This is a genomic window from Tautonia rosea (assembly GCF_012958305.1).
Classification (GTDB): Bacteria; Planctomycetota; Planctomycetia; order Isosphaerales; family Isosphaeraceae; genus Tautonia; species Tautonia rosea.
On record NZ_JABBYO010000013.1, the window covers coordinates 1 to 57,671 of the forward strand.

The 57,671-nt window shown below is 65.0% G+C and carries 36 protein-coding genes and 1 pseudogene (1 of these 37 running past the window's edge); 15 read left to right on the forward strand and 22 right to left on the reverse strand.

Annotated elements, in window-relative coordinates; genetic code table 11:
• Window positions 1-122 precede the first annotated feature (122 nt).
• A complete protein-coding gene (locus tag HG800_RS20280; protein WP_152050903.1) occupies window positions 123-1,235 on the forward strand; it encodes a linear amide C-N hydrolase in 1,113 nt (370 codons plus the stop codon).
• 524 nt (window positions 1,236-1,759) lie between these two features.
• On the opposite strand, the gene HG800_RS20285 is transcribed toward HG800_RS20280, so the two are convergent.
• Together HG800_RS20285 and hypF are read right to left on the reverse strand one after the other, a co-directional pair.
• On the reverse strand, window positions 1,760-1,963 hold the full coding sequence (locus HG800_RS20285) for a ribbon-helix-helix domain-containing protein (protein ID WP_206352367.1): 204 nt from the start codon (window positions 1,961-1,963) through the stop codon (window positions 1,760-1,762).
• Window positions 1,964-1,984: 21 nt separating this feature from the next.
• Window positions 1,985-4,471 carry a carbamoyltransferase HypF gene (hypF, locus tag HG800_RS20290; protein WP_206352368.1) on the reverse strand — a complete coding sequence of 829 codons (2,487 nt, stop codon included), beginning with the start codon at window positions 4,469-4,471 and terminating at the stop codon, window positions 1,985-1,987.
• A gap of 359 nt (window positions 4,472-4,830) precedes the next feature.
• Here hypF and HG800_RS20295 point away from each other — a divergent pair, with 359 nt between their 5' ends.
• The 3 genes from HG800_RS20295 to hypE are packed head-to-tail and all read left to right on the forward strand — an operon-like array spanning window position 4,831 to window position 7,269.
• A complete protein-coding gene (locus tag HG800_RS20295) occupies window positions 4,831-5,094 on the forward strand; it encodes a HypC/HybG/HupF family hydrogenase formation chaperone (RefSeq protein ID WP_169978908.1) in 264 nt (87 codons plus the stop codon).
• A gap of 5 nt (window positions 5,095-5,099) precedes the next feature.
• Window positions 5,100-6,218, forward strand: coding sequence for a hydrogenase formation protein HypD (gene hypD / locus HG800_RS20300; RefSeq protein ID WP_169979135.1), 1,119 nt, complete (start codon window positions 5,100-5,102; stop codon window positions 6,216-6,218).
• A complete protein-coding gene (hypE, locus tag HG800_RS20305) occupies window positions 6,211-7,269 on the forward strand; it encodes a hydrogenase expression/formation protein HypE (RefSeq protein WP_169978910.1) in 1,059 nt (352 codons plus the stop codon). The genes hypD and hypE overlap by 8 nt, the downstream gene beginning before the upstream one ends.
• Window positions 7,270-7,278: 9 nt before the next feature.
• Here hypE and hypB read toward each other — a convergent pair whose 3' ends face one another.
• From hypB to HG800_RS20360, 11 genes are all read right to left on the reverse strand, one after another.
• Entirely contained in the window at window positions 7,279-7,959 is a 681-nt protein-coding gene (gene hypB, locus HG800_RS20310) for a hydrogenase nickel incorporation protein HypB (RefSeq protein WP_169978912.1), read from the reverse strand.
• A complete protein-coding gene (gene hypA, locus HG800_RS20315; protein ID WP_169978914.1) occupies window positions 7,959-8,333 on the reverse strand; it encodes a hydrogenase maturation nickel metallochaperone HypA in 375 nt (124 codons plus the stop codon). Before hypA ends, hypB begins: the two co-directional genes overlap by 1 nt.
• A gap of 59 nt (window positions 8,334-8,392) precedes the next feature.
• Window positions 8,393-8,632 carry a helix-turn-helix domain-containing protein gene (locus HG800_RS20320; protein WP_169978916.1) on the reverse strand — a complete coding sequence of 80 codons (240 nt, stop codon included), beginning with the start codon at window positions 8,630-8,632 and terminating at the stop codon, window positions 8,393-8,395.
• Window positions 8,633-8,670: 38 nt separating this feature from the next.
• Window positions 8,671-11,091 (reverse strand): efflux RND transporter permease subunit, encoded by a 2,421-nt coding sequence (locus HG800_RS20325; protein ID WP_169978918.1) that lies wholly within the window; start codon window positions 11,089-11,091, stop codon window positions 8,671-8,673.
• 58 nt (window positions 11,092-11,149) lie between these two features.
• Window positions 11,150-12,148 (reverse strand): 6-bladed beta-propeller, encoded by a 999-nt coding sequence (locus HG800_RS20330; RefSeq protein ID WP_169978920.1) that lies wholly within the window; start codon window positions 12,146-12,148, stop codon window positions 11,150-11,152.
• Window positions 12,149-12,249: 101 nt separating this feature from the next.
• Entirely contained in the window at window positions 12,250-13,215 is a 966-nt protein-coding gene (locus tag HG800_RS20335) for a formylglycine-generating enzyme family protein (RefSeq protein WP_261345963.1), read from the reverse strand.
• Between the two features lie 152 nt (window positions 13,216-13,367).
• Window positions 13,368-14,678, reverse strand: coding sequence for a choice-of-anchor Q domain-containing protein (locus HG800_RS20340; protein ID WP_169978924.1), 1,311 nt, complete (start codon window positions 14,676-14,678; stop codon window positions 13,368-13,370).
• Window positions 14,679-14,710: 32 nt separating this feature from the next.
• On the reverse strand, window positions 14,711-16,099 hold the full coding sequence (locus HG800_RS20345; protein WP_169978926.1) for an FG-GAP repeat protein: 1,389 nt from the start codon (window positions 16,097-16,099) through the stop codon (window positions 14,711-14,713).
• A gap of 154 nt (window positions 16,100-16,253) precedes the next feature.
• On the reverse strand, window positions 16,254-17,171 hold the full coding sequence (locus HG800_RS20350; protein ID WP_169978928.1) for a hypothetical protein: 918 nt from the start codon (window positions 17,169-17,171) through the stop codon (window positions 16,254-16,256).
• 256 nt (window positions 17,172-17,427) lie between these two features.
• Window positions 17,428-20,757 (reverse strand): reprolysin-like metallopeptidase, encoded by a 3,330-nt coding sequence (locus HG800_RS20355; protein ID WP_169978930.1) that lies wholly within the window; start codon window positions 20,755-20,757, stop codon window positions 17,428-17,430.
• Window positions 20,758-21,222: 465 nt separating this feature from the next.
• Window positions 21,223-22,056, reverse strand: coding sequence for an IS5 family transposase (locus tag HG800_RS20360; protein WP_169978932.1), 834 nt, complete (start codon window positions 22,054-22,056; stop codon window positions 21,223-21,225).
• A 979-nt stretch (window positions 22,057-23,035) separates the two neighbouring features.
• On the opposite strand from HG800_RS20360, the pseudogene HG800_RS28480 reads away from it, so the two are divergent.
• The 6 genes and pseudogenes from HG800_RS28480 to HG800_RS20390 form a co-directional block, all read left to right on the forward strand.
• A pseudogene (locus HG800_RS28480) lies at window positions 23,036-23,299 on the forward strand (helix-turn-helix domain-containing protein); the annotation flags it as partial.
• Between the two features lie 624 nt (window positions 23,300-23,923).
• Window positions 23,924-24,886 (forward strand): DUF1702 family protein, encoded by a 963-nt coding sequence (locus tag HG800_RS20370; protein WP_169978936.1) that lies wholly within the window; start codon window positions 23,924-23,926, stop codon window positions 24,884-24,886.
• Window positions 24,883-26,865, forward strand: coding sequence for a CRTAC1 family protein (locus tag HG800_RS20375; protein WP_169978937.1), 1,983 nt, complete (start codon window positions 24,883-24,885; stop codon window positions 26,863-26,865). The genes HG800_RS20370 and HG800_RS20375 overlap by 4 nt, the downstream gene beginning before the upstream one ends.
• 4 nt (window positions 26,866-26,869) lie before the next feature.
• A complete protein-coding gene (locus HG800_RS20380) occupies window positions 26,870-27,826 on the forward strand; it encodes an RnfABCDGE type electron transport complex subunit D (protein WP_169978939.1) in 957 nt (318 codons plus the stop codon).
• A complete protein-coding gene (locus HG800_RS20385) occupies window positions 27,823-33,633 on the forward strand; it encodes a type I polyketide synthase (protein WP_169978941.1) in 5,811 nt (1,936 codons plus the stop codon). The genes HG800_RS20380 and HG800_RS20385 overlap by 4 nt, the downstream gene beginning before the upstream one ends.
• The gene (locus tag HG800_RS20390) at window positions 33,630-34,097 is read left to right on the forward strand and encodes an acyl-CoA thioesterase (protein ID WP_169978943.1); all 468 of its coding nucleotides are present in this window, start codon (window positions 33,630-33,632) and stop codon (window positions 34,095-34,097) included. Before HG800_RS20385 ends, HG800_RS20390 begins: the two co-directional genes overlap by 4 nt.
• Window positions 34,098-34,350: 253 nt before the next feature.
• Here the strand turns inward: HG800_RS20390 and HG800_RS20395 are convergent, their stop codons facing one another.
• Both HG800_RS20395 and HG800_RS20400 read right to left on the reverse strand, forming a co-directional pair.
• On the reverse strand, window positions 34,351-36,702 hold the full coding sequence (locus tag HG800_RS20395) for an arylsulfatase (protein ID WP_206352369.1): 2,352 nt from the start codon (window positions 36,700-36,702) through the stop codon (window positions 34,351-34,353).
• Between the two features lie 52 nt (window positions 36,703-36,754).
• Window positions 36,755-39,130 (reverse strand): arylsulfatase, encoded by a 2,376-nt coding sequence (locus HG800_RS20400; RefSeq protein WP_206352370.1) that lies wholly within the window; start codon window positions 39,128-39,130, stop codon window positions 36,755-36,757.
• A gap of 373 nt (window positions 39,131-39,503) precedes the next feature.
• On the opposite strand from HG800_RS20400, the gene HG800_RS20405 reads away from it, so the two are divergent.
• Complete coding sequence (locus HG800_RS20405) at window positions 39,504-40,442, forward strand: helix-turn-helix domain-containing protein (RefSeq protein WP_169978945.1); 939 nt, start codon at window positions 39,504-39,506, stop codon at window positions 40,440-40,442.
• Between the two features lie 115 nt (window positions 40,443-40,557).
• Here HG800_RS20405 and HG800_RS20410 read toward each other — a convergent pair whose 3' ends face one another.
• The 3 genes from HG800_RS20410 to HG800_RS20420 form a co-directional block, all read right to left on the reverse strand.
• Window positions 40,558-42,510: a glycosyltransferase gene (locus HG800_RS20410; protein ID WP_169978947.1), complete on the reverse strand. Its 1,953-nt coding sequence runs from the start codon at window positions 42,508-42,510 to the stop codon at window positions 40,558-40,560.
• A gap of 88 nt (window positions 42,511-42,598) precedes the next feature.
• On the reverse strand, window positions 42,599-43,885 hold the full coding sequence (locus HG800_RS20415) for an HlyD family secretion protein (RefSeq protein WP_169978949.1): 1,287 nt from the start codon (window positions 43,883-43,885) through the stop codon (window positions 42,599-42,601).
• Between the two features lie 253 nt (window positions 43,886-44,138).
• A complete protein-coding gene (locus HG800_RS20420; RefSeq protein ID WP_206352371.1) occupies window positions 44,139-44,765 on the reverse strand; it encodes a TetR/AcrR family transcriptional regulator in 627 nt (208 codons plus the stop codon).
• A gap of 95 nt (window positions 44,766-44,860) precedes the next feature.
• Here HG800_RS20420 and HG800_RS20425 point away from each other — a divergent pair, with 95 nt between their 5' ends.
• The 3 genes from HG800_RS20425 (at window position 44,861) to HG800_RS20435 (ending at window position 50,938) form a co-directional block, all read left to right on the forward strand.
• Window positions 44,861-46,609: an efflux RND transporter periplasmic adaptor subunit gene (locus tag HG800_RS20425; protein WP_169978951.1), complete on the forward strand. Its 1,749-nt coding sequence runs from the start codon at window positions 44,861-44,863 to the stop codon at window positions 46,607-46,609.
• Window positions 46,609-49,932, forward strand: coding sequence for an efflux RND transporter permease subunit (locus HG800_RS20430; protein ID WP_169979141.1), 3,324 nt, complete (start codon window positions 46,609-46,611; stop codon window positions 49,930-49,932). Before HG800_RS20425 ends, HG800_RS20430 begins: the two co-directional genes overlap by 1 nt.
• Before the next feature lie 235 nt (window positions 49,933-50,167).
• Window positions 50,168-50,938: a hypothetical protein gene (locus tag HG800_RS20435; protein ID WP_169978954.1), complete on the forward strand. Its 771-nt coding sequence runs from the start codon at window positions 50,168-50,170 to the stop codon at window positions 50,936-50,938.
• 28 nt (window positions 50,939-50,966) lie between these two features.
• On the opposite strand, the gene HG800_RS20440 is transcribed toward HG800_RS20435, so the two are convergent.
• Window positions 50,967-52,373, reverse strand: coding sequence for a sulfotransferase family protein (locus tag HG800_RS20440; RefSeq protein ID WP_169978956.1), 1,407 nt, complete (start codon window positions 52,371-52,373; stop codon window positions 50,967-50,969).
• Between the two features lie 559 nt (window positions 52,374-52,932).
• Between HG800_RS20440 and nusG the strand changes: the two genes are divergently transcribed.
• Complete coding sequence (gene nusG, locus HG800_RS20445) at window positions 52,933-53,547, forward strand: transcription termination/antitermination protein NusG (RefSeq protein ID WP_169978958.1); 615 nt, start codon at window positions 52,933-52,935, stop codon at window positions 53,545-53,547.
• A 25-nt stretch (window positions 53,548-53,572) separates the two neighbouring features.
• On the opposite strand, the gene HG800_RS20450 is transcribed toward nusG, so the two are convergent.
• From HG800_RS20450 to HG800_RS20460, 3 genes are all read right to left on the reverse strand, one after another.
• Window positions 53,573-55,132 carry a cryptochrome/photolyase family protein gene (locus tag HG800_RS20450; RefSeq protein ID WP_169978960.1) on the reverse strand — a complete coding sequence of 520 codons (1,560 nt, stop codon included), beginning with the start codon at window positions 55,130-55,132 and terminating at the stop codon, window positions 53,573-53,575.
• Window positions 55,133-55,724: 592 nt separating this feature from the next.
• A complete protein-coding gene (locus tag HG800_RS20455) occupies window positions 55,725-57,161 on the reverse strand; it encodes a DUF1501 domain-containing protein (RefSeq protein WP_169978962.1) in 1,437 nt (478 codons plus the stop codon).
• Window positions 57,162-57,187: 26 nt separating this feature from the next.
• Window positions 57,188-57,671: the end of a PSD1 and planctomycete cytochrome C domain-containing protein gene (locus tag HG800_RS20460; protein WP_206352373.1), read on the reverse strand. 2,309 nt of this gene lie beyond the right edge of the window; only the last 484 of its 2,793 coding nucleotides appear in the window; its start codon lies beyond the right edge, outside the window; the stop codon is at window positions 57,188-57,190.

The window sequence follows — 57,671 nt, forward strand, 5'->3', positions numbered from 1 at the left end:
GTCGCTGCAGCGGACCCGGCCCGCCGCGGCGCCCGGTGGTCTGTCATAGGTTACACTCGGCGGGCCGGTCCGCTGAGCTTGGGCGATAGGCGTCCATGACACACCCACTGAAGTCCCATCCCATGATCTTCCATAGAATCACCCTGATCGCATTCGCTGCAAGTCTTGTGGCTGTGCTGGCGGCACGCGAGGTCATCGCGTGCACCGGCATTACCCTCAAAGCCCGGGACGGCGCGGTGGTATACGGCCGGACGATGGAGTGGGGATCGTTCGATCTCAACTCGCAAGTGGTCATCTACCCCCGTGGGTACAAGTTCACGGCCCACACTCCCGACAAGAAGCCCGGCATGGCCTGGCAAGGGCCGTACGGGTTCGTCGGGCTCGACGGACTGGACGCGGAGGTTACCCTTGACGGCATGAACGAAAGGGGGCTCGCCGTCGGCGGGTTCTACCACCCCGGCTTCGCCGAGTATCAGAAGTACGATCCGGAAAAGGCTGGCCAAAGCATGGGCCCCGGCGATGTCATCGCGTATCTGCTTTCGACCTGCGCCACGGTCGACGAAGCCCGCGTCGCCATCAGCAAAGTCTACGTTACGCCCGTCATCGCGCCAGTGATCGCCATCCCCCCGCCGGCTCACTTCATCGTCGTCGAGCCCGGAGGCAAGGCAATCGTCATCGAGTATCTCAAAGGTGAGCTGGTGATCTTCGATGCGCCGCTGGGCGTGATCACCAACTCGCCGAGCTACGACTGGCACGAGACCAACCTGCGGAACTACCTGAACCTCTCGGCCGTCGCGCTGCCGAGCAAGAAGCTCGAGGACATGAACTTCGCACCATTGGGCGGCGGCAGCGGCATGATCGGCCTGCCGGGCGATTTCACGCCGCCCTCGCGGTTCGTTCGTGCCGTGGCGTTCACGCAATCGGCCCGAAAGACCGCGGACGGGCCGGAGACCGTGTACGAGTTGTTCCGCATCCTCGACAATTTCAACGTCCCGCTCGGCGCGGCCGAGGGCGAAGGCGAGGCCACGACCAGAGGCATGCGCAGCTCCACTCTTTGGACGACGGGCTGGGATACCAAGAACAAGGCGCTCTACTACCACACGCAAAACAATCGTCGGGTACGCAAGGTCGATCTCACGGAGCTCAACTTTGCCGAGGGCCGCGAGAAGATCCGATTCCCGCTCGACAAAGAGAAGGTGCAGGACATCGAAGACGTCACGCCCGCGAGCAAGTGATGGGCGGGTGGCCGGGGCAAAGCAAGTCTGCGAGCGTGCCCCGGTGAGGGCAGCTGTCGCGGACCAGGCACGAAGACTTTGCCCCGGCGAATTGACGTGTCTTCTGTACGTGTGAACGCGTTTTTAAAAAATCTATGATCAGATGTTTGTGTCGTGGCCCGACGAAACGAGCACCACCTGGCCGGGGTGATCATTCGTCGGGGGATGGGTCTTCGAGCCCGAGAACTCGGCCGAGGTCCCGGGCAGCGTGCAGCACCCCCACGATCGCGATCCCGTTGTCGATCGCCCGGTAGAAGATCAGGTGGTTGCCGAAGCCTGAGACGCGCCAGACGCGAAGACCCGCGCCGGACAGGGTACGCCCTTCGTAGGGAGCACCGATGCCGGGCTAACTTCGCAAGCAGGGAATAGGTCGCGTCGATCGACTAAAAAACGCAGCACGGTCTCGAGACTCGCTTGCAAGCCGAGATCATCGGCCGGCTCGTCGATGTCGCGGTCTGCCGCAGGCAGGATGACGACGCGCCGGGTCATGGCGTGTGCTTCCGAGTCAGTCGCCCGGAGAGCTTCTGCCGCTTGGCCTCCCAGTATTCCGGCGTGACCTCGATCAGCTCTCCGGAATCGAGCCCTTCGATGAGCAGGGCGTCGATGCGCTCCTCGGATTGCCGCTTCTGGTCGGCGCGAATCAGGTCGCGGACGTACTCGCTGGCGCTGCTATAGCCGCCCTCGGTCACGCGGCGCTGGACGATCGCGGTTCATCGGGGGGAGGGTACGGAGGGGTGTTGCCGGGAGGCGACGAGGGCCTGGCCGGGGGAGAGGCCGCCGTCGTTGGCGGGGAGGCGGCGGTGGGTGAGGACCTCGACGCCGGAGGAGCGGAGCAGGGCGACGGTCCGGGAGGCGAGCAGGGCGTTCTGGAAGACCCCGCCGGTCAGGCCGACGGTTGAGAGGGATCGGGATCGGGCGAGGTCGGAGGCGATGGAGGCGAGGGAATTGGCCAGGGCGTGATGGAAGGCAGCGGCGAGGTGGGGGAGGGGGGTGCCGCGGCGGAGGTGGTGGATGAGCCAGGGCCAGAGGGGGGCGGGGTCGAGCAGGATCGGGCCGGAGGGGGGAAGCGTTTGGCGGGAGAAGGAGCAGGGGGGGGCGTCGGGAGGAGGGGTGCCGAGGGCGGCGAGGGCTTCGAGTTCGAGGGCGGCCTGGCCTTCGAAGGTGGCGGAGGATCGGACGCTGAGCAAGGACGCGACGGCGTCGAAGAGGCGGCCCATGCTGCTGGTGGCGACGCAGTTCAGGCCGGTTTCAAGCTGATGGCGGATCACCCGGCGTTCAGCGGGGGAGGTGGCGAGGACGCAAGGGAGGTCGTCGTCCCAGGGAATGCCGGCGGCCCAGAGGTGAGCCAGGGCCGATCGGGACGGGTGGCGGATCGCGGCATCGCCGCCGGGCAAGGGGATGGGGGAAAGGTGGGCGAGGCGATCGACGCGCGCGCCGTCGCCGGAGAGGAGGAGGCACTCGCCTCCCCAGATGGTGCCATCGGAGCCGTAGCCGGTGCCGTCGCAGACCCAGGTGAGCAAGGGGGAGGAGCCGACGCGATCGTGATCGAGCAGGAGGGAGGCGGCATGGGCGTGATGGTGCTGGACCCGGACGAGGGGACGGTTGAGGGTGGCGGCCAGGTGTTCGGCCCATCGGGAGGAATGGGCGTCGGGGTGGAGGTCGCAGGCGATGACCCGGGGATCGACCTGGAAGAGGGTTTGCATGTGATCGAGTGAGCGCTCGAAGGCATCTTGCGTGGCCAGGTCTCCCCAGTCGCCGAGGTGCTGGCTGACGAGGGCGAAGGGGGGGCGGGCCAGGCAGAAGGTCCCCTTTAGCTCGGCGCCGACGGCGAGAACGGTGGGGCTGTCGGGGATCGGCCAGGGGAGCGGCAGGGGGGCGATCCCTCGGGAGCGGCGGAGGGGGAGTGCTTGATGGTCAACGACCTGGAGGACGGAGTCGTCGCAGGAGACCTGGATAGGCCGGTTGTGCAGGAGGAAGGCGTCGGCGATCGGGGAGAGGCGGTCGAGGGCCTCGGCGTTGGCGATGGCGATCGGCTCGTCGCTGCGGTTGCCGGAGGTCATGACCAGGGGCCGGTCGTCGTCCTCATCGAGGAGCAAGGGGTGGATCGGGGCATAAGGGAGCATGATGCCCAGCCGGTCCAGGCCTGGCGCGACGGAGGGGGCGAGGGGAGGGCTGCCGCTCGGGGCCGGTTGACGACGAAGCAGGACGATCGGCCGATCGCGCCCGGAAAGGGCGAGGGCCTCGGCGTCATTGACATGGGCGAGGCGGCGGGCCTGGTCGATCGAGCGGACCATGAGGGCGAAGGGCTTGTCGCCTCGGCCTTTGAGCACCCGGAGGCGGGAGACGGCGGATTCGTTGCGGGCATCGCAAGCGAAGTGGAAGCCGCCGACCCCTTTGATGGCGAGGATGAGACCGAGGTCGAGCGCCTGGCGAGCCTGAGCGAGGGCGGCATCGTCGCAGGGCCAGCCGTCGGGAGAGTCGGGATCTTGCAAAGCCCGAGGGATCATGGCGACGGGGACGAACCAGAGGGTTGGGCCACAGCTCGGGCAGGCGATCGGCTGGGCGTGGAAGCGACGGTCGTGAGGGTCGAGGTATTCCCGGAGGCATTCCGGGCAGAGGGGGAAGCGGGCCATCGTGGTGTGAGGGCGGTCGTACGGGAGGCGCTCAAGGATCGTGAATCGAGGGCCGCAGTCGGTGCAGTTGAGGAACGGATAGCGGAAGCGGCGGTCGGTCGGGTCGAACAGCTCGCGGAGACAGGCCTCGCAGGTGGCGATGTCGGGAGGGACGGGGGTGGTCGTGGCCGGGCCGGTTCGGCTGGGGAGGATGGTGAAGCCGACCGCGGTGGCGTCGGGGGGGATGCGTTCGTCGGTGATCGTCACGAGGACGGCGAGGGGGGGGGCGTCATGGAGCAGGGCGTGGCGGAAGGCGTCGAGCCGATCGGGAGGGCCCTGGACCTCGATGACGACGCCGGACGGGTCGTTGGCGACCCAGCCGGCCAGGCCGAGCCGATCGGCCGTCGCATGCACGAACGGGCGGAAGCCGACTCCCTGGACGAGACCTCGGATGAGGAACCGGCGGCGCTGGAGGGTGGGGGAGGCGTTCGAAGGGTTCGGGTCGGAGGGAGGAGGCATGAGGGGCATCGCCGGATCGGTCGGGCTCGGGTCGGGTTCGGAGGCGGTCGGGGACGGTTCCATCATGGGATGGTCGCGGCCGGATGGGGAACGGGGTTGCTGCGGGAGATTTTGATTTGAGACCGGGGGGGGATGGAATCGGCGTCAGCGGGGAGTCTTGATCGGTTATGCTGGGGGATGGAGGAACGATGGACGGGAAGGGTTTCCGAACGCCTGGGATACGGCCTCTCACCTCGCTCGAAGGACGAGGGAGCCCGCAAGGCCGGGTAAGCGGGCCGATGGGAAGAACGTCATGCGTTGCGATCCGTCCCCGGACCCCTCACCCCGTCCCTGTCCCCGCGCGCGGGAGGAGGGAGATTGGTGTCAGTTCGGATGTTCGCAAGAGAAAATGGTGATCAAATTCTTGAAAATTCAGGGGTGCTCCGATGTGTCTTGCCGTGCCGGGGCGGATTGAACAGATCTCTGAGGCTCAGGGAACGCGGATGGGCCGAGTCAATTTCGGGGGGATCGTTAAGGAGGTCTGCCTGGCGTTTGTTCCCGAGGCACAGGTGGGGGATTACACGATTGTTCATGTCGGGTTCGCCCTCAGCACAATTGATGAGGCCGAGGCGAGGCAGACGCTGGAAACCTTTCGGGCGCTCGGCGTGCTGGAGGAGGAGCTGAGCGGGGACGTCGAGGGAGGGGAATGATCGTCATGAAATATCTGGATGAATTTCGGGATGGAGCGATCGCCCGAGCGCTGGCTGATGAGATCCGGCAGATCGTCACGAAACCGTGGGTGGTGATGGAGGTTTGCGGCGGGCAGACGCATTCGATCCTTCGTAATGGGGTGGACCAGTTGCTTCCCGAGGGGGTCGAGCTGGTGCATGGGCCGGGGTGCCCGGTCTGTGTGACGCCGCTGGAGGTGATCGACCGGGCGTTGGCCATTGCACAGAAGCCGGGCGTGATCTTCTGCTCGTTCGGCGACATGCTGAGGGTGCCGGGTTCGTCGACGGATTTGTTCCGGGTCAAGGCGGAGGGGGCGGATGTGCGGATCGTGTATTCGCCCCTGGATGCGTTGACATTGGCCCGAAGGGATCGGGATCGGCAGGTCGTCTTCTTTGGGATCGGGTTTGAGACGACGGCGCCGGCCAACGCGATGGCGGTGAAGTTGGCAAGCGATGAAGGATTGGACAACTTCTCGATGCTGGTGTCTCACGTGCTCGTACCGCCAGCGATCGAGGCGATCTGTCGGTCGAAGGGGAACCGAGTTCAGGGGTTTCTTGCGGCCGGGCACGTCTGTACGGTGATGGGGACGCGGCAGTATCCGGCGATTGCCGAGCGGTATGGGGTACCGATCGTCGTGACCGGGTTTGAGCCGATCGACCTGCTCGAAGGGATCCGCCGGGCCTTGGTGCAACTGGAACGGGGCGAGGCTCGGGTCGAGAACGCGTATGCGAGGGTCGTCTCCGAGGAGGGGAACCCGGCGGCTCGGGCCGTGCTGGATGAGGTATTCGAGGTGACGGACCAGTCGTGGCGCGGCATCGGGAGGATCCCTCAAAGCGGGTGGCGGCTGGCCCCGTCGTATCGCGGTTTCGATGCGGCGGAACGGTTCGACGTGGGGGCGATCCGGACGGTCGAATCGCCCGAATGCCGGAGCGGTGAGGTGTTGCAGGGGTTGATCACCCCCCCCGAGTGCGCGGCGTTCGGGACTGTCTGTACGCCGAGGACGCCGCTTGGGGCCACGATGGTGTCGAGCGAAGGGGCGTGTGCGGCCTACTTCCTGAATGGTCGGAGGAAACGGGGAACGAACGGGGTGGCCGCTCATGCCTGAGCCTTCCGGAATCGACGGCTGGACCTGTCCGGTGCCGCTGCGCGAGACGCCGACGATCGTGATGGGCCACGGGGGAGGGGGGCGGCTTTCGAGCGAGTTGATCGAGCATCTCTTTCTGCCGGCCTTTCGGAACCCGGCGCTGGAGGCGAGGGGCGATGCGGCTGTGATGGAGGTGCCGTCGGGCCGATTAGCGTTTTCGACGGATGCTCATGTGGTCCGACCTTTGTTCTTTCCAGGAGGGTCGATCGGCGAGTTGGCGGTGTATGGGACGGTCAATGATCTGGCGATGGCCGGGGCCAGGCCGATGCACTTGAGCGCGAGCTTCATTCTGGAAGAGGGGTTCCCGATGGGGCACCTCTCGGCGATCGTCGGCCGAATGGCCGAGGCGGCGAAACGGGCCAAGGTGGCGATTGTCACCGGGGATACGAAGGTGGTTGAGCGGGGCCACGGCGACGGGTGCTACATCACGACGAGCGGAATCGGCGAGGTCCCGGAGGGGCGATTGGTGGGGCCGGATCGGGCGAGGGCCGGGGATGCCGTGCTCGTGAGCGGGACGATCGGCGATCACGGGGTGGCGATCTTGAGCGTTCGTGAAGGGCTGGAGTTCGAGTCGGAGATCGTGAGCGACCTGGCACCGCTGTCGGATCTGGTCGAGCGGCTTTTTTCGGCGTCGGTTGCGGTGCGGGCGATGCGCGATCCGACCCGGGGAGGACTGGCGGCGACGCTTGTCGAGATCGCGGCGCGATCGGGGGTCGGGATGGTGCTCGATGAGGAGGCCGTGCCGGTGCGGTCCGAGGTCCGAGGGGCCTGTGAGTTGCTCGGGCTCGATCCGATGATGGTCGCCAACGAGGGGAAGCTGGTGGCGATTGTCCCTGAAGACCAGGCGGAGACGGCTCTGGCCGCCCTTCGGAGCCTACCGATCGGCCGTGAGGCGGTGCGGATCGGCTCGGTCGTGGCGGAGCATCCAGGGACGGTTGTCATGAAGACGAGCATCGGCGGGCGTCGGGTGGTTTCGCTGCCGATGGGGGAGCAATTGCCTCGCATCTGTTAATTGGTTCGCTCAGGGAGCCGTGGCCGAGCGGTGAGCCTGGTGGCGATCGTCGAGGAAGGCGAGCCAGTCCTCCATCCCTTCGCCTGTCTTGGCGGAGGTTTCGATGAGGCGGACGCCGGGACGAACGTCGAACAGGTGGGTGTGAGCGGCGTCTCGGTCGAACTCGCAGATCTCGGCCAGGTCGATCTTGGTCAGGACGACGGCATCGGCGGAGTTGTAAATGCCAGGATATTTCAAGGGCTTGTCCTCCCCCTCGGTGACCGAGAGAAGGGCGACGCGGCATGATTCGCCCAGGTCGTAGCTGGAGGTGCAGACAAGGTTGCCGACGTTCTCGATGAACAGAACATCAAGCGAGGAAAGATTCCAGGCGTCGAGATGACGCGCGACCATGTCGGCGTCGAGGTGGCAGATGCCGTGCGTCTGAATCTGACGCACGGGAACGCCGGAGCGAGCAAGGCGTTGAGCGTCGCGGTCGGTTTCCAGGTCGCCGACAAGGGCGGCGGGACGGCCTCCGCGAGCCTTGAGGGCCGAAAGGGTTCGCTCCAGGAGCAGGGTTTTTCCGGTGCCGGGACTGGAGACGAGGTTGACGACGAACAGCCCGGCGTCTCGAAACCTGAGCCGCAGCGAGGCGGCGATCTGGTCGTTCTTTTTCAGGAGCCCCTGGCGAAGCTCGACAATGCGAGGGGTCATCAATGCTGCTCCATTCGCGGAATCTTCTGGTCCTCGACCTCGATCGATTCGACCTCCAGTTCCTTCCCCCGGACGATCGCGGCCGAAGGGGTGTCGCAGATCGGGCAACGCAGGGGAGGAGCCTCGGGCAGTTCCACCTCACGTTGGCAACGCTCGCAACGGATCGCGACGGGAATGGATTCGATCTCCAGGGTCGAGCCTTCCAACAAGGTGTCTCGGGTGACGACCTCGAAGCAGAAGGCAAGGGCCTCCGTCGCAACCCCGGAGAACGCTCCAATTCGGAGCCGAACCCACGTTACCCGGCATGGGACCGAGCCTTCGAGCGCTTCGGAGACCTGCTGTACCAGGGCCTGGGCGATCGACAGTTCGTGCATGATCGACGTTGTCCTCCTGGGGAAGACTCCTGGTCGTCGGCCAGAGGCTCGGCGGCCGATCAGCGGCCTGAGGCTCCGGAAGGCTCCAGCGACCAGGCCAGGTGCAGTCCCATCGCCGTGGCCAGCCGGTCGAGCGTGGCCACGGTGGGGTTGCGGTTGAGCCCCGTCTCGATCTTGTGGATGGCCGCCCGGTCGATCCCCGCAGTCGCGGCCAGATCGGCGTAGCTGAGGCCGCGGTGCAGCCGCTCGGCCCGCAAGGCGGCGGCGTCTTCCTCGGTCAGCTGGTCGCGGCGAGTCATGGCGACCTCCGTGATCGAGAGACCCCCATCATACCGCGTTACGATTCACCCGACAGAATCTCGCCCCTGACCTGAAGAGTGCTCGCCGAGCTCAATTCGTCCTGAAGCACGCGATGGTTTGGCAACTTCGGAGAGTCGTGCAGGAGCGCCCCGAGGCCGACGAGCGTGAGGAGACCACAGCAGACCATGCCGAGAACGAGGAGAGAACCGAGGCGGGCGTTTGTAGGGACATGTGAGAGGGTGAGGACACCAAACCCGATCGCCAGGGCAAGGATGTCCGTAATGATTGCAGGGCCGGACTCTCGCAGTGCGCAAGAGACGGGCTCGGACTCGCTTCGCCCCCGGGCTCGCGTTACGCCTTCCAGGAAGTAGACCGCGTAGTCGACGCCGACACCGATGATGATGACGCAGAACAGGGAGGTCGCGACGCCGAGTGGGAGGCCGGACCAGCCCATGAAACCGAAGAGCATCACAATGGTCAGCAAGGTTGGGAGAAGGGCCAGCAGGGCAAACCGGGGAGCGCGATAGAAGAGGACAAGAAGGGACGAGACGATGACCAGATCGAGCACCAGGGAAGCGATCTGAGAGGAGACGATTGCCGGAATCATGGCCTGGCTGAGGGCCACATCCCCACAGAACTGGATGCGCAAGGTCGACGGGCTGGGCGATTTCGGGCGGAATTGCTGGAGGGCCTCCATCAGGCGAGCCGTATCCTGATAATTAGCATCCTTGAGAGAGATCGTCAGAATTGTGGCTGCCCCGCGATCGTCGATCAATGCTCGGAGCCGATCCTCTCCATGAATCAGCGCGTAGCGGGTGAGGAGCCGTCGTGCCTCCCGCGCTTCAGGGAGCGAATGAGGCGAGCCAACCGCCGGGGTCATGTCCCAGAAATGAGCCATCGCCTCCAGACTGCTGGCGAGACCAGTCACCCCACCGACTCGGGGTTGGGTGCTCGCAAACTCCTCGAATTCTCGGAGCAGCGCCAGAGAGGCCGGCTGCAGCAGCGGATCGACGTCGGACGATGACGGATCGACGCTCACATGAGCGAGGAGAATGTGAGAGCCATGCAGCTTGCGATCGACTCGCTCGCTCGCCTGCCGGAGTGGGCTCGACACGGAGAAATTATGGACCCAACTGTCCTGGATCCGGAGACGCGGCATTCCTGCTGCCGCGATGAGTGTCAGTAGCGAGGCGAGCGCGAGAATGGCTGACCGACGTCGGATCAGCGGGGCCAGTGCGTCGGCGAGTCGATGGCCGATCCCTGCCTTTTCTCGGAGATTCTTCGTGAACGCTCGGGGGCCAAGCCATGCGAGTGAGGCGGGGATGAACGTCACGGACCAGACGAAACAGAAGGCCAGTCCTCCTGCTGCATACGCACCGAACATGCGGATGGGGCCGATGGAGGCCCCCAGGAAGGAGAGGAAACCGATCGAGGTCGTCAGCGATGCGACGGCGAGGGGACGCGCCATCTCCGAAATGGTCTGCTCGACCAGCGGGAGATGCGATCCCTGGCCATCCCAGGCGGCGAGCTTCTCCTGGTAATGCCAGAACAGGTGCACCTCGTCGGTGAGCGCGACCGTGACAAGGACGACGGGAAGGATGACCGTCGAGAGGTAGATCGGCGACCCGATCCATCCCATGACGCCGAAGGTCGTCACCAGGCAGGCGCCAATCTCGAGAAGGCCCAGGGCAACTCCCCAGAAATTCCGGCAACCGAGCCAGACCACGAGGGCGATGATCGCGACCGTCGCCGGGATCAGCAGGAGGAGATCCTCCAGGATGTGAGTCCCCAGCAGAGCCTCGGCCACCGGCGCCCCGGCAACGGAGACCCGGTCGAGTTCAGGGAGCGGATAGCCGTCGACGAGGTCGATGATCTGATGGGATAGCACCGATCGGGTCCCAGGCTCCTCTTCTGGGACGCCGATGAAGATGGCCGCCGCCGTCCGGTCCTCAGAAACGAGCGTCCCGGTGAACGGGCGGGCGGCTGGAGCGTTCAAATCGGCCCGCAGCAGTTCGAACTCCTCCGCTCGGCCCGGCAGGGAATCGAGAAACGGTTGGAATGTCCCCTTTCCTTCGTAGACCCGGTCGCGGAGTTCCGTGGCGAGGCTGGAGACATGCCCAGGGTCGACACCCTCCAGGCGGAGAATCGCCCGGGTCAGGCTGCGGACAGCCTCCAGGGTGCCGGAGTTGAAGATGCCGTTGGGGTGCCTCGTTTCGAGCAGGACGATCATCGGGTCTCGAAGGCCGAACGATCGGCGAGCCTCCGAGTCGAACCGGGCGACGGGGTCGTCGGGGGGCACGAGTGTCTTGCCGTCGGTACGCAACTCCAGACGCCAGAGGCCTGGCATCGCGAGCAGCACGATGAGGACTGCGCCGACGACTGCCACCCGGGGCCGGGTCAAGCTCCAGCGGGCAGGGAGCGTGACGATCGCGGTCAGGGCGTCATGGGAGGGGATCATGGGTTTCCACGGACGAGAGTGTTGCGGTGCTGCAGGAGGTCTCTGGTGACCCAACTCCTCACGGGAGAGGAGGGCAGAATTTTTGAATGCGGTGCGTCGTAATTTCGGTCACGTAAACGCAGCCGTCCTTGTCGCAGGCGACTCCGTGGGGAGAGCGAAACTCTCCGTTCCCGAGACCGGTCCTCCCCAGTTGGCCGAGAGGCTCCCCCTCGGCGTTGTAGAATTCGAGGCGGTCGTTGCCGGCGTTCGCCACGATGACGACCCCCTCGGGGGTGATTGCGATGCCTCGGGGATCCTGGAGCTGACCGGCCCCCTCCCCCTGCGATCCCCAGGTTCGGAGGAGGTTGCCGTCGGAGTCGAACTTCTGGACCCGATGATTGCCCGAGTCGGTGACGTAGACCGCACCGTCCGAATCGATCGCGATCCCGGTAGGCCCGATCATCTCGCCGGGGGCAGAGCCCTCTCGTCCCCAGGAGGTCAGGTATTCGCCCGCATTTGAGAACTTCTGGACCCGGTGATTGCCGGAGTCGAGGACATAAAGATTCCCCTCGCGATCAAGTGCCAACCCGGTCGGGGCGCGGAATTGCCCGGGGTCCGACCCCCTTGAGCCGATGACCTGTTCGCAGGTGCCCGCAATCTCGATCAGCGATGAGGTCCAGAGTCGCACCTTCTGAACCCGATCGTTGAGGGTGTCGGCCACGAACACGGAGCCGTGGCGATCGACGGCGATCCCGGTCGGCCAGCGGTACTCGCCCTCACCCGAGCCCTCGTGACCGAACTGCAGGTTGAAGCCGCCGACATTGCTGAGAAACTTGATGCGATGGTTTCCCGAGTCGGAGACCACGATCGTCTCCTCGCCAAACGGGTCCGTATAGGTTGTGATCCCGAGGGGCTGCTCGTAGCGACCCAGGAACTCGGGAGTCCCCCGCTGTCCCCAGGTGATGAAGAAATGGAGCGCCGGCATCTCCGCCCCATCACGGTCGTTCCCCGAGGCAGGCGACGCGAACGAGGCCAGGATGCCTGCAACCAGCCCGAGGAAGGTGAGGGACTGTGGCATCGGAGTATCTCCTTGGTTGGTCGATGATTCCGAGGTTGTCGGGTGACGAAGGTGCGAGGCTCGGCGGCCGGTTCTGATCGGTTCGGCGGCTTGCTCGATGATCATGCTCCGATGGAGAGCGCGACTCGGACGCTGATCGCCCAGTCGGGAGTATCGTGGTCCTGGTGGTACCTCAGGGCGCTTCGGGCGTAGTGAATGCTGTAGTGCCAGCTGCCTCCTCGGATGACCCGGCAGCCCGACCCGGATGCCTGATTCTCGGGGTTGGGGAGGATGGCCTCAGGCCGGCTGTAGAAGTCGTCGTCATACCAATCACTGCAATACTCGAAGAAATTGCCATGCACGTCGTAAAGCCCGAACGGATTGGGTCGTTTGGCGGCGACCGGCTTTCCGCCGTAGTCGGGATCGCCCGACCAGCCCTGGTTGGCGCAATACCAGACGTAGTCCGTCCGCTGGCCGGGTTGGGTGCCGGCGGGGCCGTCGAAGCACTCATGGTCAGGGGCGTCCAGGGAGTCGCCGAAGGAGAAGCGCGTCTGGGTGCCGGCTCGACAGGCATACTCCCACTCGGCCTCGGTGGGGAGGCGGAAGTTCCGTCCGGTGAGCGAGTTGAGCGTGTCCAGAAACCCCCCGGGTCCCGCCACATCGTCCCACGAGATCGAGTCGATCGGGACGTCGTCACCAAGGCCGATGCTGCTTACGCCGCCGGTCAAGGTCCACGGGATCGGGGTGGGCAGGGAGCCCATGACGGCCCCCCACTGGGCCTGGGTCAGCAGGGTCTGGCCCAGGTAGAACGGCCGAGAAATGGTCACCGAGTGCACCGGTGCCTCATCGGGGCTGCTGCCCCGCTCCACTGCGCCCATCGGGAATGTCCCTGCCGGGATCCTCACGAGCCGAAGCGGCCGGGCTCCGGCAGGGAGGCCCGGCAGATTGATCGTCAGGGGTCTGATCAGGCGGGGGGGGATCCTGATGTCCGGGGGCCGAATCAGGGGTCCTCGTGGCCCGGTGATTCGGACGTCAGGACCGATGGGAAAGGGCGGACGAGGTCGCGGTCCTCGCTTCCAGTCTCTCATTTGAGGAGCCTCATCGTACGAAATCGGCCTGGAAAAGCGTCCTCGCCTCGCCCCGGTCGCGGGGCTCGGGCCTCCGGAAGCCCGCTTTGCTGTCCGGCACCGAACTCGCGATTGGCCAGAACTTCAGCAGGAAGACACTCCCTCAGAAGCTATCATCGTTCAAGAGCATTGTGATTTGATTGTCGTAAAGTTCCGGTGCCGACCGCATCGGGGGCCGGATCGGTTGGGGGGCCGTCGTCGGTGAGCTCGAAGGCACCGATGTCGGCCCTCTCCTCGACGTCGCCTTCGCCGCCCGAGGGGCGGGGCTCCCCTCGCTGGTCGGTCTCGAGCGGGGGCTCGAGCTCGCCGTCCAGAGAGGCCGCCACGGCGGCGTTGATGGCGGGGCTCCCGGGCTCGACGGCGTGAAACTCCGGACCCTCGCCCTGGCCGGAGAGCGGCATCAGTCGGGGGTCGACCCCCAGCCGATCCAGGTCGCTCGCACCGAGCAGCTCCACTCCATCGGTTCGCTGGAGCAGGACCCCTCCCCGGGAGGCGAGGGGGCCGCTGCAGTCGCCCCCCACTGGGGATTCGTTTTCGGCCATGAGGCTGTTCCGGACCCGAAGGCGACCGTAATTGCAAAGGCCGCCGCCGTCTTGCGAAGCGGAGTTAAAAGCCACCGTGCTCTCAAGCAGGTCGAGTGTGCCGTTGTTGCGGATCCCGCCCCCGGTGCGTCCGGCGGAATTGCCGCTGATCGTGCTCGCCTGGAGAACGACTCGGCCCTCCGACCAGATCGCCCCCCCGTTGTCGCCGGCCCGGTTGCGGCTCAGGGTGCTGCGGATGATCCGCACCTCGGCCGGGCCGTTCCCGGAGATCGGGCTCCCCCCGCCCGCCACGCCATGCCGCACGTTGTAGATCGCGCCGCCGACCCCGCCGATGCCGCTGGCCTCGTTGCTGTCCAGGGTGCAGGAGTCGAGGATCAGTGTGCCGTTGTTGCAGATGCCTCCGCCGTCATCCCGGGAGATATTGCCGCGGATCGTGCATTCGACGCAGCGCAACTCGCCGAGGTTGAGGATCCCGGCGCCGTCCTCCACATGGCGGTCGAATCCGTCGACGGTCGAGCCGTTAACGATGGACAGGCCGGAGAGGGTGACCGACGCTCCTCCAGCGATTTGGAGCACTCGCCCTCTGTGACGGCCGTCGAGAATGGTGCGGTCGGCACCGGCCCCTTCGATCGTGACCGAGCGATCGATGACGAGGCCTCCCGAGAACGTGCCCGGCCCGAGCCTGATCGTCCCGCCGTTGGCGATTGCAGCGATCGCGTCTTGGAGTCGAGAGTCGCCGTTCTCCCCCCGGCCTGGGGCCGAAACTTCGAGGAAGTCGGGAGGATCGCTCCTCGGCGGTTCGGCATGCACCGGCATCGCGATGCTCAGGCAAGACAGCGCAAGAATGGGGACCGCGACGGCGAGCGGAGAAGGCTGGCGCACCGGAAACTCCTGGCAGGTTGCTGCCGATTAGTTCAAGGGGCCGGGACGCCCCGCAGATCATAGAGATAGACCGCGCCGCAGTCGGTGTGGCGTCCGACCCGATTGTTCTGCTCGCGGCCTCCCGGCTCGCCGACGACGATTTCCAGGTCGCCAATCGCGACGGCGATCCCGAACTCGCACCCCTCATCCGCGTCGCTCGCCACCAGCTTTGCGACCTGTGTCCACCCCGAGGGTCCTCGGCCGAAGACGTACGCCGCTCCAGAGCCGAGGCCGGCGTCGTCCCGGAAGTGGGCCCCCGTCACGACCAGGTCGCCCCGGATCGCAACCGCCTCGCCGAGTGCATCGGCGGGCATGATGTCGTCGGCGAGGAGCTTTGCCACCTGCACCCAACCGCTGGGACCGCGCTCGAAGACATAGGCCGCCCCGGCGCGCGGACCTGCTTCCCCGTTGCCTCGCGAGCCCACGACCACGCGGTCTCGACTCACGGCCACCGAGCAGCCGGTCTCGTCCATCGGCCGAGGATCCGACACCTCCAGGCGGCCCTCCGACCGCCACGTCTGGCCATCGTGGCGGAACACGTAGGCGGCCCCGGAATAAGGGGTCGGCGTCCCATTCGCATAAGCACCGACCGCGATCACCCCGTCGTCTAGGGCGGTCGCGTAGCCGAACAGTTCGCTGGCGAGCGGCTCATCCGGGGTCAGGCGGGCTTCCTCCCTCCAGCCTTCTGGCCCGAGGCGGAAGACATAGACGGCGCCCGAGTCCTCCACCTCCCCGTCGTGGCCGAGCGCTCCGACGGCACAGACCCCGTCGCCGACGGCCACCGACTGGCCGAAGCGATCCTCCGACCGGATCCCGCGCGGCCGAAGTGTCGCCGACGGTTCCCAGCGACCGGCCCGGCGGCGGAAGACGTAGGCGGCACCGGCGTCCTCACCTCCGCCATCATGGCCTCGGGCCCCGACGACCACCGTATCGCCGTGGACGGCCACGGCCATCCCAAAACCGTCGTGCGCCGCCGTGTCGTCGGCCACAAGCTTCGCCTGCTGCCGCCAGGCGGAGCCCGACCGCTCGAAGACGTAGGCCGCACCGGCATCAATCCCGAACTGGTCGTCGGTGGGGGCTCCGAGCACCATCGTGTCGCCGGAGATGGCAACCGTGCGGGCAAACGTGGCGAAAGGCTCGGGATCTTCGGCGTTGAGCCTGAGGGATTCCGTCAGTTCCAGGCGGCCCGACCCCACCACGGTCGCGGGGTCGGGGGGCGACGTCGGGAGGTTCCCGATCGCTGTTGGGGAGCCATTCTTGCCCCCGCCCTCGTCGGTGAGATCGCCGTGGGGCGTAGTCCGCAGCCAGCTGCTCCCGGCGAGGCCCAGGGGAAGGACCGCCCCAACCATCACGAGGGCGATCCAACGTGCAGAGGAACGCATCAGTGATCTCCAGGCAAGAGGATTGCGCTCGATCGATCAAGGAATCTCGGGCCCACCGTGACCGGGGCCGCGAGGTTTCCCCGGATCCGGCGAGCCTGCCCGCGACCATTCAGGGCGTCTCAGGCCGGCAACCGCGAGCCCCGGCCGTTTGGAATCAAGGGTTGGCCGCCCGACGCGCGGCCTCCTTGCGGGCGGCAGCGTCTCGTTGCTGGATGACGGGGCGGAGTCCCTCGCGGAGCTGGGACTTGCGGTCGTCGCTCAGGTCGAGCTCGCCGCGACGGATCCCGACCCCCACTCCACGACCCGCCACGAACTCCTGCTTGGAGATCGGCTGCATGTCCTCGCATGTACCCGCGCCCAGGTTGATGTCCTGGCTCTTGAAGGGCTTCTGGAAGGCGACGGTGACGTTGTGGGGCGGGATCTGCATGACGCCGGTGGCCATCGCGACCCCCGGCATCTTCCGTACGATCCGCTTGCTGTCGAGGTAGATGTCGTAGATCGCGTTGTAGTGGATCATCGCGGGATAGTCGGAGTATTCCTCCGGCCTTCTGGGATCGGGCCGCGTCAGCGCCACGCAGATGCTCCGAGGTTGGACCACTTCCGGCTCTCCCGGATCGGCCTCGGAGGCCGTGAACGTGATGTTCGCGTCGTAGAGCGCTGAGTAACCGAAAAGTTCCCAGTTCCGGATTGTGAACTCGAACTGTCGGTACCCCAGCCGGTTCGTCACGGGCGGCTTCCGCTCCAGCCTCATGTACGCGCGCAGCTCGACAAGTTCGTCGGCGTCCTCAGGGGCGGAGCTCGTGTTGCTCGGGCGGAACAGCGGGACCCGGATCACGGACCGCTCGAACTCGGTCTCGGCGAGCTCGGGGAAGAACCTACGGCTCATCTCGGGATCCTGATTCCCCGGATCGCGCGGAGCGTCAGGCTGGTCTCCCCTGGGCTGCTGGCCCTTCGGCGTCAGTGGCGAGCCCTTGCTCTGGGCCTCCTCCTGGGCAATCGCGGCCGGCAAATAGAGGCTGGAGGCCCCCAGAGAGAACGCGAACGATTGAAGCATGAAATTGCGGCGGTCCATTGGTCGATCCTCCTCCTCGGAACTGATGAAGTGATCGGGTGTAGTGAGATGGTCGCTCGGGGATGCATGGAGATGGATCGGGCCGGCTGAGGGCTCGGCACCGACCAGGAGGTTGTGTCCACTCCGCGAGCCTCCCAAGCGGGAGGGTGCGCTGATGACCGGTCGGGAACTTTGAAAAGCTGCTCGGGAAGGAAGCTGGGTTCGTTGTTCGATGGCCTTCCTTCGGCGCGCGTCGGAAAGGACTCGCCGGAGGGGCTTACTCGTCGTCGGGCCCGCGGGCTGGGTTGGTAGGTGTCGGCACGTAGTCGCCGAGTTCCGGAGTCGGCGAGGTGCGTGGATTCGGCCTCGCCTCGCTGGGGCTGTCATCTGACCGGTCAGGAGCCTCACTTCGAGCCGGTTCCGACCCGGTCGCCTCCTGATCGGCCCCGGCGGAATCGCTGCGGCGCACCTCCTTTCGGTTCGAATCCTGAACAGACTGCGTTGGAGCCGAGCCCACCGGGGATGTGTAATCGCTGGGCTCGGGAGTTGGGGATCGATACTCATCCGCCGGCCTGGCCCCGATCCCACCCCCCTGACGGCTCGATTCGCTCCCGGCGGTGGGCCGGCCCGCGCCCGTCCCGGGCTCGGGGACGTAGTCGTTCAATGCGGGCTGAGGGGTGCGGTGGGCCGACCGGCGAGCGGCGGGCGTCGGGGTCTCTTCGGGCCTTGAGAGGACGGTGCCGGCCTGCGGGACGTAGTCGCTCAGCTCCGGGGTGGGCGAGCGGAAGGGGATGGGCCTGGATGTCGGGGCGGGCTCCTCCAGTGGCGTATCGCCGGGGGCCACCACTGACCCCGCGTCTGCCCCGGGCTCGGGGACGTAGTCGCTCAGCTCGGGCTGAGGGGTGCGGTGAGCCGCTTCGCCCGGCCGACTTGAGGCCGTGGCTCCTCCCGGTTCGGGAGTTGATTCCCGACCCGGACGTGATGGCGATTGGCCTCTGGTGGCGCCGGTCTTTTCAGAGCGACCCGCGTCTGGGTTGGTCAGATCGCCTTCATCGGCTCCGGGGGTTGGGGTCTCGGGGCGTTCCTGGCTCCGCTGACCTTCTCTGTGGAGGGCAATGGCGATGACTTGCGCCGCCGAGGCTCGAGAAGCAGACCGGGGAGACCCGAAGTCGGAACGCTCAACAGCCTGGTCACTCTTGGCGTTGGGCCGGGAGGCGCTGGTTCCTTCCCGGTCGCCGAGGCGCTCCGCGATGCGGCTCGCCTCAAGCATGTCGCCGATGAACAGGAGGTTCTCTCGATCGGCCTGTTCCGACAACTCCAGCGCGGTGGTCGTGAGGTTCTCGACCTCCTGCACCTCAAGGCCTCGGGAGCTGGCAATCGCTCGTGCCACCTGGAGGGCGTAGCCCCGGTTCGAGGTGATGATCCGGTCCAGATGGGTTGTCGAGAGATCTTGGATCAATGCGGCAGGATCCTCCTCATCGGCCGGGGCCACGAGAGCCAGCCCCCCGCTGGAGGACACGATCGAGAAATCGGTGTCGGAGATGTCGAAGAAGATATTGTCGACAGCCTCGACCATGATCCGGGCGGTTGAGGTGGCGATTCCTGGCAAGGTCACGAGCTGTGAGCCGTCGTTCGGCACGTCCGTCGCCAGCGCCGTGTCGAAGGACTGGCCGCCATCAGTCGAGAGCCAGATATTCACCCGGCTGACGGCAATTTCCCCGGTGTCGGTCCCGGCCACGTCCCAGGTGACGGTCGTGCCGCCCGAGAGGTTCAGGCGGGCGTTCGGGTAGGCGACTCGGAAGGGCCCCGCGTCGCCGTGTACATGCACCAGGCCATCCTGTCCGTTCGTCGCCCCGCCCCAGTTGTGGTCGTCTCGCACCGTGACGCGGAACGTCAAGGTCCGGGTGGTGGAAGGGAACTGTTCTCCCATGGTTGAGCGGTTGGCCAGGATGTCCGGCAGTCTGGGAAAGAGCCGCCACGGATCGGTGCTCGGCGCGAACGATCGGAAGATCGGCCCTTCCCCCATGTCGGGCGCGGTGGCGGGCGCCGCCTCGCCGAGGTCGCGCTGCTCCCAGCAGTAGACAATTGAATCTCCATCGGCGTCGATCCCCTGAGCGGTCAGGTAGAACGGCGTGCGGTGGGGGATGTGGAACCCGGAGTCCAGGACCACCGTCGGGGGCGTGTTGTCGAGGGCCTGGACGATGTGTGCGGCCTGGCCCGGGCCTGTGGTGATGTAATCGTCGATCTCGGCCAGGCTCGCGGAGTGGAAGTAGTCGTTGCTATAGCTTTGCAGGTCATCGTCGCCGCAGATTCCGGCGTACGCCATGATCGTCGAGCCGCTGCCTGGCTCAAACGCCGTGTCCGCGTGCCTCTGGTCATCGGTGCAAAGCTCGTCGATGCCGTTAAACGTGTGGTTCGCACCGAACTGATGGCCGATCTCGTGAGACACGAAGTCGACGTCGTACGCGTCGCCGACGGGATTGCTCCGCCCGGTGACCCCTTTCGCTTTGTGGAACTTCCGGCAGACGCAGCCGACGAGGGCCTTTCCACCGGCTCCCGTGCTGAATGCGTGGCCGATGTCGTAGTTGGCGTTCCCGATGATGCTGTCAATGTGGAACTGCGACTGCCCCATGAGCCGGTCAGCATCGTTGTTGTCAAGCGAGTCGGTCTCGGGGTCGAGGAAGATCAGCTCGTCCTGGTCGTCGACCAACTCAAGCTTGACCGCGAGCTCTCGCTCGTAGATTCCGTTAACCCGATTGACGGTCCCCCGAATCGCCTCAAGGGCCGAATCGAGGGTGCCGCCGTGGAACTGGGCGTATTCTCCTGTGCAAATCACCGCGATCCGATAGACGCGCAGCGACATCCCTGTGCGGCGGGCGCCACGGCCCGCCAGGTCGTTACGCCGAGCGTCCTCAAGCCGACTGCGGGCGGCAGCCTTCGCACCGGGGTCAGGACCCTCCCGGGCCGGCTCTCCGCCGGCCTCGGGTGCGATCTCGTCGAACTGGACGGCCTCACAATCGAACCGGGGGCGCGCGTGGACGTCTCGCTTCGAGAACGAGCCGTACTCCAACTCCTCAGCGTCGGACTTGCGTCCGGTCGGGTCGATCGTGATCGTGTCGCCCGGCGACAGGATCTGGGCGTGGAAGCTCCCCGTTTTGAAGTTGAAGTCGAGCCGAGCCGAATACGAGGGACGGTCCAGCGACCTCGCCCGGTAGGTTCTCAGGTGCGGGAACTTTCGCTGAAGCCCCTCGGACATGACCGGCGACTCCTCCACCTGAAACTCCATCAGACTCCCGTCGGGCATCGGCAGTTTGATGACTGACCGGGGCAATGGCCCTTGACCGTCAGTCGGGCGTTGGGCCTTGGCCGCAGTTTCCATGGGCGCCTGGGCCAGTTCTGCTCCCAGTCGATCCGAGTCGAGGAGGAACCTCCGGGCCGGCAGCGGGACCTGGGGCCGATTGCTGCCCACTTCCAGGCCCTTCAACGTCTGGGACAGGTCCGAGGACCTCCAATAACCGCCAGCGCCGCCTCCAGGCTGGACGATCGATCGTTCTCCTCCCTGGCCCAGTGTCAGCATCGCGAGAAAGATCGCGAGTTGAGTCGTCATGGCAGCTCCTCCAAAATTGCACGCAAAACGCGTGGTGAGGACGATCGGTGGGCCGACACTGTCCCGCAGCATTCGAGGAATCGTCGATCGACCAGCAAGGCATCGTGTCTCGGATGACGGGAAATCAGGACGAGAGCAACATCTTGGTCGATCCGAGTGGAGAGTTCTTCTCCCGGATTGCTTATTTCGGGTGGTTGATCGACGCGTCTGTGATTGCCCCGGCATCGTCGGCTCGGCTCCAGGCGAGGACGATCAAGGGGGGCAACGGTGTCGGCCTTCGGTCCTGCTGGGAGCTGCATCCTGAGCAACGAAGGCCGGGGCGAGCAGCAGGGGATTCCATGGCTCGGACGCGGAATTCCGCCCATCCCGTGCCCCGGCGATTCTTCTCACGCAAGGGTCAGGGACAGGTTCGGGGCAGGTGCAGCGAGCGCAGCACTCAGAGTCTGTCCCATAAGGGGCCAAGCGTCAGGCTGCCACCGGCCTCGGGTAACGGAACTCGGCGTCCCTATCCGAGGGCTCAAGGCGGTGGAGCATCAACCGGATCATCGCCAGTTTGACGAACGATTCCGACGACAGGACACTCTTCTCCCGGTCCTTGCTCAGCCGTCGACACCGGCCCAGCCAGGCGAAGGTCCGTTCCACCGTCCACCGGATCGGCAACCTCACCCAGCCCCGCTTGCCCTCGGGGCGGCGGATGATCTCCAGGTCCCACTTCGCATGCTCGTCGACCCATTCGTAGAGCGTGAAGTTGTGGTACTTCGAGTCGGCATACATCCTCCTGACCTTGCCCATCGGCTGGCCCTCCAGCCGGGCGAACAGCCCCGGGGCCGCCGCCGCGTCGTCGACCGAGGCGGCGGTCACCAGAACGGCCAGCAGCAACCCCATGCTGTCGACGACGATATGACGCTTCCGCCCGTCGACGTTCTTGGCGTTGTCCCGACCCCGCCGCTCGCCCCCGGAGGTCGTGTCGATCGACTGGCTGTCGACACTCGCCGAGGTGCGGGGGCGGTAGGGCTTCTCCCTCGTGCGGAGCTTGCGGCGGAGCAGGTCGTGGATCGTGTCGAGGGTGCCGTCGTGCCGCCACTGATTGAAGTACCGCCAGACGGTGCTCTTGGGGGGCAGGTCGCCGGGCAGATACTCCCACGGGCAGCCGGTGCGGAGGAGGTAGAGGATGGCGTCGAGCACCTCCCTCATGTCCGTCTCTCGGGGCCTCCCGCCGCCGGGCTCGGGCGGCAGATGCGGCTCGATCAGGTCCCACTGGGCATCGGTGACGTCGCTGGGGTAGTGGTGCGATCTCATCCCCCTCCTACGATGCTCAACCCCCTGAAGTTTCCCTTATGGGACAGACTCTCAGCGACCATTCAAGAACTACTTCCTCGTCCGCGTTGAATGCCAAGAACCGTGAGAGAGCCTCGGTCCGAACATGTTCATACCGGGAAAAGAAGTTTATTAGTACTCGTTCTCCCCGCTGTATCGCCCCTGAACCCCGTGCCGACCGGGAGGCCCATCGGCAGATGAACTTCGTCATGAGCCAACCCGTCGAGCGGCATCGTCGCGGTTATGGCATCACTGAGAGGAGGTGGTCGACAGGATCGCAGATCGGCAGTCTGTCCGATTGACATGGCGCAAGGCGAAAACCCTCACGCATTTCGGAGTCCCGCTGGGGAGCATCCTCGCGCATGAGGACCAAGTCGATGACAAGGAATTACCACCTCTCCTCAGTGACCTCGCTGGGATCAGGATTTCATATTGGTACGTTCAGGCTATTCTGTCATAGAAAATCGCGAATCAAGTTGAGAACAGCTTCAAAAAAAGGCGATTTTCAGAAATTCGCTTGATTTGTCATTTCGCCCGCGATCAACTGTCTTTACTTATGAGGAAAACCTGGAAATCGAGATTTCCAAGTCACTTAAGTACACCGAAATGCGCATGCGTTGCTGGTCGATGTCGAAGGTATTTGTGAGATTATTTCGGTGGGGCCCGAGTCTGTGTTTGCCATTTCATGTAGGGATGTTCGACGTTTGATGAATTTCGGTGTTCGGAACGACCCCGTCTATTCTGATTGATCGATCTGAGTTGCGTGATTCTGACGTCGGCCTCGGTGGTCCGGAAGTCTCGCCGGAGTGTTTCCGAGGTACGGGCGGAAACATGTCTTGATTTGCAACTTCGGAGAATAATTGTGGAATACGAGAATTTCAATTCGGTGACGCCGAATGTGAAGACGCGTTCCTCAACCTCCAGTGCTCGGCATCGGGCTATTGCTCGAGCGATCGATGCCATGCGCCTTTGCCCGGCTGAGCCGCTGTCCCTGAACGATCTGGCGCGGATCGCCTGCATGAGCCCGTTCCACTTCAATCGCGTGTTTCGGAACGTGACGGGGCTTCCGCCCTGCCGGTTCCAAACCGCATTGCGGATTGAAGCGGCGAAGCGTCTCTTGCTCGCAACGGATTTTAATGTGACAAAGGTTTGCTTTGAAGTGGGTTATGAGAGTCCGGGCTCGTTCGGCACCTGTTTTCTGAATCACGTCGGTGTTTCGCCCCGAGCGCTGCGTCAACTGGCCGATCGTCCACTTCCTCTCGCGTTGGAATCAGACGCTCGTGCCGGAATAGGTCTGGAAGGTGAAGGGATTCGAATCCGGCTTGAACGGCCCGGAAATCAGGCGGGTCCGGTCTTCCTCGGCCTCTTCCCCACCGAGAGTCCGCACGGGCGACCGGTCCGATGTTTCATGACGGAAGGTGACGGCGCGTGTCTGATGGATCGGGTGCCCGACGGTCGCTGGTATCTGTTTGCGGTCTCGATGCCTCGCGCATCGAGTCCAGTCGACTATTTGCTCCCTGACGGTCGCGATCTGCGAGTTGCTCGCAGTCAAGGGCCCATTGAGGTCTCTGGAGGTCGAAGCAAGGGGAATTGTGTGCTGCGACTCCGAACTCTTGAGCCAACAGATCCGCCGATCTTGCTTGCCTTGCATCCGCTTGCCGCAGCGGGCTTTGGGGGAGTTCATGGTCTCAATTCCCAGGAGTCTCATCAATCCACAATGAACTGTGGAAACTTTCCTGAGACGTCTGTTGCACTTCGTGAGCCCGAATTCGTCGCCCCAAGTTCGGCAACGATCTCACGAACCTGAGGCAAAGGGCCTGGATCCGAACGTCTGGCGCTGGTCGACATCATGGGTATTTCCACGAGCCGATTCCGTCGAGCCCTTCTCGGCATCCGTCCCGAGGAGGCCACGTTTCACCGCCGAGGCTTCCACGACGGATGTCCTCAAACGCGACGACACCTGGAAGCAGCCGGCGAAGCGTTTCTCCTCGGTTACGCTGCTGCCCTGGACTGCAACCATTCCGGCACGCTCGGGACCCATCTCAACGCGATCCAGGAGGAGTGGTCGGGCTTTGCCTTCGAGGGAGCGGCGATGGCCTTGGCCTTGCTCGATGCGATTACTCCCTGGGATCGCAGCCGGATCAGGCGGTTTCTGGAAGATCACGGAGAGCGTCATGTCTACATGATTCACGTTGGAATTGGCTGGGCATGGGCCCGGCTTCGAACGCGCATCCCGAGAGCGTTGCGGGAACTCGATCCCGTGCTGGGCTGGCTCGCGGTCGACGGCTACGGGTTCCACCAAGGGTATTTCCATTGGCCCCGCTTTGTGATTCATCAGGAACGTCCTCGAATTGCTCCGGAGTATGCTCGGCGAGCGTTCGATCAGGGGCTTGGGCGGAGCCTCTGGTTCATCGATTGTGCGGACATCCCCCGGATTGCAAGCCGGATTGGAAGGTTTTCTGAGGGCCGTCGAGAAGACTTGTGGGCCGGGGTCGGGCTGGCGAGTGCCTACGCGGGGGGGGCTCGCGACGAGGTGTACGACCGTCTGCGAGAGGCGGCGGAGCCGTACACTCCGGCGATGGCTCAGGGGGCTGCCTTTGCGGCTGAGGCCCGGCTTCGGGCCGGGAATCCGACCGGTCATACGGAACTCGCCTGCAGGGTCCTGTGCCGCCGGTCGGCCAGTTCGGCGGCGGAGATCACCCGGCGAGCCCGAGACGGTCTTGAGCCGGACGCGGATATTCCGGCCTTCGAGGTTTGGAGACAGCGGATTCAAGCTCGATTCTGCGCAACCTCGATCGGGGGAGTTCCATGATCGATCGATCCCGCTCATGGCACGGCCATGCTCATCAGCTTTTTGCAATCACGGTGATTTTGTCGTTGTTTGTCGTCGCTCGATTGCCTGTCCTGTCGTCGTCGGACCGTGATCGGATCGCTGAACCCTTTGAATTCACGCGCCAGTCGTTTGCGGAACTGTCGGGGTTCCGTCAGAAGTTTGTGCGGAAGGTCCATCCCAGTCTTCGCGGGCATGCGTCGTGGACTTCCTCGGTCGGTGCGGCGGTCGCGCTTAATGATCTGGATGGAGACGGGTACCCAAACGATTTCGCGATCGTTGATCCGAGGATTGATCAGGTGATTGTGGGTCCGGTCCCGGGAACCGATCTGCGGTTCGATCCGTTCGTGCTTGATCCGGCCCCGCTTTCGTACGACTCGGAACGAATGGCCCCCATGGGCTGCTTGCCGGGTGATCTGAACGAAGACGGGCGCATGGATCTGCTTGTGTATTACTGGGGCCGGCCGCCGATCGCCTTCCTTTGCCTTGACGAGACACCAGGGGGATTGAATGGCGACTGCTATGCGAGGTGCGAGGTCTCCCCGGACGGAGGCCGATGGTACACCAACGCGGCGACCATGGCTGATGTCGACGGGGACGGTCATGCGGACCTGATCGTGGGGAATTACCATCCCGATGATGCGTTGATCCTTGATGCGCAAGGAACAGGTCATGAAGTTATGCAAGATTCGATGTCGAGAGCCCAGAACGGGGGGCGGAATCGGGTCTTGCTCTGGTCGGGATCGGGGCCAGGGCCGATGGTGCGGTTCCGGGAAGATCGGGAGGCGCTGGCCGATGGGCGGCCCAATAGCTGGACGCTGGCCGTGGCCGCCGCGGATCTGGACGGTGACCTGCTACCCGAACTGTTCTTTGCCAACGATTTCGGACCTGACCAGCTGCTGCACAATCGGTCGACGCCGGGTCGGACGCGGCTCGTGGCGGTCGAGGGGCTCAAGCTGTTGACGACTCCCAACTCAAAGGTGCTGGGGAACGATTCGTTCAAAGGCATGGGTGCGGATTTCGGCGACCTCAACGGTGACGGGCTCCTAGATCTGTATGTCAGCAACATTGCGGCCTCGTACGCGCTTGAGGAGAGCCATCACGCGTGGATCAGCACCGGAGCAGTCGAGCAGTTTCGGTCGGGGGTGGCCCCGTACACCGATCAGAGCGAAGCGCTGGGGATCGCTCGAAGCGGCTGGGGCTGGGATACCAAGATGGCGGACTTCGACAACGATGGCGTGCTCGAGATTGTGCAGGCGGTCGGGTTTGTTCGAGGTCAGTTCAATCGATGGCCCGAGCTGCACGAGTTGGCCATGGGCAACGACGAGCTGCTGCGAGACCCAACGAACTGGCCGCAATTCGTGCCTGGCGACGATCTGAGCGGAGATGACCGGAATCCGTTCTTCGTTCGATCGTCCAGTGGCCGCTACTACGATCTGGCTCCCGATCTCGGGTTCACCGAGGAGCCGGGGGTGAGCCGAGGTCTCGCCACGGCCGACGTGGATGGAGACGGTCGGCTCGACTTCGCGGTGGCGAACCAGTGGGCCTCGTCCTCGTTCTACCGCAATACGGGGGACGATGCCGGTGCCTTCCTCGGGTTGCACCTCTTACGGCCACTCCGGCCGGGGGCTCCTGGCGAGACCAGGTCTCGACCAGGTCATCCCGGTCGAGACACGCCGGGAAGCCCGGCGATCGGGGCGACGGTCATTGTGTCTCGCCTCGATGGGAAACGATTGGCCGGGCAGGTCGATGGAGGCAACGGTCATTCCGGCAAGCGAAGCCATGCGCTGCACTTCGGCCTTGGCCGTGATCCCGAGGCGAGGACGGAACCGGTCGCGGTCAACGTCCGATGGCGACATCCCGATGGGACGGTTGACGAGTCGAACCTTGTGGTACCACCGGGATGGCATACCGTGCTGCTCGGATGGCCTGAACCCTCCCTCACTCGAACCGGGGATTGATCCGATGTCGAAGACTCGTTGCGAGCCACGATCGAATCGGTTACCCGCCCTGAGGCGGTTTGCCATCGCGATTACCGCCTTGAACCTTCTCGGGCACTTCGTGTTCGGATTTGAGCAGTCCTGGGCCCAGCCGTTGGTGGCCCTGGCGACGGCCTATGTGATGGAACTCGTCGTCGAACTGCTGGCGGCCCGGTCCGAACGACGACCGGCGCGGTTCCTGGGCGGGGTGGGGCCGTTCGTCGATTTCTTGCTGCCGGCCCACATTTCCGGGCTGGCGGTCTCGATGCTGCTGTACTCCAACGACCGGCTGGCGCCGATTGCGTTTGCGTCGGCGGTGGCCATCGGATCGAAGGTGCTGGTGCGCGTGCCGGTCGGGGGGAGTTGGCGGCACGTCCTGAATCCGTCGAACACGGGAATCGCCGTGACGCTCTTGCTGTTTCCCTGGGTCGGGATTGCTCCACCGTACCATTTCACCACGAATCTGGTCGGCCTGGGCGACTGGCTTTTGCCGATGTTCATCATCTTCACCGGGACCTTTCTGAACACGAGGTTCACAGGAAAGACGGCGCTGCTTGTGGGATGGCTGGGTGGCTTCGTGCTTCAGGCCTGGGTCCGAAGTTCCGTCATGGGGACTCCGATCGCCTCGGCGCTACTCCCGATGACGGGGGTGGCCTTCCTGCTGTTCACCTTCTACATGGTGACGGACCCCGGGACGACACCGGTCGCGCCGAGGGCCCAGTTCGCCTTCGGTGGGGCGGTGGCCGCGGCGTATGGGGCCTTGATGGCCTTGCACGTGGTCTTCGGGTTGTTCTTCGCGCTGGTGATCGTCTCCTCGATGCGGGGCGTGGGGCTGCTGGCATGGAGCGTGAGTCGCAGCCTGTCGCACGAGCCGGTCGCGCGGCCCGAGCCAATTCCGATCGCTGTCTCGGCATCCGTTGCGCTGGAGGGGGTCAGACAATGACGGCACCGATTGCCATTGTCGGGATGGCCTGCGAGTTCCCCGACGCTCGATCGCCCGCCGAGCTTTGGGAAACCGTTCTGGCCGGCCGACAGGCCTTCCGCCGCCTGCCTCCAGAGCGTCTGAGTCTTGCCGACTACTGGTCGTCGGACCGCAACGCTCCGGATCGGACCTACTCGACCGAGGCGGCCGTGATCGAGGATTACGAGTTCGACCGGATCGCTTTCCGGGTCGTGGGGACCACGTTTCGCTCGGCAGACCTGACCCAATGGTTAGCCCTCGACGTCGCGGCGCGGGCCCTCGACGATGCGGGCTTCGACGGAGGGGAGGGCCTCCCTCGGGAGACGACCGGCGTGTTCCTGGGCAACACGCTGACCGGGGAGTTCTCGCGAGCCAACGTCTTGCGGCTACGATGGCCCTACGTCCGGCGAATCGTGGAGGCGGCCCTCGTGGGCGAGGGGTGGGGCCCTTCGCAACGCCGGGCGTTCCTCGACACGCTGGAGTTGACGTATAAGGCCCCGTTTCCTCCCGTCGGCGAGGAGTCGCTGGCCGGTGGGATGTCCAACACGATCGCGGGCCGGATCACCAACCACTTCGACCTGAACGGGGGGGGCTTCACGATTGACGGGGCGTGTGCCTCATCGCTCCTGGCGGTCGCGCAGGCCTGCAACGCACTGGCGGCGGGGGATCTGGACGTGGCGATGGCCGGTGGCGTCGACCTGAGCATCGACCCGTTCGAGCTGGTCGGGTTCGCCAAGGCCGGAGCGCTGGCCAACGGCACCATGCGGATCTTCGACGCGCAGTCGTCCGGATTCTGGCCGGGCGAAGGTTGCGGGATGGTTGTTCTGATGCGACTCGACGACGCCCTGGCCCAGGGTCGGCGGGTGGATGCGGTGATCCGAGGGGTGGGCATCTCGTCGGACGGTCATGGAGGAATGACCCGGCCCGAGGTCGAGGGGCAGCTTTTGGCCTTGCGTCGGGCCTATTCCCGGGCGGGGTTCGGGATCGGGACAGTCGGCTATCTCGAAGGCCACGGAACGGGCACGAGTGTGGGTGATGCCACCGAGCTGAAGGCTCTTGGGAGGGCGATTCGGGAGTCAGGGCTGATTGCTGGACCGGTGGGGATTGGCTCGATCAAGGGGAACATCGGTCACACCAAGGCGGCATCGGGAGCAGCGGGCCTGATCAAGGCCACGATGGCCTTGCGGGCCCAGGTTCTTCCCCCCTCGATCGGGTGCGAGCAGCCTCACCCCGAACTGTCCGACTCGGGGGCGGTGCTTCGGGTCTTGCCGGAAGGGGAATCCTGGCCGTCCGGCCAGGCCCTCCGAGCGGGCGTCAGTGGGATGGGCTTCGGTGGGATCAATGTTCACGTCGTGCTTGAGGGTGTTGCCAGGGAGCGGCGAGGGGGCCTGGGCGATCGAGAGCGGGTCTTGCTCGGCTCGGCTCAGGATGCGGAACTGTTCCTGATCGATGCGCCGGACCCGGAACAGCTCGGCTTGCGGATGGATCGGCTTGCGGAGATCGCCGCCGGGCTCTCGCGATCCAACCTGACGGACCTGGCTGCGGAGCTCGGGCGTCGAAGCGGGACACACGGGACACGGGCGGCGGTCGTGGCGTCAAGCCCTGCAGCGTTGGCCGAGGGACTAGCGAGGCTCCAATCGTGGCTCAAGGAAGGAGTCGGATCATCGCGGCTGGACCTTCAGGCGGGAGTCTTCCTGGGAATTCAGTGCCCGTCTCCTCGGCTCGGCTTCCTCTTCCCGGGTCAAGGATCGCCAATGAACCGGGACGGGGGGGCCTGGAAACGGCGATTCCCGGCGGTCCGGTCGCTCTATGAAATGGAAGATCAGCCCGCACTGGGGAAAGACGAGCGATCGACTGCGGTGACCCAGCCGGCCATCGTTCTGGCGTCTCGAGCGGGGCTGGATGTGCTGAGAAGCTGCGGGATCGAGGCCGAGGTGGGCATCGGCCACAGCCTGGGAGAATTGACGGCGCTGCACTGGGCCGGAGCCTTCGATGGTGAGGCCCTCCAGCGGATTGCGAGGAGCCGGGGGCGGGCCATGGAGGAACTGGCCGGGCTCTCGGGAGTCATGGCGAGTATCGGGGCGGGGTGTTGCATCGTCGAAGGACTCGTCGGGGGCACATCGGCCGTGATCGCCGGCCTGAACAGCCCGGACCAGACGGTCGTCTCCGGCCCGAGGGAGGCGGTGGAGCAGGTCGTCTCTCGGGCTCGAGATCGAGGACTGCCGGCCACGCTCCTGCCGGTCGCTCACGCATTCCACTCCCCCTTGGTTGCCGAGGCCGTCCCGGCGCTGGCGGAGGCGCTCGATCGCGAGACGATTCGTCCTCCCGGCCGGACGGTCCTCTCGACCGTGACCGGGGCTCGCCTTTCGGATGAGGACGACTTACGCGACTTGCTCTGCGGTCAGGTTGTGCAACCCGTCCGGTTCGCCAAGGCGATTCAAGGAGCATCGGATGCGGTTGATCTTTGGATCGAGGTCGGACCGGGTCAGATTCTTCGCGGCCTGGCCTCCGAGTGTTCGGCTGCTCCCTGCATCGCGCTCGACGCCGGTGGGACGTCGCTGGTCGGACTGCTCAAAGCGGTTGGAGCGGCGTTCGCGCTGGGAGCCCCGATCCGTCCCGAGGGGCTGTTCGCCGGCCGATTCACGCGACCTTTCGACCCTGATCACACCCCGCGATTCTTCGCCAGCCCCTGCGAGTCGGCGCCGATCTCCGAGCTCGAACCAGAGGCCGACGAGCCCGAGTCCGTCTCCGAGTTGGAAGCCGAGGTTCCTGCGGCCTCTCCGCCGATCGGATCAACCCTCGATATGGTGCGTCGACTGGTCGCGGAACGGGCCGAGTTGCCGGTCTCGGCGGTTGGCGATTCGGCTCGCCTGCTGGGCGACCTGCACCTGAATTCGATCAGTGTCGGGCAGGTCGTGATGGAAGCCGCTCGATACCTGGACCTGCCGCCCCCGGTTGCGCCGACCCATTTTGCGAAGGCGACCGTCGCCGAGTTGGCCCTCGCCCTGGACGATCTGCGAAGCACCGGGTCGGAAGGCCCAGTCTCCGGGGCCGAGGCCTTTCCTGCAGGGGTTGATTCCTGGGTCCGGTCGTTCACGGTCGACTGGATTGAGCGCCCTTTGACCATCGATTCTGGAGAGCGGGACCACGGTCGCTGGCAGGTGTTCGCTCCGGATGGCCATGCACTCGCGGAGTCTCTCCGAACTTGGTTACCGGCATCCGATCAAGGACCGGAGGGCGTGATCGTCTGCCTGCCTCCGGAGCCGATCGAGGACCATGTCAGTCTGCTCCTCAAGGGAGCCAGGGCCATCCTTGAATCGGGTGAGGCTGCTCGGTTCGTGGTCGTCCATCACGGGGGAGGGGGGGCGGCCTTCGCCCGGTCCTTGCATCTCGAATTCCCCCGGGTGGTTTGCTGTGTGGTGGATGTGCCGAGAGATTGCGGAGAGGCCGTCGGGTGGATCGGTTCGGAGGCTCTGATGGCTCGGGGCTACACCGAGGCCCGTTACGACGCGACCGGATGCCGGCGGGAGCCCGTCCTGAAGTTGCTGCCCCTTGAAGAGACCACCAGGGAAGAACCCGTCCTGGGTCCGGCCGACGTTCTGCTGGTCAGCGGAGGCGGGAAAGGGATTGCCGCGGAGTGCGCCCTGGCGATCGCTCAGGAAACCGGGGCGAAGCTGGGCTTGCTCGGCCGTTCTCTGCCCGAGCACGACGAGGAACTTGCCGCCAACCTGCGCCGCATGGAAGCCTCAGGGGTGATGTTGCACTATTGCTCGGCCGACGTGACCGATGGCGAAGCGATCCGCCTTGCCGTTGCCGAGATCGAGCGAGGACTCGGCCCCGTTACGGCGATTCTCCACGGAGCGGGGAGGAACGTGCCTCAATCCCTGGTAACGCTTGATGCAAGTGCCTGCCATCGCACCCTGGCGCCGAAAGTCGAAGGGATGCGCAACCTGCTGGCCGCCGTGGATCCTGAGCGCTTGAAGCTGTTCGTGGCGTTTGGCTCGATCATCGCACGGACCGGAATGCGGGGAGAGGCGGATTATGCCCTGGCCAACGAGTGGCTCGGCTGCCTGACGGATCGGCTGCAGGCGGAACATCCTGCTTGCCGTTGCTTGACCCTGGAATGGTCGGTCTGGTCGGGGATCGGCATGGGAGAACGACTGGGAAGCGTCGAGGCCCTGGCTCGAGAAGGGATCATGCCGATCCCGCCGCAGGTGGGGGTTTCGCTCCTTCGCCGACTGATGGACCATCAGCGTCCCTCGGCATCAACCTCTGTGGTCATCACGGGCCGGTTCGGCGACCCGCCGACGCTCAGGTTCCCGCGACGGAACCTTCCCTTCCTCCGATTTTTGGAACGGCCTCGGATCCATTCTCCCGGCGTGGAACTTGTGGTGGATGTGGAGCTTTCGGTCGAGTCGGACCCTTACCTGGACGACCACTGCTTCCGGGGCGAACGGCTGCTGCCGGCGGTCATGGGCCTGGAGGCGATGGCCCAGTTGGCGACGGCGATGGCGGGGGATCATCCCATCACGATGTTCGAAGACGTCCGATTCGACCGGCCCATCAGCGTTTCCCCCGATCGCTCGACCACGATTCGGCTTGCGGCTCTGGTTCGCGAACCGGGCCGGATCGAGGTGGTGCTGCGCAGTGAGGCGACGGCATTCCAGGTCGACCACTTCCGCGCCTTCTGTTGTGTGAAGGCAACGGAACCCGGTCGCAACGGGTTCCCGGGGCCAACCAACGGGCGCTGCCGACCGGCCTTGCCTCTGGTCCCTCAGGACGATCTTTATGGGACGATCCTGTTTCAAGGAGGCCGGTTTCAAAGGCTGACGGCCTATCAGGAGCTCACCGCGTACCAGTGTTCTGCCGAGGTGACGTCGGAAGAGGATACCGCATGGTTCGGGCGTTATCTCCCTCCCGGCTTGATCCTCGGCGACCCGGCCGAGCGTGATGCGGCGGTCCACGCGATCCAGGCCTGCATCCCCCATGCGACCCTCTTGCCGATCGGGGTGGACCGGATCGTCCTCCAGGGAGGCGAGTCGCGGGGGAATCGGACCGTGCGGGCTCAAGAGCGCTGCCGAGTCGGGGACGTCTTTACCTATGACATGCACATCCAGGAGGCCAACGGTCAGCAATGCGAGTCGTGGGAAGGCCTGCGGCTGAAGGCCGTTCAGAGTCTCACAAGCTCAGAGCCGTGGCCCTTCCCCCTTCTGGTTCCCTATCTCGAGCGCCGCATCCGAGAGTTGATCCCCGGCTCAAAAGCTGCCATCCGGTTGGAGCGAGGGCCGGTGGGCACGGGTCGGTCTGCTCGGAGTCGCAGTGCAATGCTCAGCGCCCTGGGCCGCGAGGCCCCGGTTCATCACCGGCCCGATGGGAGGCCGGAGATCCCAGGGAGCTCGACCTGGATTTTATCCTCCCATGCAGGAGAGTTGACCCTGGCCGTTGCGGGACCGGGACCGATCGGGTGTGACGCCGAGCCGGTGGTCGCGCGCCCGGCGTCGCTCTGGAGCGATCTGCTCGGCCCGCAGCGGTTCGCGCTGGCCGGCCTCCTTTCCTGTGAGACCTCGGAAGACTTCGATGCGGCGGCGACCCGGGTCTGGGCGGCGGGAGAGTGCCTGGAGAAAGCTGGGGCGATGGTCGCGGCCCCCTTGGTTCTGGCCTCATCCTCCAGCCCCGACGGGTGGATCGTGCTGAGGGCCGGCGCGTTTCAGATTGCCACGTTCGTCGGACGGGTCCGGGGCTTCGAGTGTCCGGTCGTTTTTGCCGTGGGGGAGGCGATCACATCATGACCAAGGCATTCGAGTACCGGCATGTGGTGAGCTTCGAGGAGACGAATCTCGTCGGGAACGTCTATTTCGTGAACTTCCTGCGATGGCAAGGGCGCTGTCGAGAGCTCTTCCTGATGCAACACGCCCGCGAGGTGCGGGATCAGTTCGAGCAGGGTTTGGCGCTGATGACGACTCGCTGCGCGTGCGAATTCAAGGAGGAGCTGTCCGCGTTCGACGAGGTCCTGATCGCCATGCGACTGGACCCTCAGACTCAGAAGGAGCTCGGCCTGGGATCGATTCAAAGCCGGATTACGCTCCGATTTGACTATTTCAAGATGGATTGCGATTCGTCGGGCCAGGAGCGCCATCGGGTGCTGGTTGCCACGGGTTCGCAGGAAGTTGCTTGCATGTGGCGACGAGGTTCCACCCTTGTCTCGACGCCGTTCCCCGAGTCGCTACTGATTGCATTGAGCGCGTATTCGTGACGCCTCTGGCAGCGTGGTCGCCGCGCGATCACGACGCAACGTCCGATAATGGAGGTTATGTAATTTCAACGGTTCAATCTTTCTTGTGAGCTTCGTCTTTTGAACAATAATGGGCTACGCTTCCCATTCTGATCGAATCGTCGGGGGCGCAAGGTGAGGAGGGAATTGATGAGGTCGCGGTTACGAGGCGGAGCGCCCCGGTCTTGGCGACTGAGAGAAGACCGGGGGCGTCTCCGTGACGACGGGGATCGGGTCAGTCGAGGTCGATGGTGACGGTGTCGAGGCGGCCCGAGAAGGCAAAGGGCAGGTCGTAACCCTCGGCGACTGGGGTGCCGGTGTCGAAGCCGACATCCAGAGTTTCGTCGAGGGTGACGCGGTTGGGAATGCTCCGACCAACGCGGCCTTCGCCAATTTTCGCCTCGTTGGCGAAGAGTGAGACGGTGGCGCCGGCGAATGGTTCATCGGCGTCGGAGACGTAGACTGCTTTGAGCGTCACCTCGCCGGTCGGCACGGGCTCGTCGGAGGCGATCGTGAACCGCTCGACCCCGGCGAGGTTGTAGTGGTAGACGAGCTTGCCGCCCTGCAGGAAGAGCCCGAAGCCGGCAAACCGGCCCCCTTGGGTCAGGAGCATCCCGTCGGCGCCGCCGTCGGGGATCACAACCTTCGCGGTGATCGTGTGATTTTTATGCTTGAGGTCGGGCGAAGCCCCTTCGGGCAAGCGAAGGCGATTCGGGTAGGTAAACGAGGAGCGTCCCTGGGTCAGGCTGGGGCGGTTCTCGACGTTCAGGCGTTCGGTTTTACGGTCGTCGAGCGGCAGGACGTCGTACTCGGACGCCTGGGCGAAGAAGAGCTTGATCAGCTCCTGGAGCTTCTCGGGCTGCTGCTCGGCGAGGTCGACGGCCTGGCTGAAGTCCTCCTCGACGTGGTAGAGCTCCCAGGGCATGTTGAGCAGGTCGCCCGGCTCGGGCTCGCTGAGCCAGGGGACGCCTCGGAGCGCGCTGGCCATCCAGCCGTCGTGGTAGATCCCCTGGTTGCCGAGCATCTCGAAATACTGGGTGGTGCGGCGGTCGGGGGCGTCGGCGTCATCGAAGGTGTAGGCCATGCTGACCCCCTCGATCGGCTTCTGCGCGACGCCGTTGAACTGCGACGGGAAGTCGACGCCGACGAGCTCAAGGATGGTCGGGGCGATGTCGATGACGTGGTGGAACTGGTCACGGATCTCGCCTCGGGCCTTGATCCGATTCGGCCAGGAGATGGCCAGGCCGTTGCGGGTGCCGCCGAAGTGGCTGGCGATCTGCTTGGTCCACTGAAAAGGGGTGTCCATCGCCCAGGCCCAGGCGGCCGGGAAGTGGTTGTAGTGCATCGGGCCGCCGAGGGAGTCGAGGGCCTTCAGCTTGAGGTCGAGCGGCTCGGGGATGGCGTTGAAGAAGGTCATCTCGTTGAGCAGGCCGTTCAAGCCGCCCTCGGCGCTGGAGCCGTTGTCGCCGGCCATGTACAGGATCAAGGTGTTGTCCAGCTCGCCAAGGTCGTCGATTGCGTCGATGACGCGGCCGACCTCATGGTCGGTGTGCGCCGTGAAGGCAGCAAAAACCTCCATCATCCGGGCGTAGACCTTCTTCTCCTCCTCGGGCAGCGTCTCCCAGGCGGGGAGGGAATCGGGGCGGGGGGTCAGCTTGGTGTTCTCAGGGATGATTCCCATCGCCTTCTGCCGGGCGAAGGTCTGCTCGCGGTAGGCGTCCCAGCCCATGTCGAACTGCCCTTTGAACTTCTCGATCCAATCCTCCGGTACCTGGTGAGGAGCATGGGTGGCCCCGGTGGCGAAGTAGACGAAGAAGGGGCGTTGCGGGGCGACGGCCTTACCGGCACGGATGGTCCGAATCGCCCGATCGGCGAGGTCGGTGGTGAGGTGATACGGTGAGCCGTCCTCGTTGGTCTCCGGCGGCTCGATCCGTTTTTTGTTCTCGACGAGGGCCGGGTGGAACTGGTCGGTGTCGCCGCCGACGAAGCCGTAGAAGTAGTCGAAGCCGAGGCCATCGGACCAGCGGTCGAAGGGTCCGACGAGGCTGGTCTCCCAGTCGGGGACGTTGTGGTTTTTGCCGTACCAGGAGTTGAGGTACCCGAACTCGCGGAGAACCTCGGCGAAGGTCGCCGCGCTGGCGGGGATGATGCCGGTGTAACCGGGAAAACCGGTGCCGGCCTCGCCGATCACACCGGTGCCGACCGAGTGGTGATTGCGGCCGGTCAAGAGCGCCGCGCGGGTCGGGCTGCACAGGGCGGTCGTATGAAACCGGGTGTAGCGCAGGCCGTTCTCAGCGACGCGGTCCATCGCGGGGGTCGGGATGGCACCGCCGAAGGTGCCGAACTGGCCGAAGCCGACGTCGTCGATCAGTACGATCAGGATGTTCGGCGGGTCTTCCAGGCCGAAAGTGCGAGGAACCTTCAGCTCGGGTTTGACCGGGGTGGAGTCCTTGTAGGTCAGACCGATCTTGCCCTGGAAGGGCTCCTCGGGGCGAGGGAGAACTTCCTGGGACATCCCGACTGCGGGGGCGAGGACCAGCAGGGCCACGATGGCCCTGCTGGTGAAACGGGCTCGACGCATCATCATATCACACCTTCTCATGTTCTTCCAAGGGGGGGATGGAGAGGGTCGATTCGCGTTACTTCAGCTCAAACGTTACCTGCTTGATGGTGCCGGTGAAGGCGAAGTCGCCCTCGTCGGCATAGGCGGGGTCGACCGGGGTGATCGAGTCTCGGCCGACCTCGAAGGGTTCCAGGCCGTGACGGACGAGTGTCCGCTTCAGCTTCCCCTCGCCGGCGGGCTCGCCATTGACGAGGATCGTGAGCGTCCCGCCTCCCTCCACCGAGCCGTCGGGGACGAACTCGGTGCCGATCGTGATCTCACCCGTCGGTAATGGCTTTGTGCCGGGGATCGTGACGTCGGCGATGTCGAAGCAGGTGTAGCGGAAGGCAGGCGTGTTCCCCTCCACGTAGAGGGACCAGCCCGCCGAGAACGCGCCGGCGCAGGTGATCACGCCCTCGGCTCCTCCCTCGGGAATCGTCACCGAGGCGGTCAGGGTGTGAGGGCGGGGGAAGAGTTGGGGGCCGATCGGCTCGGGCAGCCAGACGTTGTTGCCGAAGTAGGTCCAACTCGTGGGAGGTGCTCCGCCGACCCGGAGCTTCGGATCCATCCGCTCGGACATCCGCGAGTCGAGGGGCAGGACGTTGTACTTCTTCGCCTCCTCCAAGAACACGGCCTGGAGTTCCTTGAGCTTCTCCGGGTTCTCCTGAGCCCGGTCGTTTGCCTGGCTGAAGTCCTCGTCGATGTGGTAAAGCTCCCAGGGGGTGTCAAGGAGGTCTCCCTCCCGGCCGGCGGTCATCCAGGGGACGCCGAATCGGCTGCAGGCGAGCCAGCCGTCGTGGTAGATGGCGCGGTTGCCGAGCATCTCGAAGTACTGGGTGGTGCGGAGGCCCTCGGCATCGGGAGTGTCAAAGCAGTAGGCCATGCTGACCCCCTCGATCGGCTTCTGGGGGATGCCGTTGACCTTCTCGGGAGCGGGGAGCTTACAGGCCTCCAGGATCGTCGGGACGACGTCGATGACGTGGTGGAACTGTGACCGGAGTTCGCCCTTTGCCTTGATCCCGGCCGGCCAGTGGACGACCAGCGGGTTGCGCGTGCCGCCGAAGTGGCTGGCGATCTGCTTGGTCCACTGGAAGGGGGCGTCCATGGCCCAGGCCCAGCCGACCGGGACGTGCGGCTCGCTGCTCGGCCCGCCGATCTCGTCGAGCCGGTCGATCGTGCTCTCCAGGCCGAGCTGGAGGCCGAGCAGGCTGGCCAACTCGCTGAAGGTACCCTCCAGGCCCCCCTCGGCGCTAGCGCCATTGTCGCCGACGACGTAGAGAATCAGGGTGTTGTCCAGCTCGTCGGAGGCCTCCAGGCTGTCGATGATCCGACCGACTTCGTGATCGGTGTGGGCCATGAACTCGGCGTAGTTTTCCATGAGCCGGAGGTAGACCTTGCGCTCGTCCTCGGTGGTGGTCTCCCAGGCGGGAAGCTCCTCAGGGCGGGGGGTGAGCTTCGTGCCCTCGGGGATGATCCCCATGGCGATCTGGTTGGCGTGGGTCAGCTCGCGCTGGCGGTCCCACCCGTGGTCGAAGCGCCCTTTGTAGCGGCCCTGCCAGTCGGGGGGAACGTGGTGCGGGGCGTGGACGGCTCCGGTGCTGAAGTAGACGAACCAGGGCTTGCCTGGGTCGGCGGCGTTGATGTTCTGGATCCAGCCGATCGCCTCGTCGGTCAGATCTTCGGTGAGGTGGTATCCTTCCTCGGGGGTCGCCGGGGCTTCGACGGGAACGGTGTTCCGGTAGAGGGTCGGGTAGAAGTGATGGGCCTCGCCCTGGTTAAAGCCGTAGAAATAATCGAAGCCGAGGCCGGTGGGCCAACGGTCGAACGGTCCGGCGGGGCTGATGTCCGGCTCGGGGGTGTTGTGCCACTTGCCGAACATGGCGGTGGCGAAGCCGTTGTCGCCGAGGACCTCGGAAACCAGGGCGGTGCTCCGGGGGATGATGCCGGTGTAGCCGGGGAATCCGGTCCCCATCTCGATGATCACACCGGTGCCGACGCTGTGGTGGTTCCGTCCGGCCAGCAAGGCGGCTCGCGTCGGGCTGCACAGGGCGGTCGTGTGGAACCGATTGAAGGTGATCCCGCCGTCGACAAGCTTCTGGAGATGCGGCGTCTCCACCGGTCCGCCAAAGGGGGAACACATGCCGAAGCCGACGTCGTCGAGCAGGATCAAGAGGACGTTCGGGCTTCCGGCGGGGGCCTTGACCGGCTGGGGATAGCTTGCCTCGGAGTCCTCGTAAGTCCGGCCGATGGTGCCCTGGAATTCCGGGTCCGGGCGAGGCAATTGCGTTGCCTGGGAGCCCTGCCGGTCCTGGGCGAGGAGACCGAGGCTCAGGCCTCGACCCGAGATCCCGGCTGCAATCACGACGAGCACGGCGAATCTGACCATCCAGCCGACCCTTGATGTATTCATCATGGCGGTGCTACTCTCCAGTCTTGGAGCCCCCTTTGGCGGAGGCAGAGCGGGAATCCTGGAAGAACCTCGCGGAATTCCTGCGTCAAACCAGGTGATCACGAACGAAGCAGAATATGCTAACGAGAATTCAAAGCCGATTTGTGCGGTCTGCAATTTGAGTGTTGACGGACGACATGAAGCGTCCGAAGGGATCAGGAGTTACGGTATCGGGTCGCTCAGGAAAAAGCGACGGGGTCTCCGAGATTCTTTCCGGACCGCTGACAGCGATTCCAATCGTTCTCGTAATAAGTTTTAGTGAACACTATAGATTATGAACGACCGAGCATTTCACTCCTGTCATCTTCCTCACGTTGGGTCTAAGGTGACCCCGCTGGTGCACTCGCTGTGCAGCCAGGACTTCGATGAGTTGGCTGCATCGTTCGAGAAGTGGAACAGTCGGTTCGACCAGCTCGATGCCGGAACGTTCTCGGGTCGAATCACCTTCGCAAACCTTGAGGGCTTCCAGCTCTTCGATGTGGAGGTGAACCGGCGCATTTCCGCTCAGGGCAGTATTCCCGAGGAGAGCTTTGTGATCTCTCCGGTCCTGGACTGGAACGTCGGGGCGATCTGGCGCGGCCGAACCCATCGTCAGGGGACGCTTCACGTCCTCGGGCCGGGGGAGGTCATGGACCACCGGACCCCGGCCAATTACCGCAACACCAGCCTTGTCGTGAGTGCCGACCTGTTGCATCGGACGGCGTCGATGCTCGGCTTCGAGGAGGTTCTGCCGCGGCTTGATGTCCGCTTTGGGCTTCGGGTCTCCGCCCGAGACTGTGCCGCGTTGCATCGGGAGATCGTCACGTCCTTGCAACGGTTGTCGACAGAACATCGTGGACCGGTCCCGACTTCCAGCGACCCCGACGTTGTGGTGCGGACGCTTCGCCGCCTCTTGCTCGTCGCCTCGGGAGGCCGCGACCTCGGCCCGCCGCCGCAACGATGGAGCAAACGCAAGCAAGTCGTCCGCCAGGTTGAGGACTTCATGAGAGCCCACCTCGACCGGCCGATCTCGGTCCTCGACCTGTGCGAGCAGGTGGGGGTGAGCGAGCGGACCTTGCACTATGCCTTCCGAGAATTCACGGGAGTCACCCCCAAGGGATATCTGAAAACCCTTCGGCTGAATCAATTGCGTCGCGATCTTGGCTCTGCCGATCCGCGTCGCGAGACCGTCCGTCAGGTGGCGGCTCGTTGGGGATTCGGCCATCCTGGTGAACTCGCCGCCGACTACCGACGCCACTTCGGCCAACTGCCGTCGCAACGACTCGGCACCGTCTGACCCGGAGTGGGAACCACGGCCCCGCGGCCTTGTGTTCGAAGTGAGGCGCAGTGAGCCATCCCGGGCTCTGCGGGGAGGCATCGGTTTCCCGGTGCTGAGGCCGGCTGGCCTTGGATCATCCGAGACAGCGGGCGAGGAGGCGACGGGTCATCTGAGGCATGGAGAGTGGGGTCCGCTGGGCGTCGAGGCCGATGGAGTAGATCCACCGTAAGAGGTCGTCGCGTTCCCGATCATCGGCCAGTTCGAATCGGAGGCCGATCGTCTCGCCGTCGGTCCGGACGACCGTGGCCTGGAGCATGCCGCCGCCGGCCAGGTGCAGCATCATGGAACGGGGGATGGGCAGTTCGGGGGGCCAGTAGAGGCCGGCCCCGGTGCTTGAGACATTCTGGAGCGAGGCGAGGCACCAGGTGCCATCGTCTCCTTCACAGAGGACCGAGGCGGTGGTCCGGTAACGCTCGGCCGATCGCCGACGCCCCTGATCGCGACCGGCGAGGATGGCCAGAATCAGCGCTCCGGCATTGACCGCCGAGAAGACCGAGGCCGCCGCCCGATGCTCGGGATCGACGATCACCCGAGTCTCGGGCCAACTGTTGATCAGGAGGCCGAGCATCGTCAGGAGCAAGAGCGTCAAGGCGCTACCGCGAGCGAACTGGTCGGCCCCCTGCCCTGCCCCATTCCCCTTGGGAGTCACCCGGAACGGCGTGCCGAAGGGCTTGATCAAGGTTGAGAGGATTGTTGGCACCAGTCGGAAACTGAGCAAGAGCGAAAACCCGGTTGAAAGGATGGGCAAGTATCGACCGGCCGAGAGCCAGATCATCGGCCCCATCAGTGCGATGAGCACCGGCAACTGGTAGCGGATCAGGTCGGACAGGTCGGCATGGGCCAGCGGAGCAAGCCCCGTCCAGAGGTAGACGATGGGAATGAAGACGGCAAAGAGCCGAACCGGCGTCTGCACGAGCCAGTCGATCGGAAAGAAAAAGAGGCGTTGGATCAGACTGAGGCCCGGCCCGAGCACACCGTCTTTCAGGAAGAGGAGCTGCAAGCCGCCCCGGCACCAGCGCTGTCGCTGCACGAACATCCCTTTGACACTCTCGGGAGAGAGGCCGAAGGCCAGAGGCTCGTTCAGGAATCGCGTGATGTAGCCCTTGCGCAGGAGCATGAGTGACGAAAGGATGTCCTCCGTGACGGATTCGGTCGGGATGCCGCCGATTTCCAGGAGGGCTGATCGCCGTTGGATGCTGGCCGATCCGCAGCAGAAGCCGCAGTTCCAGGCATCTCGGCTGGGCTGGACGATGTCGAAGAAAAGGCGTTGCTCGTTGGGAGACTGGTCGCCGAGGCCGAGGTTCATCTCGTAGATGTCGGCATTGAGGAAGTGGTGCGGCAACTGGACGATGGCGATCTCCGGGTCGTCAAAGAAGCCGACGGTGCGCATCAGGAAGTCTCGCCGAGGGGCAAAGTCGGCATCGAGCACGACGAACAGCTCGGCATCGGTTTTCGAGAGGGCGTGGTTGATGTTGCCGGCCTTGGCGTGGCGGTTGTCGGGGCGGGTCAGATACGCAACACCGTGGGACTCGCAGAAGTCTCGGAGCCAGTCGCGTCGGCCGTCGTCGAGGACCCAGACGGTGAAGTTCGGGTAGTCCATCCCTTTGGCTGCGAGAATCGGCCCCTCGACCACCTCGATCCCCTCGTTGTAGGTGCAGAGGAACACATCGACGCGAGGCAATCGAGCGGTGGGCAATCGCCTCAGGCGTCGCTCATGATTGTCGGCCTCCGAGGAGTGGTCGCTGGTTCGGGTGAGCATCAGGTACGTCACGGCGCAGTTGATCAGCGCGGCCACCTCGAAGCCGAAGACGGTCCAGATCCAGAGGCCGGCCCAGGTGCTCGGATCAACCGGGCGAACCGTTTGCATCAACCGCCAGTCAAGGTATCGAACGGTGATGGCCAGCGCAACGCTGAGCACCAGGACCCGAGCCCAGGTGCGATGACGAGGCATCGAGGGGAGCACCGCAATGGAAAGGCCCGTCACCAGCAGGGCCGCGGCCCATTCACTGCCGCTCAAGGGAGTCATGGGTGTTGGCCTTTGGTCATGAGCGGAGGCGCGGTCGGGTCGAGGTGAGTCGAGTCGAGGTGCGCGGAGCAAGGGCGGAAACGGGGGTTCAGCGCGTGGTCCAGACGACGGCCGAACTGCCGATGAGATATCGGTTCGCCGGATCGGCCCCCGTGGGTTGTTGATCCAGTGCGATGATGGCCCGGAACATGCCCGTGGGGACGGCCTCGCGGCCAGGCTCTCCCACCATCTCCGGATTGATTGCACCGGGGTCGGCCACGTGGACGACGCGTCCCGAGAGGATCTCGGACGAGCCGATCAGGCGAGCTTCGACCAGCGCTCCGGGACGGATTCGCGCCGCGTCGGCCTCCTTGAAGATGGCCTCGATGCTCAGAAGACCGGGATCGACAATCTCCATCGCCGTCGAGCCGGGAACCACCTCGATGCCGGAGTCGAGCGTCGAGGACCAGACGACCCCGCTCATGGGAGCCTTGACCGAGAGCTGGCTGTCGTCCAGGTATCGCTGTTCGCTCGCAAGCCGGGAGTCCAGTTCCAGAAGCTTGCCGTGGAGCTCTCCGAGGCGAGCGCGGAGTCCGGCCTGCTGGATCTCGATCTCGTCGCAGCGCTGCAAGGAGGCGACCCGATCCTGGCCGCCGTCGGCGTCGCCGACGAAGTAGCCGCGACGGGCGGCGTCGAGCTGGAGGTCAAGGCGAGCGGCGGTTTGCCGGGCCGCGTCCAGGTCGTTGCGGGCGGCGGCCACGGCATACTCGGCCCGAGTCCGCTGGATGTCGGACGAGGCGGCCCGGATCGAGGCGCGGCCGTGCACCTGAAACTCGTACTCGGCTTCCTTGAGGCGAGACTCGGCGGCCTGGATGATTGCGAGCTGTTCGTCGCTCTGCGTCTGGGCTCGGGCAATGCGAGCCTCTTGATAGTCGTGGAAATGCTGATTCAAGGTGGCTTTGATTCGGTCGAGATCGGCGATCTGAGCGTCCAGGGCGGCAATGGACCGCCGGATCGATTCCGCCTCGCCTTCGATCCGATCGAGGGGGCGGAGATCGGGCGAGGCGACCGACACGTCGAACAGATGCTGACCCTGGGTGACGGTGGTACCGACTTCCGGAGGAAGACCCTCGACGACACCGTGCTGATGGACGCGGACGGTCGCCAGCGGAGCGATTACCGAGGCCCGGACACTCGTCCGGTACAGGACCATCGGTGCGAGGAGCCAGATTCCTTCGGCCAGAATCGCCCCGCCAATCAACCAGCGGACAAGCCGCCCCCAGCGCCGTCGCCGAGGCGCGGGGGTCGGAGGCAACGGCGACGCCCGGGGACCAGAGCGCTCTCGCGGCACCAGCAACGTCGAGCTCGATTCCAGGCGATTGCGTGTGGCTTCCATGAGCAACTTGGTCGGCCGCGAAGCCAACCCCCGAGCAATTCTGAGCGAAGTCCACCCCGCGCCCCTTGCAGGATGGCCCGGGACCCGGCACCTCCGGCCTCGGAGCGCACCCCGATCGCCGCAGGAACAGACAGCGCACGCCGGCTCAAAGGTCGATCACGACCTGGACCGAAAGGCACCATCCGCTCAAGTACCGTAGGTCACATTCATGCTCCGGGAACGCCGACCAAGGTTTCCCAGATTCGCCAATGGCTCAGGATCGGTAGTGATCGAGGAACATCGCCACGGCCGAGCGGATGATCTGCTGGCGATCCTCGGGCTCCGGATTCGGTCCGAGCCCGAAGATGGGAGGCCAGAGCACAAAGCCTTCGATCAAGGCACAAAGCTGATGGGCGGCGAACTCGGCAGGGACCGGTTTTAGCCGACCATCGGCCGTCGCCTGCTCGATCCAGCGAATCAAGCGGGCCATGAATCGCTTCTCATCGCCGATCGTGTCGCGGGCCAGTTGCGGGGTTCGCAGGAATCGCGATAGGGAAACGCGGACGAGGCCCTGGAAACTCTCGGAGGTGATCAGCTCGGCCACCTTGGCACAGTAGGAGACCAGTTGCTCGGCCAGGTCGCGATCGGGGTCGTACGGGAACTCGGGTAAGGCCTCGGTCTGGGCAATCAGTTCCTGAACGATCGCTTCAAACAGCACGTCCTTGCTCTGGAAATGGTTGTAGACGGTCCGCTTGCTGACCCCGGCCCGCTCGGCAATCCGGTCCATGCTCGTGGTGTCGAAGCCGCTGGTCGCGAACTCCTCGACCGCCGCGTCGAGAATCGCTGCGCGCTTCCGATCGGTCAATCGAGCGGGAGCTGGGGGAGAAACGCCTTCCGACAACTTCTACACTCCGGGGTTTACTTTTGAGGCAAAGAAAGTAAACTACACCGAGCAGTATACATAATCCGCCACGACTTCGAAAGCGGGCGAAACGGATGGCCGCTCACAGAACTATTGTACCCGATCGACGGGCGATCCCCATGGGGGGATTGCTTCTGGCGATGGCGATGACGGGGTGTTCGGAGGCGCCGGCCTCGGTGGAAGGGGCCAAGCCGCCGAGGCCGGTGTCGACCTTGATGCTGCGAGAATCGAGTCCGAGCGTGCCATCGGAGGTGACGGCCTCGGTGGTTTCGTGGAAGACCGAGCAGCTGGCGTTCGAGGTGAGTGGGCGGGTGGAACAGGTGATTGAGCCGAACGAGTGGGTCGAGCCGAAGGTGGTTTCGGCAGCGGGAGACGCGGGGCGAGGGGTTCTGGCAACTCCGCTTGCCCGGCTGGAGGATGAGCGGTTTCGGATTGCCGTGGAGGCGGATCGGGCGGCGGTTGAGGTGGCTCGCCGGCAGATCGAGGCGGTTCGGGTGGATCTGGAGCAGCGCTTGCCGGCTCGGATCGACGCGGCGAGGGCCGAGGAGCAGCTGGCCCGGATCGAGCTGGATCGGGCCCGACGCTTGACGGAGCGGTCGGCCGGCACGAGGTCGGCACTCGACCAGGCGGAAACGACTCTGGCCACCGCCTCGGCGAACCTGGCGGCGGCTGAGGGGGAACTGGCGAGCCGAGAGGCCGAACGGCGATCGCTCGAAGCGCAGGCGATGCAGGCCGAGCAGCGCCTGGCCAATGCCGAGCGAGACCTGGCCGACGTGGTTCTGTACAGCCCGTTTCGCGGTCAGGTGGCCGAGTCGCACGTGACGCCCGGGGCCTTCGTGCAGGCGGGCGACCCGATTGCAACGGTGCAGATGATGGACCCGGTGGCCGTCGAGTTCGAGGTTTCGGCTGAGGATTCGAGGCGATTTCGCCGCTGGGACACACTCTCGGTGATGGTGGAGAACAGCAGCGATCGCCCTCGATCGCTCGACGGGGTGGTCTACCGGACCTCGGCCGTGGCCGACCCGAGCACGAGGACGTTCACCGTGACGCTTTTGGTGCGCAATCCGATCGAACGACCGGAGGTGCCGGACGACCTTCGGGGGGTTCCCCTGGCTCGGGCCTCAGCCGTCGTACCCTTGAACGTGGGATCGGTGGTCGGGGGAGAGGCGACGCTGTTCGCCGATGAAGAGTCGATCGACCAGGACGAGAACGGCCCGTTCCTCTGGCGGGTGACAAACCGGAGGATGGGGGAATCGTCGATCGGCGATGACGGAATTCTGCGGGTCGAGAAGCTTCGGATTGCAACCGGGGCCGATCGTGTGCCCTTTCTGGGGGCCTGGACATTCGTGCCCATCGAGATTGTCGAGGGACAGGCGGTCGACCCCGATCGCGACCTGATCGTGCAGAATCTGACGATCGAGCAGGGAGCGCTCGGCTCCTGGGACGGCGAGACGGTCTTGCTCGAACAGGATCGTTGGCTGCTCCGTCCTGGAGATGTCGTGCGGGTCGATCTCGGCGGCGAGGAAAACCCAAGCGGCGTCTACGTGCCGATGAAGGCGCTGCGGCGAGAGTCGGGCCGGACCTTCGTGTTCGTGGTGGACGAGAACGTTCCTGGCCAGCCGATCGCCCGTCAGGTCGAGGTGTACTTGCCCGATCCCGGCGCCACTTTCCTCGGCCCGACGACCTTGCACCGGATTGAAGCGGTCGAGCCCGGCCGGCTCAAGGAGGAGGATCGCTTGATCATCGACGGGGTTCACTACCTGAGCGATGGGGATGCGATTCTGGAGATTCGAGGGCGATCGGGAGGCTCGTCGCAACCATGATGAACGCATTGCCCGAGTTTGCCATCCGACGGCCGACGATCGTTCTGGTGGTCGTGCTCATGACCGTCGTCTGGGGTCTGGTCAGCTTCCTGACCATGCCGAGGCGAGAGGACCCGGAGTTCACGATCAAGGTATGTGTCGTCTCGACGAGCTGGCCGGGGGCTCCGGCCGAGACGGTGGAGGAGTTGATCACCGACCCGCTGGAGGAGGCGATCGACAGCCTTGAAGAGGTTCATCTGATCCGATCGACGACCACCAACGGCCGATCGACGATTTATGTCGAGATCGAGGAGCGGATTCCGGGGGACCGGATCGACGACATCTGGGACAAGGTCCGGGCCCGGGTGGCCGAGGTACCGATGCCCGAATCCGGGATCCGGGCGGTGGTGAACGACCAGTTCGGCGATACGAGCGTGATGCTGTTCGCGGTTCATCAGGTCCCTTTGCCTGGGGCTGAGGCGATCGAACCGGGGCGAACTTACTCACCGAGGCAGCTGGACCTGTTCTCCGAGCAGGTCCGCGATGCCCTGCGGCTGCTGCCGGGAGTGGCGACCGTCGATCGTTTCGGCGTGCAGGAGGAAACGATCTTCATCGAGACGGACGCCGGCACCTGGTCTCGGCTCGGCCTGACCTCGGCACAGCTGGCGAGCTTGCTCCGGGAACGGAACATTGAGGCCCCCGGCGGGACGATCGACACCGACGACGGCCGCTTCTTCGTCAAGCCGGGCGGTGCCTTCGATGCGGTTCGGGAGATCGAGACGATGGTCGTCGACGTGCCCGGCTCGGGCGGCTCCTCGCGTACCTTGACGCTTCGGGACCTGGGCCTGGAGGTGCGGCGGGGCTACGTCGATCCGCCGCTTTTGCTGTGCCGGTATGGCGACTCCGAGCCTTCGACCCTGGCGGTCATCGTGGCCGTAACGATGAAGTCGGGGGCGAACATTCTCGACCTCTGCGACGCCGCTCGCGCGAAGGTCCGAGCGCTGACCGAGGTGTCGGGCCTCTTGCCTCCCGACGTGCGGGTGTCGATCGTCTCGGACCAGTCGGTGAGCGTTCGAGGGCGGATTCAAGGGGTGATCGTCAACATCATCAGCGCGATCGTGATCGTGGTGGCCGTGGTGTATCTGGTCGTCGGATTCCGGACGGCAGCGGTGATGGCGGGGAACATTCCGTTCGTGGTGCTGGCGTCCCTGGGAATCATCACGCTCTTTGAGGTGCAACTGGAACAGATGTCGCTGGCGTCGATGATCATCGCCTTGGGCCTTCTGGTGGACAACGCGGTGCAGGTCTGCGATCAGGCCCGATCGAATCAAGCGGCCGGGATGGACCCGAAGGAGGCGGCGGTCAGCGGGGCACAACTGCTGGCCGTGCCCATGCTCAACGGCACGTTGACGACGATCGCCGCCTTCGTGCCCATGCTCATCGCCATCGAAGGGGCCAATCGTGAGTTTATCTACGGCCTTCCGGTGACGCTCTCGGTGATGCTCGGCGTGAGCTGGCTCCTGGCGATGACCCTTTGCGTGATTCTGGCGGCGGCCTTCATCCGGGTGCCAAGCGACCCGACTCGGCCTTCGGCGCCGATACCCTGGCTGGCCTCCCGGCTGTTCGGCCGGCAGAACCTGGAATCGGACGGGCTGGGACGATTCGAGCGGGGATATATCGCCTTTTCCCGGCTCGCCCTGCGCTTCAAAGGGGTGACACTCGCGGTGGTCGTTGGGCTCCTGGTGCTGGCCGTCCGCTTGCCAGTGGCTGCCGAGTTTTTCCCGATCGCCGAGCGAGACCAGTTCGCCGTGCAGGTCTGGCTCCCCGAATCGTCGACACTCGAACAGACCGAGCGGATTGCCGGAGAGGTGGAGGAATTGATTCGGCGGTTGAGCCCGATCGAAGGGCCGGACGGAACGACGGTTGATCGGCTCGACGGCTATCGAACACTCATCGGCGGCGGCGGATCGCGCTGGTATCTGTCGTGGGAGCCCGAGGCTCCGAAACCGTACTACGCCGAGATCCTTGTCCGGACGACTGACGGCCGTTGGACGCACGACTTTGTCGAGGACCTTCGGATTGCCGCCGAATCGGGGAACGAGGAAAGGGGTCTGTCGCCGATCGTCGGCGCTCGGGTGGTGCCGATTGAGCTGTCGCTTGGCCCGCCGGCGGATCCGGTCGTCTTGCGGGTCAGCGGCGACGGCTTCGCCAACATGGCCGACCTTCGAGCCGCGGCCGACCGTGTCAAGGCGATCGTCGAGGCGAGGCCCGAGACCTGGGCCGTGCGCGATTCCTGGGGGGTCGAGGGCTATCAGCTTCGCGTCGACGTGGATGACGATCGCGCCCGGCGATCGGGGGTCGCTCATGCTCAGGTGGCCGAGACGCTCGACGCCTACTACTCGGGACGACCGCTGACGACCTTCCGAGAGGGGGACCACCAGGTTCCCGTCGCCTTCCGCCTGAGGCCCGAAGGGAGGCGATCTCTCGCCGGAATGGACCGGGCGTTCGTCGAAGGAGGGGCGGGGAAGGTGCCGCTCTCGGCGGTGGCGAAGGTCTCGGCGGCCTGGGAACCGGCAAGTATCGACCGACGCGACCTGAATCGGACGATCGAAATCCGAGCCCGGGTCGTTCCGGGGGTCTCGGGGAACGACGTGACGCAAGAGCTGTTTGATTCGGAGGAGATGGAACAGCTGCGGAGCGAATTGCCGATCGGCTTCCGGATCGAGGTTGGTGGCGCCCTGGAGGAGTCGATCGAGGCCCAGGCGATGATGCTCAACTCGTTCGGCCTATCGTTCGTGGCGATCGTCTTGCTCCTGATCGCGCAGTTTGACAGCGTGTCAAAGGCGATGATCATCATCGGCACCCTGCCCCTGGCGATGATCGGCGCCTTGTTCGGGCTCTGGCTGACGGACAACGCGCTGGGCTTCATGCCGCAACTGGGCATTTTGGCGCTGTTCGGGATCGTCTTGAACGCGGGGATCATCTTCATGGAGTTCGCCGAGATTGTGGTCCGAGAGCGCGCCGAGCAATCGACCGGTGACGGGCCGATTGCCGGGCTATCGGTCGAGGAGTTCCGCTCGGCGATCATCGAGGCCGGCCGTCGGCGGTTGATGCCGATCTTTCTGACGACGGCGACGACGGTCGGCGGCCTGATTCCGCTGGCCCTCGACGGCGGGCCGCTCTGGGAAGGGATGGCCTGGCTGATGATCTTCGGCCTGCTGGTGGCGACGTTCTTGACCCTGATCGTCATCCCCTGCCTGTTCGCGCTGGCGGTCGAGACGCTCCGGCTGCGGCCGATCCGATCGGTGGAACCGAAGGCCGATCGGACCGCGATCACCGGGTGATCGGGAGCGTCGGGCCGACACGACTCGCGGCGCGTCGTTACAACCGGACCTCGGGATCTCCTAAATCACGATTGACACCCCCACATTGGGCATGGGATCTGCTATCTTGATGACGCGGACCCATCTTTGAGTCAAACTCCGATTGACTGTGCCGCACACGGCCGTGCGCGCCCGACCTTTGAACCCGCCTTGCCCTTCAACGGAATCGTGGCCTGGCGGCAAAGAGGTAGTGATCGTGGCGACTTCGGGTAAACCGAATCAACTGTTTCCGGGACTGGCCCTTCTGGCGGTTCTGATCCTGGTTCCGGGTTCCTGGCGCTTGACCGGACCCATTCTGTCGGGCCAGGAGCAAGTCGCCGCTCCCGAACGTCGAGTACCCGAGCGATCAGCGCTGGACGAGGCGCCTCCAGAAGTCCTCGCCTTGCTGAGCGAGGTCCTGACGCGGATGCCGCCGGCAGGATCAGGTGTGGCCGAGTCACAGTTTTTTCACTGGAGCACACCAGGGGCCCCGACCCAGGCGGCGCTGGGAATCAAGGCGGTGCCCGGGGTGGATCCGGACGCCTTGATCCGGCGGGTCATGGAGGTCGACGGCTACGAAGGGCGCATTGCGCACGTTCTTGCCAATCAATCACGGTCGATCCCGGCCGAGGAGGTCCCCGATCGGGTGACCTTCGCTCAGCGGATCAATGTGCCGGGGATCACCACCGTGCAGCATGAGTTGGAGCTGGTGGACGCTGGAACAATTGAGGGTTATCGAGTGGCCTACTGGTTTCTCTTGGACGAGGAAACCGCGGCGCTCGATCCAAGCCAGGGAGCCCGGAGCGAGTCAAACGTCGGCATCTGGCTGGCGGGTCCGGGAGTGGTCGGTTATGCGTTTCACAGCTGGCCGAAACGCGAAGACGTGAACCGGATTCAGTGGTTCTCGCTGACCACCGGGGCCACCGTGGCCGCCAGTCGGATCGTGGAGCGGAACATCGACGACATGGCCGAATGGGCTCGCCAGTGATCGGTTTCAAAGCGCCAGGCCCGACCGCTCAACCGCGATCCGGTTTCGTCCTGGAAGTTCCCCTGAGCGTTCCGAGGACGCGCCGGATCGGAGGTTTCAGGCGATCCGAGATCCCCGACGACGAGGGGAGATGACGCCACCATCGGCGACCGGGGCGTGCCGGCAAGGAGGGTGCCACCGCGTCAGGGGACCGAATCGCGGCAAGTACCTGATCGGACTTGGCCTCGATCGCGGTGCCGCGCTGGTCGAGGGATTCGATCCGGCTGAGGATGACGAAATCGCGATGAATCGCTTGCTGGGTTTCGTAAATCAGCCTTCTGAGCAAGTCGGACTGGTGGTCCGAGGTTGCTCGGGCCTCGTCCTGGGCGGATTCGAGGGTGGCAATACGACCTGAGGCGGTGGCCGATCGGTGTTGCTCAGCGTCCAGGTCAGCCTGAAGCTCGGTGAGGCGCTGGGACACAGCGGCCGATTGGTCCTGCTCAGCGGCCAGCTTGGCCTCAAGCTGGGAGATCAACACATCTTGTGAGGCGGCGCTGGCCTCGGCGGCTCGGAGGCGATCCTCGGCGAGATCGCGATGGCGTTGGAGATCGGCGACCAAGGGGCCGAAGGCCTGCTCGGCGATGGCGAGTTCGGCTCGGAGGGCATCAAGCCGGGCTCGGGGAGCCTGGCCATCGGCCCGGCTCAGCTCGATGAGGGCCTCGTAGGCGTTCTCGACCCATCCGGGGATCTCCGGGTGTGTACGCAAGGCATCGCGGTCGGCGCGGTGATGGCGTTGGGAGTTCGAGAGAAAGTCCTCGATCTCGGCGGCGGCCTGGAGCGGGTCTCGGGGCCAGATCAGGCCGAGGGATCGGCGGATTGTTTCGGTGGTAGTAGCCCAGTCGTCGAGCAGGGCGTCGTAGGTGACAATGCTCCGAGGTCGTCCTCGGGTGTCTCGCTCGACATCGAGAATGTGCCGGAGCCAGAGCATCGCCCCCTTGGTAATCGAGAAGCCGTCTCGACGTTGCAACGAGGTCGCCACTTCGAGGGGATTGCGGACAGGAACGATCGCCAGGGGAGTCGCGCCGAAGCGATCGACCAGATCGAGCCAGAACGGAACGAAGCGGCAGGCCCTGGGATCCTTGACGACGAACATCGACGTGTTGCGGTAGTCCCGTTCCAGGACCTCCAGGATGCGATCGCGAAAGGGCTCGGCCGCGGCCGAGTGTTGCCAGCCCTCGGGAAAGGGGGTGACGTCGTGCCAGGAGGAGCCGACCGAGGCGAGCATCTCGTCGTGGATGACCATCAGGTCGAGCGATTCCCAATGGCCCAGCGCATTCGATTCCTGGACGGCCGGCATGAGATTGCGGGGCAAGGCGGCGCCAAGGAGGCTGAGCACTCGGGTCAGGGCCGACGTGCCCGACCGGTGCATCCCGAGGACAAGCAACGCGGCGCTCATGGGTCGTACTCCCTCTCCCTTGTGACCGGCCCGACTCCTTTTTGTGGAGCACCCGATGGCTCCTCGGGGAACGCGCTCGATCGATCAGGTCGAGGAATGGAGTGTGCCTGGAATCGACCCCGAGTCATGGCGTCGATGGCGCTTCAATCCCCCGCAACCCTGGCCAAAAGGGACGATTTGCCCGGAGCTTCCCCGCACCGATAGAGGTGACGGAGGGTATCGCCCCTGCTCGGATCGGTCAACGTGAGGTCGTTCTGACGTCGTTTGGCACAGGGCATGCCCTCACGCGAGATTCCCAGGGGACCGAGCCTTCGCAGCGACACCGTGTCACCCTCACCAAGGGATGCCTCCCCGTCTCGAAGGCCTATGCTGAACTTTCCCCTGCTCGCTAAAATCGCAGAGTGGATTCTCCGAAGCAGGAAGAGAGCCCCCCCAAGAAAAGGTTGTCGGTCTGACTCGTCTCTCCAAGCCGTTCTTGAGCTGGAGCCCTGGCCGATGAGCCGATTCCTTTGGGGGTTCTGCCCACTGTCTCCCGATCTCGACGGAAACGATCCCAGTCATGCCGATCTTGCCCGCTGAACCGGAATTGTTTCCGCCCGACTTGCTCGAGCGACCGATTCCCCCACCGCCTTCTGATGCGAGCTCCGAGGAGGACGAGGAGGACGACCTACCCCGCTGGTGGTGCTTGCATGCCAAGCCGAGACAGGAAAAAGCGACCGCCCGGTATCTCCGAGAGCATCAACTCGCCCATTACCTGCCGCAAGTGGTCAAGGAAAGCCGAACCCCCGCGGGACGCAAGATCCGATCGATTCTCCCGCTCTTTCCCAGCTACCTGTTTTTCTGGGGCGATCGCCGTCAGCGGCTGGATGTGTTCCGCGGGGGCAAGCTGGTCTCGGTCCTGGAGGTTAAGGACCAGAAGGAACTGCACGAGGACCTGAAACAGGTCCACCGAATGCTCTCCTCGGGACTTCCGGTCGTTCCCGAACCGCTGTTTCCGGTCGGCAGTTGGGTTCGGATCACGACCGGAAAGCTGGCCGGGATGATTGGGAAGGTGGAGAAGCGAGGGAACCGCGACCACTTCATCGCCATCGTTCGGATGCTCGGCAAAGGGGTGTCGATTGAGCTGGAACCGTGGCAGGTCGAGGCCGTGAAGCCGGAGACGAACGGCTCGTAACGGCTCCCGGGGTCCGGCTTCCGGCTCAACGAGGCGATTCCCGACGATCGGACTCGTAAGGCTCGAGCGATCGCAGGAAGGCGCTCGCCTGGGCCTGAATTCGGGTCCGTTCCGCATCGTCCACCCGTTTGAGGCCCAGGACGGCCGGGCCGAGCCGGGGGTTGGCCCGCAGAGTGTCCTCGTGCTCAATCAGGAAATTCCAGTAAAGCGCGTTGAAGGGGCAGGCGTCGGGTCCGACCCGGCGATCGGGACGGTACGAGCAATCGCCACAGAAGTCGCTCATGCGCTTGATGTAGGAGGCCGAGGCGATGTACGGCTTCGTCGCCGTCAGGCCGTCGTCGGCGTTGAGGCCCATGCCGATGACGTTCGGCAGGACAACCCAGTCGTGCGAATCAACATAGAAGGCCAGGAACCAGTCGGCGACCGCCTGAGGGTTGATCCCGGCGAGGGTGGCGAAGTTGCAGAGGATCATCAGGCGCTCGATGTGGTGCGTGTAGCCCGAGTCGATCAGGCGGCCAATCACGCTGCGCAAACAGGCCATCTCGGTCTGACCGTCCCAGAAGAATCGTGGGAGCGGCCGGGGGGCGTTCCAGGAGTTGGCTGAGCGCAAGCCTGGCATCTGGCGATGGTACTGCCAGAACATGAACTCGCGCCAGCCGATCACCTGGCGGATGAACCCCTCGGCCGAGTTCAAGGGAACGCGACCGCCCCGATACTCGGCCTCGACGGCCTGGGCCATCTCCAGGGGATCGAGCAGACCCAGGTTCATTTGCGGCGAGAGCACCGAGTGAAACAGCACCCCCTCGGAGCGGCTCATGGCGTCCTCGAACGGGCCGAACGACTCCAGACGATGCTGCAGAAAGTCGTCGAAGCTCGCCTCGGCCTCGTCGTGGGTCACGGGTAAGGCAAAGCCCTCGACCGATCCGACCCCGAAGCCGGCATCCTCAACCTCCGTCATCACTTTCCGGGTGATCGCGTCCGGCTCGAACCGGGGGACGGGAGGAATGGTGATCGTTTTCGGCAATCGCCTGCGGTTCTCGGCGTCAAGGTTCCAACGGCCTGAGGTCGGTTTGCCGTCGCCTTCGATCAGCAGGCCAAAGTGCTTCCGCATGGCCCGGTAGAAGGTTTCCATGACATAGCGCCGGCCCGGCTCGGGATCGGGAATCGGGTTATACCGACCGACCAGGAACATCGCATTCGGCAAGACCTCGGCCTCGACCCCCAGATCCCTGGCCATCGTGCCGAGTTGCCAGACCCTCGGCACATGATCGGCGGCCGCCATCGTCAGCAGGCGATGGGAACGGTGCTGCTTCAGGTGCCGGGCCAAGCCTTCCCTGGTGGTTTTCGCCTCGATCCGATCGACCTCGAACCCTTGCTCCGTCAACTTTTCGGCGAAATGCCGGCCGGCACTCCGATGCAGGACCTGCCGCTTGCGATGAAACGGCAGGCGACGCTCCCACGCCTGGCTCTCGACCAGAACCACCCGGACGCGATCTTGCCCCCCCTGCTCCACCGCGGTCCGAAGCGCCGGATGGTCCCTCATCAGTTGATCGCCCAGGATCCAGACACTCACCCGATCCACCATGGTGGGGACACTCCCGGACGATCGTGATCTTGCTTGCGGTCCTGGCCCTCCCTCCGGCGTGCAGGGCCACCTTCGGCTGGTTTTAGACCGCGAGAGCCCCTCCGCCCACCCGGTTCACCCGCCCCCTTTTGCCCCGATCCGGGAACCGCATGCCACCGCGACGGCCGTTCCCAGGGTCGTGACTGGTCCGTTCTCCCGGGCAGAACAGAAAATCGCCCCCGGTGCATGTCCCGAGGAGGCGCATTTGTCCCGCAATTTGTCCCGCGCGGTCTCCAAGACCGAGGTGACGCCCCGTGTCTGCCCCCGGCCACGCCCCGCAACCCGCGGATTTTCCGCCGATTTCGTGGGACACTCACACGAGTCTGGGCGGGGGCCGATCGCTCCCCTGGTGGTGCGGTGCCCGTCGATCCGACGACGATCGCTGCCCCACGAGCAGGCTGATCACCCGGCGGGGAAATGCTCTATCCGCCCGAAAGCCCCCTGTTTCATGCGCAAAACCCGCGTGATGGCACGTTCCGTCGAGGTGTACTCGCGTGCAGATTCGATTGAGGAGAGGGAGGGCTCCACCGGATGAGGTGGTCGTTCCGAGGGATCAGGCGATCAAGTCCCGGATGACCGAACCGCCGAACTGCGAGAGTTGCTTGTAGCGACCGGCGTGGAAGTAGGTCAAGGCGTTGTCGTCGAGGCCAAGAAGGTGCAGTAGGGTGACGTGGAGGTCGCGGATCGGGTGGACGCAATCGACGGCCTCGGCGCCGAGTTCGTCAGTGGCGCCGACGGTCGCTCCGGGCTTCACCCCGCCGCCGGCGAGCCAGACGGGCATGGCCTGGGCGTTGTGGTCGCGGCCGTAGGCGACGCCCCCTCGGACGCCGTTGTCGGGGCTGCGGCCGAACTCTCCGCACCAGAGGATGAGCGTCTCGTCAAGCAGGCCGAGCCGCTTCAGGTCGGTAATCAGGGCGGCGATGGGCTGGTCGACGCCTCGGATCAGGCTTCGGTGGGCGCGGGCGATGTCGTCGTGGCTGTCCCAGGTGCCGTTGTAGAGCTGGACGAACCGCACGCCGCGCTCGACCAGGCGACGGGCCATCAGGCATTTGCGGCCGAAGTCGTCGGTCTCGGGCCGGCCGACGCCGTAGAGGTCGAGCGTCTTGGGGTCTTCGCCTGAGAGGTCGAGCAGATCGGGCACCGTCACCTGCATTCGGAAGGCCAGTTCATAGCTGGCGACCCGGGCGGCAAGCTCGTCACGGTCGGCGGGGAAGGCCTGTTGAAGGTGGGAGCCGTTGAGCGTTGCGAGCAGGTCAAGGTTCGCCCGCTGGTGCTCGGCGGTGATTCCTTCGGGAGGGCTCAGGTCGAGGATCGGCGACCCCTCGGCCCGGAGCGGGGTCCCTTGATACGCGGCGGGCAGGAAGCCGTTTCCCCAGTTGGCCGGTCCGCCCTGGGGATAGGAAAGTTGCGGCAGGACGACGAACCCGGGCAGGTCCTGGTTTTCGCTGCCGAGCCCGTAGGTCACCCACGAGCCGACGGCCGGATCGCCGCCAAACCGGTTCCCTGTGTTGATGTGGTAAAGCGCCGTCGGGTGGTTGACCGACTCGGCCTGAAGCCCCCGGTAGAAGCAGATCTCGTCGGCCACACCGGCCAGGTGCTCCCAGTCGGTCGCCATGTCGGCGCCGCACTGACCGGCCTTGCGGAACGTGAAGGGGCTCTCGACGTAGTACCGCGTCCCGGAGGACATGGCCGACTGCTCCTCGCCGGATCGGACGAACTCCGAGAGGTGCAGGTCGTGCAGCTTCGGCTTGGGGTCGAACGTGTCGATGTGGCTCGGCCCGCCTTCCATCAGGAGGACGATGCAGGCCTTTGCCCTCGGCGCATGGTGGGGGGGCTTCACGGCCAGCGGGGAATCGGTGGACGAAGGCTCTCCGCCCCGGGCGCGGTCGGACGCCAGCAAGGCTGAGAGGGCGACACTTCCCAGGCTCGCGCCGAGGCCGAAGAGCACGTCGCGACGGGTCGGGGCGATCGCGAAGGGGCGGCGGGGCATCGTCCGGTCCTCGGAAAGAAAGCGGCTTATTCGACGTACAGGAAGGCGTTGGAGTTGAACAGCACCAGGCAGAGGTCGGCCAGGGCCCGGGTCTCGGCATCGACCTCGCTGGGCAGAAGGTCGGGCACGTAGTCGCGGACCGACTCCAGCTCCTCGATGAAGGTGAACGGCTCCCCCGTGTTTTCGTCGACGGCCCGTCGGGAGACGGTCGTCGGGATCGGCTTTGGCGAGATCGCGACCGAGCGATGGCGATCGGTCATGGCCTGCCAGTGGTCGAGGCTCGCCTGAAGCGCTTCCGTGTCGGGTTCGTTGCCCGTGATCCGCAGGAAGGCGCGTTGGACAGCTTGCTCCCGGCTTTCGGTTTCGCTCTGGACGCGGGCCGCGGTCGCCAGCGCCCGATCCATCGACTCGGAGCTATTGAAGAGCGTGAGGGCCTGGGTGGGGACGGTGGATGAGGACCGGCGTTCGCACGGTTCCTCGGGGCTCGGCTGGTTGAAGACGGTGAGGAAC

What these genes read in the sequence shown, in the direction of transcription:
- HG800_RS20375 (WP_169978937.1), top strand. Translation starts at nt 24,883, where the DNA reads ATGATCGATCGATCCCGCTCATGGCACGGCCATGCTCATCAGCTTTTT.
- HG800_RS20320 (WP_169978916.1), bottom strand. Translation starts at nt 8,632, where the DNA reads ATGACTCGCCGCGACCAGCTGACCGAGGAAGACGCCGCCGCCTTGCGG.
- HG800_RS20390 (WP_169978943.1), top strand. Translation starts at nt 33,630, where the DNA reads ATGACCAAGGCATTCGAGTACCGGCATGTGGTGAGCTTCGAGGAGACG.
- HG800_RS20355 (WP_169978930.1), bottom strand. Translation starts at nt 20,757, where the DNA reads ATGACGACTCAACTCGCGATCTTTCTCGCGATGCTGACACTGGGCCAG.
- HG800_RS20370 (WP_169978936.1), top strand. Translation starts at nt 23,924, where the DNA reads ATGGGTATTTCCACGAGCCGATTCCGTCGAGCCCTTCTCGGCATCCGT.
- HG800_RS20350 (WP_169978928.1), bottom strand. Translation starts at nt 17,171, where the DNA reads ATGGACCGCCGCAATTTCATGCTTCAATCGTTCGCGTTCTCTCTGGGG.
- HG800_RS20425 (WP_169978951.1), top strand. Translation starts at nt 44,861, where the DNA reads ATGGCCGCTCACAGAACTATTGTACCCGATCGACGGGCGATCCCCATG.
- HG800_RS20410 (WP_169978947.1), bottom strand. Translation starts at nt 42,510, where the DNA reads ATGACTCCCTTGAGCGGCAGTGAATGGGCCGCGGCCCTGCTGGTGACG.
- HG800_RS20295 (WP_169978908.1), top strand. Translation starts at nt 4,831, where the DNA reads ATGTGTCTTGCCGTGCCGGGGCGGATTGAACAGATCTCTGAGGCTCAG.
- HG800_RS20380 (WP_169978939.1), top strand. Translation starts at nt 26,870, where the DNA reads ATGTCGAAGACTCGTTGCGAGCCACGATCGAATCGGTTACCCGCCCTG.
- HG800_RS20360 (WP_169978932.1), bottom strand. Translation starts at nt 22,056, where the DNA reads ATGAGATCGCACCACTACCCCAGCGACGTCACCGATGCCCAGTGGGAC.
- hypA (WP_169978914.1), bottom strand. Translation starts at nt 8,333, where the DNA reads ATGCACGAACTGTCGATCGCCCAGGCCCTGGTACAGCAGGTCTCCGAA.
- hypD (WP_169979135.1), top strand. Translation starts at nt 5,100, where the DNA reads ATGAAATATCTGGATGAATTTCGGGATGGAGCGATCGCCCGAGCGCTG.
- nusG (WP_169978958.1), top strand. Translation starts at nt 52,933, where the DNA reads ATGCCGATCTTGCCCGCTGAACCGGAATTGTTTCCGCCCGACTTGCTC.
- HG800_RS20440 (WP_169978956.1), bottom strand. Translation starts at nt 52,373, where the DNA reads ATGAGCGCCGCGTTGCTTGTCCTCGGGATGCACCGGTCGGGCACGTCG.
- HG800_RS20400 (WP_206352370.1), bottom strand. Translation starts at nt 39,130, where the DNA reads ATGATGAATACATCAAGGGTCGGCTGGATGGTCAGATTCGCCGTGCTC.
- hypE (WP_169978910.1), top strand. Translation starts at nt 6,211, where the DNA reads ATGCCTGAGCCTTCCGGAATCGACGGCTGGACCTGTCCGGTGCCGCTG.
- HG800_RS20280 (WP_152050903.1), top strand. Translation starts at nt 123, where the DNA reads ATGATCTTCCATAGAATCACCCTGATCGCATTCGCTGCAAGTCTTGTG.
- HG800_RS20325 (WP_169978918.1), bottom strand. Translation starts at nt 11,091, where the DNA reads ATGATCCCCTCCCATGACGCCCTGACCGCGATCGTCACGCTCCCTGCC.
- HG800_RS20330 (WP_169978920.1), bottom strand. Translation starts at nt 12,148, where the DNA reads ATGCCACAGTCCCTCACCTTCCTCGGGCTGGTTGCAGGCATCCTGGCC.
- HG800_RS20430 (WP_169979141.1), top strand. Translation starts at nt 46,609, where the DNA reads ATGAACGCATTGCCCGAGTTTGCCATCCGACGGCCGACGATCGTTCTG.
- HG800_RS20385 (WP_169978941.1), top strand. Translation starts at nt 27,823, where the DNA reads ATGACGGCACCGATTGCCATTGTCGGGATGGCCTGCGAGTTCCCCGAC.
- HG800_RS20395 (WP_206352369.1), bottom strand. Translation starts at nt 36,702, where the DNA reads ATGATGATGCGTCGAGCCCGTTTCACCAGCAGGGCCATCGTGGCCCTG.
- HG800_RS20455 (WP_169978962.1), bottom strand. Translation starts at nt 57,161, where the DNA reads ATGCCCCGCCGCCCCTTCGCGATCGCCCCGACCCGTCGCGACGTGCTC.
- HG800_RS20415 (WP_169978949.1), bottom strand. Translation starts at nt 43,885, where the DNA reads ATGGAAGCCACACGCAATCGCCTGGAATCGAGCTCGACGTTGCTGGTG.
- HG800_RS20450 (WP_169978960.1), bottom strand. Translation starts at nt 55,132, where the DNA reads ATGGTGGATCGGGTGAGTGTCTGGATCCTGGGCGATCAACTGATGAGG.
- hypF (WP_206352368.1), bottom strand. Translation starts at nt 4,471, where the DNA reads ATGATGGAACCGTCCCCGACCGCCTCCGAACCCGACCCGAGCCCGACC.
- HG800_RS20335 (WP_261345963.1), bottom strand. Translation starts at nt 13,215, where the DNA reads ATGAGAGACTGGAAGCGAGGACCGCGACCTCGTCCGCCCTTTCCCATC.
- hypB (WP_169978912.1), bottom strand. Translation starts at nt 7,959, where the DNA reads ATGACCCCTCGCATTGTCGAGCTTCGCCAGGGGCTCCTGAAAAAGAAC.
- HG800_RS20345 (WP_169978926.1), bottom strand. Translation starts at nt 16,099, where the DNA reads ATGCGTTCCTCTGCACGTTGGATCGCCCTCGTGATGGTTGGGGCGGTC.